Genomic DNA, 56,339 nt, shown 5'->3' with positions numbered 1-56,339 from the left:
CGCTGACCATCGGCGGTGAGCGTCATGAGCTGTCCTTAGGCCTTTTTCGTGTAGGTCGGGACCCTCAAAATAATTTGGTTCTAGAGGATTCGGCACTCAGCCGGCATCATTTTGCCATCGATGTGCAGGCACATCAAGCTCAGCTGATTGATCTGGGTTCAGCCAATGGCACCCTGGTCAATAAAAAGAGAGTTCGCAGTGCTTGGCTGAAAGACGGCGATTTGATTAAGATTGGCGATCAAGTGTTGGTCTTCGAAGCACCGGGTTTTATTTTAAGTCATGCGATTTTTGATGACGTTGAACAGACGCATTTGAAAAAGGTATCTAAAGCCACCCAGCTTTCGTGGGTTGCTCTACTGGCTTTGTTGGTTTCGACGGCCAGCTTGTTTATGCAGCTGGTGAACCGCGAGCGCCAAATCGAGCAAGACGCCTTTTTGCATCATCTGCAAGCTTCTTTTGTGAAACCTGTGGCGCCAACTGAACCGAAAGTGGCGCTAGAAACAGAAACGGCTGCCCAGAAATGGCAAAAAGCCGTTAACGATTTTAAATCAGGTGATGAAGATCAGGCGTGTAGCAATATCAAAGGTCTCATCCCTGAGCTGGATCCATCAGATTTACTGCGAACCAAAGCCCAGTCGTTCTACGAACGCAAATGCGTACTATAGCCACGGAGGTTAGTGCTGCGGCACTGGCGTTGGTGGTGCTGGAATAGGCGTTGGATCTGGCTGAGGCGCTGGAGCCGGTGTAGGGATCGGATACGGCGGCTGGGGAACTGGAATAGGAGTCGGCGCGGGAATTGGTGGGGGTGTCGGCGGTATCGTGGAAGATTTTTTGGCTGGCTTTTCGCCAGCAGCAAATGCCGTAACGCCCAGACTTACGATGACGCTCAAAGCTAGATATTTTGCTTTCATCGAATTATCATAGCTACTTTTGAAACCAGTTTGCAATTTTGAGAGCTAGTTTTCCATACGGCGGATATCGAAAAGGGATATCAAATCCAGCTGCGCGCCGATGATACGCTCTTGGATAAGAGAAACGCCTAAAGCCCCATTCGCCATGATAGGAACCATATCCACTTTCACCGACGCCACCAAAGGGCAAGGTTGACATGCCGACATATGAGAGTGTTTCATTGATGCACACGGCGCCGGATGCGGTGGCTTTGCTGAGTTTGTGTTGTTCGCTTTTGGATTTACCGAAGTAATAGATAGCGAGCGGCTTGGGCTTTTTATTAATTAGCGTGATTACATCATCGAGCGTTTTAAAAGTGATGATAGGCAGGATAGGGCCGAAGATTTCTTCTTCCATTACCGGGTGTTGCAAATTCACTTGTTCCAATAGGGTTGGAGCGAAGTATCGATCTGTTGCGCTGTGTTCACCCCCGAAGGTGATTTTCCCACCGGATAAAAGTCCTGCTAATCGTTCCACGTGCTTATCGTTAATAATGCGGCCGTAGTCTGGGTTTGCACTTATATTCTGCCCAAAAAACTGGGTTGTCATGTCTTTGATAAGTTGTACCAACTTAGGCGCGATTGATTCGTGAACCAACAAATAATCAGGTGCAACGCAGGTTTGACCGGAGTTGATAAATTTACCCCAGGCGATTCGTTTTGCAGCCATGGTGAGATCGGCGTTTTGGTCGACAATGCAGGGGCACTTGCCACCCAGCTCGAGCGTCACGGGTATGAGGCTTTTGCTCGCTTGCTCGGCCACCATTTTGCCGACTCTGCCGCTGCCGGTAAACATGATATGATCCCAGGGTTGTTTTAGAAGCTTTTGAGTGACTTCCGGGCCGCCTTCAAACACTTCGACTTGAACAAAGTTTGGTAGTTTGTCGTTGAGGAGGTGGCTGATTTGTGGTGCATATTCGGATGGCTTTAGAGTGACCGAGTTGCCGGCAGCAACAGCGTTAATCCAAGGCGTTAGAGCCAATTGCAGTGGATAGTTCCAAGGCGAGATCACCAACACTTTGCCTAAAGGCTCATATTGCACCCAGCTGGAAGCAGGCCAGTGTGTAATGGGTGTGCTCACGGGGATGGGTCTACTCCATTGATCAAGATTTTTAAGGCAATGGCTTAGTTCCGATTGGAGCGGGCCGATTTCAATGGCGTAGGCTTCGAAAGGCGGCTTACCAAGATCGCTCGCCAAAGCGGCTGCGATATCTTCGCGATGTTCTTTCAAAAAGCGCTGCAAACCTTTTAACTGTTGTTTTCTTTTGCTTAATTTCAAAATTTTCTCCGAAACTTCTCGTATCTCTTGCCGACACTCATTGTAGCAGGGAGAATGCACAATGGCGCGTACAACGATGTCCTTTATGATGCTGATGATTTCAGGAAGCCTTTTCGCGGCGGTAGGAGCGCCTTGCCGCTCTCAGGCAGGGTGTGCTAAGAGCGAGCAATGCATTTTGGAGTTTAACCAAGGGTATTGTGCCAGTTTTGGCTGTTCCGAAAAGAATGCCTGCGCACCGGATGCGAAATGTATGAGCGTGGAAGGTGAGAATTTTAACGTGTGCTTAAAGCAGTGCATTAAGAACAGTGATTGCAGGTCGGGCTATAGCTGCCACAGTGGAGGCGTCTGTCTTGCCTTGGACGCGTGAGCAAATGGCCGAACGGGCCGCCCGGGAAATTAAAGATGGACAGGTGGTAAATCTGGGCATCGGTATGCCCACCTTGGTCGCCAACTATTTAAAAGACAGACCGGTGATGCTTCATTCTGAAAACGGTCTGTTGGGCATGGGGCCGTTTCCTAAAGCTGGCAGCGAAGATCCGCAGGTGATTAACGCTGGTAAGCAAACGGTCACGATTTTGCCTGGTGGAAGTGTCTTCGATTCAGCTCTAAGTTTCGCCATGATCCGCGGCGGGCACATAGATGTGGCCATTTTAGGCGCCATGCAGGTTGCGCGAAATGGTGATCTCGCCAATTGGTCGGTCCCCGGTGAAAAAATCACCGGCATGGGCGGCGCCATGGATTTGGTCTCGGGTGCCAAGCGAGTCATTGTTATGATGAATCATTGCGATAAAAACGGCCAAGAAAAGATGGTTGAGGAATGTACTCTGCCATTGACAGGTCTCGCGTGCGTTGATCTGATTATTACCGAACGCGGTGTTTTTAATCGCAATTTCGACGTAATTGAAGCTGCGGGAGTTTGATGAGTTTGACGCCACTGATTGTCGGTAACTGGAAGCTGAATCTATCTTTAGTGCAAGCTTTGCAGCAAATCGAAATTTTGATTCGCGAAATGCCAGTTGCGGGCGCTGAGATTGCCATCGCGCCGGTTGTCACGCAACTTTCAGCTGCGTGCTTAAAAGTTCAAGGCGCGTCTTTGAAAATTGCCGCTCAAAACGTGTTTTATGCTGCGAAGGGCGCCTATACGGGCGAGTGGGCGGTGGCGCATTTACAAGAATTGGGTGTTTCGATGGCTATTATCGGTCATTCGGAAAGGCGGCAATATTTCGCTGAGGATTCAAAAAGCGTCGCTCTGAAAGCCAAAGCTTGTATCGATGGTAATTTGACACCGATTGTTTGTATTGGTGAGACGCTGGCGCAAAGGCGCGCGAACGAGACACAAAATGTCTTGTTGGAGCAGCTTGAGCCAGTGTTGGAACAAATTCCTGAAAACAGGCGAAACCAGATAGTGGTAGCTTACGAGCCTGTTTGGGCCATTGGCACTGGGCAGCATGCCGAGCCTGAGCAAGTGGCAAGGGTCCATGAGTTTCTGAGAGCTCAAGTCGGGCCAAGCACCCGTCTTATCTATGGCGGCTCCGTGAAAGCTGACAATGCGGCTGAACTTGCGGCTGTTAAAGACGTGAACGGCTTTTTAGTAGGCGGCGCTTCTTTGGATGCCAATTCTTTCCTGGCCATTGCGAAGGTATTTTCTAGCTTATAGCAATAAGCGATATGACCAGACTAAGCGTCAATATTAATAAAATCGCGACTTTGAGAAATGCCCGCGGGGGTGATTTGCCTAACGTGGTTCAGGCAGCTGTCGATATTCAGCGTTTTGGCGCGGAGGGTATTACCGTGCACCCAAGGCCCGATGAAAGGCATATCCGTTTGCAAGATACCTATGATGTGGCTCAGGCCATTTCAGTGGAATTTAATATCGAAGGGTATCCCTCGGCTGACTATTTGGACTTGGTTCGTAATATCAGGCCGGCTCAGGCGACTTTAGTGCCTGATCCGCCTGATGTTTTAACTTCGAATGCGGGTTGGGATGTCATATCGAACGCCGGTTTGCTTAAGCAGGTGATCGAAAAGCTAAAAACGAGTGGCGCGCGTGTATCCCTGTTTTTGGATCCTTTTGAATACCAGGAATCTAGTTTGGCCGAAGTGGTGGCCACAGGGGCTGATCGCATTGAGCTTTACACCGAGCGTTATGCTAAGTGTTTTGACTTACCTGTGCGAGATGAGGTGCTGGGCGTTTACGCCAAAGTCGCGCATCAGGCTGTCAGGGCTGGTCTTAGCGTGAATGCTGGTCATGATTTGAACCTGAAAAACTTAAAATATTTTGTGGAGCAAATCGGATGTATTTCAGAGGTGTCTATTGGGCATGCATTGATTTGTGACGCTTTATATTTTGGACTTGAGAAGACAGTGAAATATTATGTAGACTGTTTAGATGGAACTGGTGGCGCATAGGGGAGCCAACTGGCATTTTCCCGGAAATACCCTTCCGGCATTTCGTAGAGCAATCGAAGATGGTGCGACCGTCTTAGAGATGGATGTCCGCAAGACTCGGGATAATGTTATCGTTTTGTGTCACGATCCGCACTGGAAAGGCAGAAAAATAGCCAAAACGAGGTTTGAAGTTTTCGGCAACGAATTGCCGCGCCTGGAAGAAGTGCTGGAAGCTTTTCCCTCAACGCCACTGATAGTTGACATTAAATCGAATGATATAAAGGCCGTTTATTTGATTGTTGATATGATCCGGGATTACGGTGCGATTGGCCGTGTTTGTTTGAGCAGCTTTCATTGGGATGTGCATCGCTGGATTCATGATTTAAAATATGAAGGTGAGCATGGCTTGAGCCGAATCGAGTTGGCGCTTTTATTCGTATTGCCCTCAGCCGCTATTCAACTTTTGGGCTGGCGCAGAAGGCGTGCGCAGCCGCCGCTTCGATATGGCGTGTTTAACTTTGCGGCTAGTTGGTTTGTGAAAAAGTGCCACGCGCTGGGCATTTCTGTCGATTATTGGGTGGTGAATCAACTCGATATTGGGCGAATGCTGAAGGACATTGGTGCAGATCGAGTTATGACGGACGATCCTGCAACTTTAGCGTCATTAGGCTCTCCATAAGATTGTACTCAGGCAGATAGCCCAGCTCGCGTTCAGCCCTGCGGCCATCGACCATGCAGGTGTATTTCAGATGGTCCAGCTCGCCTGGAGGGTAAGGCGAAAATCGGTACCGAAAGCCAAATTTTAAAAATGTTCTGAGCGCGATTTCAGGCATGGGTATATTGATTTTGTCGAGGGCCGAAATCATGCGTGAAAGGGGCGCCGCGCCATCGCCAATAATGTTAAAGATTCCGCGCGTGCTACTTTGCAGAGCCAGAGTAAAAACCCGAGCGACATCGCTGGCATGCACCAACTGTATCATGGGGTCATAGCCAAGCAATGTTGGTACGGCCTTCAGGCGATAATATTGGCTTGGCGCGTTGTTCAGCTCTGCGCCAATGATGTGAACTGGCCGCAGGATCACTGTCTCAATTTGCGGCATTTTCCAAAAGAATGATTGAATCATCATGTCCAACGCTATGAGATCGCGTATTTCAGGGCTTCTGTCCGCGCCATGCAAAGCGGCGTCTTCCTGAAGAAAGCCGGCAGATCTGGCCGATGGCCCATATAGATTGGCACTTGAAAGAAAAATAAATTTTCTTACCCCCAAATCTTCTGCCAGTTTCAGTAGCTGCGAAGTGGTTTCCAAATTAAAATGATAGGCATCCGATCCTTCGCGATGCTTAGATGGATTTCGAATCACGCCAATATGGACAATTGCTTTCGGCACCTTTTTCTTAAGTGCAGCGAAGGCAGATTTGCGTCTAAGGTCCAGATGCATCAGCTCAACGTCAGGCGGCTTATTGGGAAACGGCCTTTTATCGACCCCGATGACATCAAAATTAGGTGCGAGTTCTCGGGCAATTAGCTGGCCCATAGCGCCCGAGATGCCGGTGACCAAAATGCGCTCTTTGGAGACGTGACTCATGTGCGGCGAGCCTTAGATTTTTTAAGAACAAAAAACAAGCGGAATGAATGAAATGCCTGTTGATGTTGGCAGATTGGAGACGGTATGAAAATACAGCATCATTTTCTGACGGTGGTACTTGTCGCGTTGTTGGCCTTGCCTGCGGGCGCAGCAATGGATGAAGCGAAAAGGCTAGTTGCCACTAAGGTAATTTCGCTCACCACGTCACTTATCAGCGTGGCTTTTGGCATTCGAGTGGCTACAGAGAAATTGGCAACGCAACCCACTTGCTCCTTAAATTTGGTCCCAGCCTGTTGCAGTGTGACTTATGGGGCCAATCGAACTCAGTTGGCTGAAAATTGCGTCTTGGGCAACACGCCTTTTGAAAAATGCGAGGGAGATTTGCCGGTTTTAATGTGCATCAATCCCATTCGAGCGACCTGCGACGAACCTGCCATTCGATCGAATATGATCGATGCCGAAGTGTCTACTTTGCTGCCTGCTGGTGACACGCTCGCTTTAGGTTTATCTTTGTTCACGAGTGTTTCGGCACTGTTGCATTTTTTCTTTTTAAACTGCGTTGATTCAAAAGCGCTGCCACAAGCACCAGCGCCAGGGGAGCCGGTAACAGCATGAGAGTCTATATAACTGTTTTGATTTTATGTTTGACGGTCAATCAAGCTAATGCCAGTTGCCTGGGCGCGTCAGATACGAACTCTATTTTTGCGGGCGCAGTGACAAAGCTTGCTGCAACGGTCATTTTATGGGCCTTTTGGGAAGGCCTTCAAGCGCGGGCTTTGACAACCTACCAATGTAGTGCCGAAGAAGTGCCATATTGCTGCGCTTATGCACCTGCAACGAATGGAACTGTGAACTATTTAGATAGGACACGCTGCGTTCCTACCCATCAAAGACAGGCGCCTTGTGGGGATGGCAGTCATATGTTTTGCCGCAAGACCGACGGCGATTTTACGGATTCGGTTTATACTGAGACAACTGGCCGTATGGTGATTTTGGGGATTATGACAGGTATTTCGATGCTTATCAGTGGCGCTGTGGTGACGAACTTTCAAAATACCTTGGGTCTAAACAAGATTATTGGTATTCAAAAAGCCATGGCGGGCAATCCTGCATTTGCGTCTGTGGCGTCTGACGATGTTGCGAACACCATTCGAAATGCTGCCAATGGCGTAGGCCCTTAAGGAACGGGATCGAAGCCGCCTTCACACCAAGGGTGGCAGCGAAGCAATCGTTTGGTAATTAGGGTTAAAGCTAGTCGTGGGGAGTGCTTGTCGATAGCAGTCTTGGCGTATTCGGAACACGTCGGATAAAAGCGGCAGCGTTTGCCGAGCAACGGGCTTAGCAGGCGCTGATAGAGTTCAATCAGTAAAATGGCGGGTCTCATAACGCTCATAGGAGCTGGTTATAACGCGCATTTTGTGATTAGATAGGCTTTATGTCTCAATTTCTGAATCGTCACCAAAGAACGCATACTTGTAATGACCTTGGCGCTGAGCATATTGCCAAAGAAGTCGTCTTGATGGGATGGGTGCAGTCCTCCCGCGATCACGGCGGCAGAAGGTTCATCGATTTGCGGGATCGGTACGGTTTGACTCAGATTGTGTTTAAGCCTGAAACTAGCGCCGCGCTTCATGAAAAGGCACACGAACTTCGTAGCGAGTGGTGTATTGGCATTCGCGGCTTAGTGGAAGATCGCACCCAAAACGGTGGCGCACCCAATCCTCGCCTGAAAACAGGCCAGATTGAAGTTGATGTGCAAGAACTCGAAATTTTCAGCCAGTCTGAAACACCGCCATTTTTGATCGAAAACCAGATTGAAACAGGCGAAGAAAAGCGTTTAGCGCATCGGGTGCTCGATTTGAGACGCCCTAGCTTACAGGCGAATTTCAAACTGCGGCATCAAGTCATGCAGGCGACCAGACGATTTTTTGATGAAAATAGCTTTCTGGAACTGGAAACACCGCTGCTTGTTAAATATACGCCGGGTGGTGCACGAAATTTCTTGGTTCCATCGAGACATCAGCCTAAGTCTTTCTTTGCGCTCGCTGAAAGTCCTCAGCTGTTTAAACAGATGTTCATGATGGCCGGTATGGATCGTTATTTTCAAATCGTGAAATGCTTCAGAGATGAAGACATGCGCGGCGACAGGCAGCCAGAGTTTACCCAAATCGATGTGGAGATGAGCTTTGTCAATGAGCTGGCCGTTCAAACCATGGCGGAAGGGCTATTTCAATCGATTTTCAAAAGTGCTCTGGGCGTTGAACTTAAGGGTCCTTTTCAAAGAATGACCTACGACGAGGCGATGGCGCGCTTTGGCAGCGATAAGCCGGACATCCGGTACGGGCTCGAGCAGACTGACTTGACCAGTATGTTGGCCGAATTTAATGGTGGCGGTGTGCCTTTGTTTGAGCAGACTTTGGGCGCCAAAGGCATGATTAAGGCCATGCGCATTCCTAAAGAAAATGAGTTGTCTCGCACAGAAGTCGATAAGCTTGAAGATTTGGTCAAGCAGTTAGGCGGTTTTGGCCTTGGACGCGCTAAGGTGGCAGAGCAGGGCAAAGCATGGACAGGCTCGCCGTTTGCGAAAGTGATTACGCCAGAAGCGTTAGTCGCAATTAATCAGGCTTGCGGCGCTGAAGATGGCGATTTGATTTTGTTCCAGATGGGCAAGCCAAAGCTCGTACATACAGTCTTGTCGGGTCTTCGAACGCATTTGGCACAGAAATTTAACTTAGTGCCTAATAATTCTTGGGGCGTTTTGTGGGTCACCGATTTTCCATTGTTTGAGTATGATGACGAATCCAAAACTTACGTGGCGGCGCACCATCCTTTTACTTCACCTCAAGAAGGCGATTTGGAGCGCTTGAAAACGGACCCTGCCAAATGCAAAGCCAGGGCGTACGATTTAGTGATTAACGGCAATGAAATTGGTGGCGGTTCGATTAGAAACCATGAGCCTGCTATGCAAGCCCAAGTTTTTGATGCGCTCGGTATTTCACCGGACGATCAAAAGGCGAAGTTTGGATTTCTTTTGGAAGCGTTGCAGTATGGCCCGCCGCCTCATGGAGGCATTGCTTTTGGGCTAGATAGGCTTTGCATGATTTTGGCGGGTGCTCAGAGCATTCGCGAAGTGATTGCGTTTCCTAAAAGCCAGCGGGGTACCGACCTGCTAACAGGAGCGCCAACGCCAATCGATGACAAACAGTTGCGTGAATTAAGCTTAGCCATCAGAGGTTAAGGCATCGGAATTTGAAAACCAAAGCGAGCATTCAGCGTGCCGATGGATGATTTATAAGCAGCATCACTCCACCCGGAACGGTTGATAAAATAGGAGTCACCCACCAAGGAGACGTCTTCGCCTTGTAAGGGATTCAATGCCCAGATAGCGACGTCTTTGTTGCTAAACTTGGTTCCGATTTTTAAATAATACCAGGCCGCAGGCCAGATTTTGACGACAGTGTTTAATGGCGCCGGGATGTCAGCCTTCGGGAAAAGGTATTTAAGGCCTTTCATGACTTCAGCCTCAACCGCCTTAATGCCGAGATTTCTGTAGGTCTGCTCCCAAAAAGCGACGCAGCGCATGTCGTCATCGTAAACACTGCGGGTGACGTTTTGCTGAGCTGCGTAGGGATTGATGGGCATTTCAATAAAATGAAGGCAGTGGTCAGTGGTCCAAGCGCGGTGAATATCTTTGCCAGGGTAGCCAGCGTTCTTCCACCAGGCGTTTGGCCATTTTTGTGAGACAGTGGCGACTTTGACACCGATGATATCTTGGAATTGGGGTTTGGATTTAATGCGCTCCGCGATATCTCCACGCAGATATCTAAACGAATTCGCGTCTAAGGCTAGCACCAACTTTTGGGCTAAAAATTGGTGATGCGGGGTGGTGATTTCATAGCTTCCATTGACCTTCGAAATGGTTAGTGCGGGCTCTCTCAAGAAAATCTGTGCGCCGTTGCTTCTTGAGACAGTGGCCATCCCTCTAATAAATGCTGACATGCCGCCAACCGGATAGTAGGGCTTGCAGCAAGTTTGCATTTCTTCATCCATGTAGTCCAAATAGGACCGGGTATCGATGGGATAGTCGAATTCTGCCCTGAAGCGATAGACCTCTGGCAAAAAATGATATGCCTGTGGCCCTAGCGCGGCCGTGACATAGGAGCGCAAATCCGGGTAAAGCGAGGCTTGGTGCCGCAGAGGGCCATTTAGAAGGCGGTCATAAAAGGCATCTTCGGTCCCATGACCGGTGTTGTTGATATAAGATTTTGTGAGTGCTGGGAAAGCCAGCTGATTAATTTCATCGGATGAAAAGGAAAAGAAGCCGCGCGTGCTGATTAAATCATCTCGGTAAGGCGCCAGCTGTAATTCAATACCGAGGGCTGCCGCCAGTGAGCGTACATAAGACTGAGTTTCCATAACTCGCAAGGCACCCAAACCGTACAGCAAATCTGGCCGTTTAGGGTCCAAAGCTGCATCAAGCAGACGGCCTCCTAGATGGTCTTCCTTCTCGATTAAACACACGTTGCTATCTGGATTTGATTTAGGCAGCCGCGATAGTTGATAGGCAGTATGAAGGCCGCCCGGCCCGCCGCCCACAACAACGACATGACATTCGAGCGGTATGTTTACAGCAAAGCTTGTAACGGAAAATAGATAAAACAAGCGAACTAGGTATCTCAGCATGAATATACTCTGGTCCAATTGAAAACGTTACAAATCGGATGTTTGGACTATTTCGCGCTGGTCCACACTTTTTGAACGTCATCTAAGTCTTCTAAGGCTTCGATGAGTTCGCTCAGCGTTTCTGAGTGTTCCATCGAAAGTTCAATCGGATTGTCCGAGACCATCGCGATGTCTGCGGAAGCAATATTGATTTGGTGTGCTTCTAGAGCTGTCCTTAGATCCAATAGCGTTTCGGGAGTACAGGTGATGGAAAAGCCTTCTTCTTCATCTGAGAATTCTTCGAGGCCTGCTTCAAGTCCTGATTCCAAAATTTTGTCTTCGTTTAGGTTTTGGTTGTCTACTTTGGCCAACAGAATTAGGCCCTTTTTCTGAAAGCCAAATGCCACCGAACCTGGGGTGCCTAGGTTGCCACCGTTCTTGTTGAAAGCCGTGCGGACTTCTGAGTAAGTGCGGTTGCGATTGTCGGTCAAGCAGCTTACCAGGATGGCAACACCGGCTGGGCCATACCCTTCATAGGTCAACTCTTCGTAATCACCGGTATCTTCTTTGCCGGATGCTTTTGCCATGGCGCGTTGGACGGGCTCTTTGGCGAGATTATTGGTTCGAGCGTCTTCAAGGGCTTTTCGCAGTCTAGGGTTACCGGCTGGATCAATGCCGCCCATTCTCGCAGCGACAGTGATTTCACGAATAATCTTCGTCCAAACTTTGGACCTTTTCGCATCGGCTACGCCTTTGATATTCTTAACTTTGGACCATTTATTATGACCTGCCATAGGCCTGCTTATATGCCAGATTTTTTGAAAAAAGCCTAAAGATTATGGGATTGAAGGCAATGGAAAAGAAGGCTGCCGCAATAATGACGTCATAGCCAGAGTCTGGAAGAATCTTGAGTTTAGACGCTTCTTCCGCCAAAATAAAAGAGAATTCACCTATTTGAGCCAGAGCAATAGGAACGATCAATTTAGTCTCAAGCGGCTGCTTTAACAACGTAACGATTAAAAATGCCGCCAACGGTTTGATTAAAAAGATAACCCCCATCACCGCAATAAACAAAAGGTAGTGGTCTCGAATTGTTACCGGGTTAAACAACATCCCAATCGACAGAAAAAATATGGCAGCAAAGGTATCTCTAAGTGGGATGAAAGTGAGCGAGACCCGATGTTTGAAATCGGTCTGGCCAATAATCATTCCGGCCAGGAATGCACCGAGCGCAATCGATGTGCCAAACACAAATGCCGAAGCGGTAGCCACTAAAAAAGTAAGGGCCAAAATAGTGATGGTTAATAGTTCGTTCGATTTGGTTATAATAACCCGCCTTAAGGCAAATTGAATGGCTCTACGCCCAAGCGTCGCCATCAAAGCTAGCAATGCAAGAAACTTCAGCAAACAAACCATCAAGGTATAGGCAAAATCCGTAAGATCGAATTGGTTTGCCTGCAGAGAGTGCGCTAAGACGGGAAGGGTTAAAAGCGCCACAATGGTAATGGCATCTTCTACAATTAGCCAGCCGATAGCAATGTGACCAGAGCGAGTTGAACTCAAATGGTTGTCGTTTAGCAAGCGTACTAAAACTACTGTACTGGCCACGCCCAATGCCAGGCCCAATACGGTACCAGCTTCGATGGTCCACCCAGCCGCATAGACTAAGCCAGCGCTAACGGCAGCCGCAATTAGCGTTTGCACCAGCGCCCCAGGAATCGCGACATGTTTAACATTTAATAAATCTTTGGCTTTAAATTGCAGGCCGACGATAAACATCATCAGCACCACGCCAATTTCTGCCAGCTGTTCCGATAAAGCTAAGTCAGCAACAAAGCCCGGGGAATAGGGCCCGATCGCATACCCTGCCAATAAGTAGCCTAGGATAGGTGACAGCTTGGCACGATAGGAGAGATAGCCGAATAGGCTGGCCAAAGCTAAACCAACGGTCAAGATAAGGACTATCTTGAGATGCATGATATCAGGGGGCATCTAAATATTTTAGCAGAAGTCCCTTAAGGATTGCTGCTGATGGATGCGGGTCATCGGTGGTAAGGTATCTAAAAACACCCGGCCATAGGCTTTTTGAATCAGGCGCTGGTCCAAAATCGCTACAATTCCGCGGTCCGTATGCGTTCTAAGCAGTCTGCCAACACCCTGTTTCAAGGTTAGCGCTGCGTGCGGAACCGATAGTTCATAAAACGAAGAACGGCCTTCCTTCTCTATCTGCTCGCACCTAGCTTTATGAATCGGATCTTCCGGCGATTTAAAGGGCAACTTGTCAATGACGACCATGCGCAACGCTTTACCTTGCACGTCCACGCCTTCCCAGAATGAGTGCGTGGCAAACAACACCCCGCCAAAATTTTTCTCAGCCTCAACGAAGTCTCGGATGAGTTCAAGTTTTGGTTTGTCCCCCTGCTTAAAGACTTGCAGACCTTGAGATTCAAACTGCTCTTGCAGCACTTCATGCGCTGCGTTCATCGCGCGATGACTGGTGAAAAGCAAAAACGTACCGCCGCCGCTCATTTTAACCAGTGCCTGAAGTTCATCTTCAAGCTTGGATATTTGTAGCGGGATATACAGCGCGGACTGATGCAGCGTGTCAAACGGCGTTTTGTAAATATACCCTTCGCAATCTTCCAGCCCCAAGCGCTTTTGGAAAGATTCAAGGCTGTTTTGAATCGCCAAAGTCGCGCTGGTGAGAATCACCGGATTTTCATTATCCCAGAGCGTTTTCTTTAGGATTTGCGCAGGTTCAATCGGCGCTGCGGTCAGACATCGCCCACGATTGTCCTGGCCGGAGAAGATGACAAAGCCGCTATTTTTTGCCGCGTCGCTCAGCATGAAATGCAGATCGGTCGTTATTTTATACACACGCCGCGCTAATACATCGAGTTTGGCGCCAGACAGGGCAACTTCTAAAAAGCTTAAATGCGGCTTGAGTTCTTCGGCAAAGCCTTGAGCCTGTGCATTGCCAAAATTCTCACAAATTTTTAGAAAATAGGGAAGCAACGCTTCCAAGGCTTCTGCATACTGCGAATGGTTATGCGGTAGGATATGTGGAAAAGCACTTTGCAAATCGCGTGCTAAATAGCGCATCTGCCGAGCCGTGATTTCCATGCCAAAACTGTTGGTGGCCACGTCTTCCAAAGCGTGCGCTTCATCTAATACCCAAAGCTCAGTTGGTGGGATTACTTGACCGAAACCATCTTCGTTGCGTTGGTCCGAACACAGCAAAGCGTGATTGACCACTAAAACGTCTGCAGACTGCGCTTTGCGCCTCAATCTGGTGACATAGCAATCATTAAATAGCGGGCATTTTTGACCAAGGCAGCTATCGGCGTTGGCATTTAGATCGGACCACCACGGAGAGTCTTCTGGCAAGTCTTTGAGCTCAGCCTTGTCTCCGGTTTGCGTTTCGTGCATCCAGCTTCGGATGGAATCAACTCGACTATTTTCTTTTTTGTCGAGCAAGTTGCCCGAGGGTGCGAATTGCTCTGCTTTCAAAAGGCACAGGTAATTGGAACGCCCCTTCATAAGCAGGGTGTTCTTTTCCAGACCGGTGGCTTTGAGCGCGAGCGGCAAGTCTTTTTGAAAGAGTTGGTCTTGTAGCGTTTTGGTTGCCGTTGAGATTAGAATCTTTTTGCCCGAGAGCAGGGCAGGAATTAAATAGGCCAGTGACTTGCCAGTGCCAGTGCCCGCTTCAACCATGAGGCGGCCGCTCTTTTTGAAAATCGTGTTATCGATGGCCTCAGCCATCGCGATTTGAGCAGGCCGCGGGCGATAGCCTGGCAATAAATCTGCTAGCGGCCCGTCTTCGGCGAAAACTGTCTGTAAATCTTTAGTCACGGAAATTATTAAAAGTTAGCTCTAGCGGGAATTCTTTGGCGCGAAGCAGCGCAATGGTTTCTTGTAAATCATCTCTCTTTTTACCGGTAACTCTCAGGCTTTCACCTTGAATCGAGGCGGTGATTTTTAGGGATTTCTCGTTTTTCAGAATTTCGGCCAGTTTTTTGGCGTTTTCTTTATCGATGCCCTTTTTCAAATCCACTTCCAGTCTAAAGCTCTGACCACCGGCTGGCAGTGTTTTTTTCTTGTCCAGGAATTTAAATGAAAGCTTACGTTTTACAAACTTGTCCACCAATACTTCATAGGATGCTTCAACGCGGTCTTCGCCGTTGGCGGTAATCACAAATCCTTTTTCAACTTGGTCGATTTTCGCATTGGTGCCTCGAAAATCGAATCGTTGTCCAAGCTCTCTAATCGCTTGGTCAAAAGCATTTTGAACTTCATGTTGGTCAATTTCAGACACAATATCAAAAGATGGCATGGTATATTGCTTAATCTACTATGCGTGAATTGCAAAGAGCGGTACCTTCAAAACACCATGCCGATTCAAATCCCCAAATCTGAGATTGATATTGAGACCAGCCGGTCCGGCGGGCCTGGCGGGCAACACGTTAATACCACTAGCTCTCGCGTGACGCTTCGGTGGCATGTCGCCAATAGCACTGCGCTAACGGACGAGCAAAAAGAGCGATGTAGCCACAAGCTGAAAAACCGCATCAATCTGAAAGGTGAGCTGGTCATCCATATCGATACTTTCAGAAGCCAGGTCATGAACCGTGAGTTTGGTTATGAACGGCTAGAACAGCTGGTTGAACAAGCACTGATCGTTTTAAAAAATCGCATTAAAACCAAAGCAACCAGGGGATCTAAAGCCAGGCGTTTGGATGCTAAGCAGCAGCATGGCTCGCAGAAAAAGCTGCGAAGACCTCCCTTGCTCGATTGAGCAAAATGGCTAAAATAGGGCTTATGAATCAAAAATTATCTGCACCTCCCTTCGGCGGACCTTTGGGTCAAGAAATCTTCGAAAAAATTTCCCAGGAAGAATGGGATGGTTGGCGTGATATGCAAACCAAGATTATTAACGAATATCGCCTGGATTTGTCTGAACCCGCTGACCGCCAAAAATTAATGAAACAGATGCGCTTGTTTTTGAAACTTGATCAAAGCAGCGAAGCTGTTCTTGAAGTAGGAACACCCGCCTGAAAACAGTTTATGGAAAAACCTCTGGTCTAAAAGCTTCGTCCTTGGATGCGCTTGAAGCGATTTACGATCATGAGGTTCCAGCTACCGATTTGATTATGCCGACTTTAGCGAAGGCTCTTTGTCAGGCTGCGGGCGATTTAGGCCGCATGGTCGGTGTGTTGGTCGATCGAAAGGGCAGTGTCCAGCACGTCGTTTTGGGTGAGCAGACACAGCTTTATTTGCCTGAGATTGGTCGTGAAAGGGCATCAAAATCCCGCCTTCGAGGTTTAAGGCTACTCGTTGCAAAACCTAGGCGCTCGACCCAGGCTAGTTACGAGCTCGACAGAGATTTTATTACCGATTTGGAAAAGCTGCACCTGGATGCCGTTTTGCAAATCGAAGTGCTGCCTACGGGCCTGCCGGGTCGTTTGGTATCTGGGGTGCTATCGGCCAAGGCCAGGCATCAAACCGAGCAATACCATAATCTTCAGAGTATCAATTTCGACTTTGGCGAGGTCATCGCAGAGCTTGAGAGTGCGCTTTCAAAGGAAGCGCCTAAAAGCGTTGCTGGCGCGCGTGAGAAAGCGATGCTGGTGGGTGTTTATACTGGCCCACGAAAACTCTGGCAGGCGTCTATTTCTGAACTCCAAGAATTAGCTCGAACAGCGAAAGTCCAAGTTTTAGACACTGTTGTTCAGCAACGCAAACAAATCGACCCAAGAACCATCGTTGGCAGCGGTAAGCTTGAAGAGCTTTGCCTTCAGGCCTTACATCTTGGGGCTGAAATGTTGATTTTTGACCGCGATTTGTCGCCTTCGCAACTTAATGCCATTACCGACATGACCGATTTGAAAATCTTGGACCGGACCATGTTGATTTTGGATATCTTTGCGCAGCGAGCTAAGAGCAAGGCGGGTAAGCTTCAGGTGGAGCTAGCTCAGCTTCAATATTCTTTGCCTAGACTGGCTAAAAAACAGAGCGGATTATCTAGATTAACCGGCGGCATCGGTGGTGTCGGTCCCGGTGAAACCAAGCTGGAACTTGATAAACGGCGCGTCAAAGACAGGGCTGCCAAGCTTGAGAAAGACATCGATAAGTTGTGCGAGCAACGAGAACTGACCAGGCAGAGTAGGCAAGCTAAAAAGTTTCCAGTAATAGCGCTGGTTGGTTACACCAATGCTGGTAAGTCAACATTGCTCAACAGGCTGACCAGGTCGGACGTTTATGCCGAGGATGCACTATTTGCGACGCTTGATCCCACTTCGAGAGCGCTAAGGCTGCCAGATGGCCAAAATGTCATCTTAGTTGATACCGTCGGCTTTATCAGAGATCTGCCGCAAGGTTTAATCAACGCTTTTCGGGCGACCCTGGAAGAGCTGCACGAAGCTGACCTGTTACTGCATGTGGTTGATGGTTCGGATCCTGAGGCAGAACGGCATATTAAATCGGTCGATGCGATATTGGATGATTTAAAACTGTCTGACAAACCCAGATTACTCGTTGTCAATAAATGCGATGTTGAAGTGGATCTGCTGCAGAGCGCCGTGAGTCATCGTTTGGGCGATGTTCGAATTTCAGCTCGAACCGGTTTAGGGTTGGAGGAGCTTGTTCGTCGAATTAATAGGGATCGTTTGTAGAGTGGATATAACAAGCCGTTGCCAATAAATAGATGAAATCGGCTATCAAGCCGGCCGCCCGGCCAACCGCCCATACAGCTATATATTGATTGCTTTGAGTGCAAGTGGCGCAATTCCGGCTCAAGCCAGCAGCAGCACAGCCTGTCAGAGCTGAGTTCAATATTCCCATGGTGAAAGCTATCACCGACAAATATAATGATAATTTTAAGTCGCCCCGATTAGCCACCAAAATCCCTATGACGCTGCCGAATTCGAAGCCGCCTGCAATCGCTCCGGTAATGGCTAAAGCTGTGTAGCTTTTCAAATCTGTTTGTTGGTTAGCATCTGCAGCTGCGATGGTGTTGTTGGAGGTCGCTATTGCTGATTTTTGGTTTAAAAGCTCTTGGGACTTGGCAGCTACTGCCATCGCTCCTGTACCCACTAGTACCATGGAGCTTAATGCGAGGACCGATCCCCAAAAATAGGCAAGTTTCGCTTCAGCAACTGCGGGGGACACCTGGGCATGTAGAGGGCATGCTAAACAGAATATGAATAGGACGGGTATAAGTTTTTTGAAGACATTGTGCATTTGGCTAACTCAATCACTTCGATAGCTCAAATATTTCTTAATAGGGGTGAGCGATCACTTCCGTTGGGCGTTCCATTAACTTCAGTGTGCAGCTACATAACGCCTTCGCTACCGGCGAAATATGGGGCTTTGTCTTTTTCAGCATGTTGAAAACGGAATAGGGTAACTCTATTATCAAGAATGAGGTGGCTAAAGCGATTACGGTGAAAATTTGCCAGCTTTCGATGCAATCATCCATGATGGCTTTAGCTAAAGTGCCCCCGTAAATTATCGTTGCCACGGTATTGATAGCTACTTTGAGAGCTACTTGTACTTTTTGACGTGGTATTGCAGCATGATGGGCGTCAATTACCTGCATCGCATTGCTAAGTCGGGAAGTCATGGTCAGCGCTAACTGTTCTGCTGCATTTGGTAGCTGGATGTCTCTAAAGTAATGAGGCAGGATTCCAAGCCCCAAGAGAAATAGCGGTATATTTTTTTCCACCCATTGCTCAGTTGCTATAGGCGGCGGATCCAATAAATCTCGAGTGAAGGCAAAGCCAAGGATGTTAGCGATTACTTCGGCTGGAAGAATACCGGTTAAATATGGGAATTGAAAAGGCGATTTAGCAATGAGTTGCCCCCATGTCCTAGTTGCTGCGGAAGGCTGAGCAATGAAGAGAAATCCGGCTAAAATTAGGAACGAGCGCATAAATTGAATTCCAACGATATTTCAGTCCCATCTATTTCGAATGAACGAATAAATTTTCCTTGAGTTCATGTGCAAGATAGCGCTGCCGAGAGTAGTGGCCACAAAATAAATGGCCTTATAAAAAAATAGATAGGATCGTTGTTTCGCAACGGCAACGATAGCATTGTTTGTCAGATGGAAGGTAGTCTTCAGCTCTAATAAGCAGTCATAACAATCGGTACCGTTCCCCATGTTGATCAGATATCTGACAGCGTTTTGACGTTCGGTGCTCCATAGAAAGAAGTTATCTCTTTCGGGTGTAAGGGATTGGACGATAATGGGGTTGCTCAGATACTCCTGAAGGGCATATTGCGCTAGAATCCAAGTTCCGTTGATGGAGGCATTGAACTGTTCGATGAACGCTTCGCCATTTGCATCGTTAACGGCAATGATGCCAAAACTGAAGTTGCTTTTAGTAAACCCAAGACGCGAGGAAACCGCCGCATGTGTCAGCGGAGTGCCGCAAATGGCCAAAATTAGAATGGAAATATAGGGCATACGAGTTCCTCGCTTGCAACCAAAAGCCAAACGATATTTATTCCGGGGACTAGCGTCATTGCGAGGAGCGTAGCGACGCGGCAATCTAATGAAGTGGGCATGGATTGCTTCGCTTTGCTCGCAATGACGAAGTGGCCAAATTGCATGCCGCGGACATATATAAGCTTGAGGAGATATCTTATGAAGCTTTTTGCCTTTGTATCTTTTATTATTTCGCTTTCGGCTTTCGCAGAAGGCAATACTGTTGGTGGAGAGTGCGCTTATAAGAAGATTCCGGGCGTGGCTACCGTTACCGCTGTAGAAGCCTGTAAGGATGCACAGTTTTATCAGTGCAAAAAGGACCCAGTGTTTGTCGATTTTGAGTTTAAGCCAGACAACGCAGCTGAGGATGTTTGGCCTGAGACCAATATTGCGACTTACACCACTGCGGACGGCATGTTGCCATCGCTCGCTTGGGCAACTGAAAATGGCCTTAAAGTTGGTGCTAAATTTAAAGTCACCAAGTTTACCATTGAGAAAGGCACGTGTACGCCGATCGACTATGAATTCCCGAAGTTTACCGACGTACCAGCGTATTGCTTCTAGGCTTGAGGCCGGCGAGGGCGGTGATTTCGATGCGGTGGCTTTTTCTGAGAGCTGCCGGTTCCAAAATCACATGTCAGCGTTTCCGTAACACCTGAAGCCCGCGGAAGTCCGTGGACAGCGGTTTTGATTTGTTCGGCAACTTCGGTGTCAACTTCCAAGTGGGAGCTTGTATCTCTAAGATTGCCGGCACCTGTGAAATGGCCGAGGTCAATTTTGGATAGCTCGCTCATGTGATTTGCGAGTTGTGTCAGATCCTCGAAACCATCAAGCTTGCCCAAGGTAATATAGATTTGCCTGTGGGGCAGCGTCGCTGGTACACTAGGTTCTGAGGGCGCTCTTGGCTCAGCGCGCGGTGGTCTTGCTGGGCGTTCAGAACGTTCCGGACGCTGCTGGGGACGCTGAGATCTCGGCTCGTGGGCTTGTTGCGGCTGGCTTGGTCGTTTGGAGAAGTGAGAGCGCATCAAAAATGCTAGGATTTCGGCCAAATCGCCTCGTTGCAACATGGACTTGGCAATCGGACGGTATTGGCTGATTTCTACGCCGTCTGCTTGTTCTGTGAGCAATAAGGAAAGGCGCTCACCTTGCATCCACAAGATTTCTGATTCAGGCGGGAACTGTACTTCGTCGAAAGTGACGCCAAAAGATTTTTTCAAATCTTCGGTTAGCATGATGTCTTTGCCGCGGATTAAACTGACGGCTACACCTAGGTTGCCGATACGCCCGGTACGACCTGTGCGATGGACATAGCTTTCGGGATTATCTGGCAGCTCGTAGTTGAACACGTGTGACAGGCCAGGGATATCGATGCCTCTGGCAGCAACGTCGGTAGCTATCACCACGTCTAGTTCGCCATTTTTAATATCATGCAGAACTTTTTCTCTGGCGCTTTGACTCATATCTCCGTTTAAGGCTTTGGCCCGGTAGGAAAATCTTTGCAGGTAGTTTTCCAGAGTTTCTGTTTCATCTTTGGTATTGCAGAAAACAATGGCGCGCTTGGCCCGGTGCAATTCGAGAGCGTACAAAAGGCTTCTGGATTTGAGCTGCGATTCTTCTTCGAGATGCAGCACGTGTCTGACTGATTGCACACTGACTTGGTCAGAGCTGAAATTGAGCATGGTGGGATTGTTGGCAATCTGACCCAAGCTTTGCTCAATGACCCAAGGCAACGTTGCGGAAAATAATAAAGTCTGTCGCTCTTTAGGGGTTTTGCTCAAAATATGAGTGACATCGTCCCAAAAACCCATGGAAAGCATTTCGTCGGCTTCGTCTAAAACCACTGTTTCGATCTGGGAGAGATTTAACAGTTGGCGTGAGATAAGATCTTTTAAGCGACCTGGAGTTCCGACGATGACTTGGGCACCAGCTTTTAAAGCAGCGATTTGAGCTTCAAAGGAAGCGCCGCCATAAATAACTGCAACTTTGACGCCAGCATGATGGCCTAAACGACCGCACTCGATGGCCACTTGTTTGGCGAGTTCGCGGGTGGGCGCAAGCATTAACACCTGAGGTCGTGATTTAAGATCTTTTTGAATTTGGCTTAATATCGGTAGGCAAAAAGCTGTGGTTTTGCCTGAACCAGTGTGACTTTGGACGACCAAATCTTGATGAGCGGAAATGGGCGCAAAAACTTCTTTTTGGACTTTGGTTGGATTTAGATAACCTAGATCCGACAGACCGAGACTTAATTCGGGTGAAAGTTCGAAATGGCTGTAACTGCCTTGAAATAAACTGCTCATGATCGCTTGCTTTAGCATACTAAGAGAGGTTTTTTTATTTATTTGATTCGAAACGCACAATTGAATGATGCAGAGAGTCTTTATAGACTGGCTCAGATTTTGAACACCACGAATCTACCCGCAGCACTGCCTGATATCAGGGAAATCTTAGGCCTCACATGCGCTTCATTCGAAGGAAAGATTGGGCATCCTGACGATGGACTTTACGTGTTTGTGCTGGTGGACGATTTATCGGGTTTAGTGATTGGCAGCAGCCAAGTGATTGCTTGTCATGGAACGCCTGAGTTACCCCACATGTTTTTTCAAGTTGAAGACTCGAGCCTGCAGCTTGGTTTTGACACAGATGGGTATACGGAAATAGGCGGTTTGATTTTAGATCCGGATTATCGACATGTGCCACAAAGGCTGGGCAGGGCACTAAGCCTCATTCGATTTAAGTTTATTCAAATGCACGCCTCATTGTTTAAAGAGCGACTTATCGCTGAGCTGCTGCCGCCGATGGCTAATGACGACTCTCCACTTTGGAAAGCGTTGGGAGCGCACTTTACCAACTTGTCTTACCATGAAGCGGACCACCTTTCTCGTAAGGATAAGAAGTTTATAGAGGACGTGTTCCCGAGAGAACCCATTCCTTTCGATTCTTTGCCTAGAGAAGCGCAGGCTGTGATTGGCCAAGTGGGCGATGGTAGCAAACCTGCTTCCCATATACTTAAGCAATTGGGGTTTCGGTATGATCACCGCGTAGATCCCTTTGACGGCGGGCCGCATTTTGAAATGCGGACATCCGATTTGCCTCCAATTGAGTTGCAGGGGTCTGTGTCTTTTGAAAAAGCATTTGAACCTGGCGCTGTTTTTCGTTACGGACTTGCCTTATGAATAAGTGGTTTCAAATCCTCGGTCGTTTGGAAGGTTGCTCTTTTTTGCTTTTGCTGCTTTTTGCGATGCCGGCAAAATATTACCTGCAGATGCCCATAGGCGTTCGGGTTTTGGGTCCCGTCCACGGCATTTTGTTTTTAGGTTACTGCGTGGCCGCGTTTACTTTGGCTGTGGAAGACGGCTGGTCTCTTAAAAAGCATTTATTGGCTTACGCTGCAGCGGTTGTGCCGTTTGGTCCTTTTCTATTTGAGCGCTATGCGCAAGCCGAGCAGCAGCACCAAGCCTGAAAACAGCGCACAGGCGCCTCCCCAAAACCAATATGGTAGCCATAAGGCGGCAGCAATTTGGGCAACGTCTGAGGGCATAATCCCTGCGCTGGTGTAGGCTACGGGTGTAAACAAATAATCCGCTCTGGAAAAGACGCTAAGACTAAGTTGTAGCGAGAAAAATATCAGGGCCGCTCTGGTAATCCAAGCGTTAGACTGTTGCGCCAACCAGAGATAGAGTGCGCCTAGACTGCCGACAAAAAACCAGCCAAATAGATTTCTAACCCATAAAAATTCAGCACAGATTAAGAAAGCACCTAGCAACGAAAATGTGAGACGGCTTAAATTTTCTTGCTTGGACATAACCAGCCCCAGCGCTGCTGCGATGGCAGGCCCAAGCAAACCGCCTGCGGAGACAATGGCGCTTTCCCAGCGATTGTCCAGACCGCCAATTTGAGCGACGCCTGAACCGTTTGCCCACATCTGCAATGTGTAGAACTTTCCACCAACCAAGAGCGCGGTTAAGCCATGACCCATTTCATGAACGAGGGTCGATAGCATGAGCAGGGGATAGATAACCAGCCCGCCAAAAGGAAGGACATATAAAGCCAACGTCACGAGCGTGCTGATACATAAAAACCAGCGGACACTCTTATTCACAGAAAGGTTCCGGTATCAGTAATGACTTGATCTAAGCGAGCATTGGCAATGATTTCGATGGCTTTTTCGCGAAAATCTGGAGCTACAGCGATGATAAACTGATGAGTAGTAGGCATTTGTGGAAACACATCTCGCTCCACTAAAGACGTTTCAATGCCAGCGCTTTCCAGAAAACTGACGATGCGTTGTCCTTCAATGGCACCTGCCGAAGCGTATATCTCGATTTTCATGAGTTGAGTCTACAACACCTAAGCTTGCATTTCCAAGAGAGTTTTATGAATCAGCAGCTGGCTTTTCACATCCTTACTGGCGATGAAAATTGTGTCGTCGCCTGCGACAGTGCCAATGAGCCCAGCGATATCCCAGCCGTCAATCTCAGCAGCCAAGGCAGATGCACCGCCGCCGGTTGTTTTAACAACTAAGAGGTTGGGGCCAGCAGCGTCTATGCGAATTTTTGAATGGCCACGCAGGGTGTACATGCCATGGACTTTTTGAATGCCCAGGCGATTTAAATCCCGAGATAGGGTTGCCTGTGTGCTTGGAACACCTTGAGCTGATAGTGTTTCCAGCAGTTCTTCATGGCTTTCGAATTCTCTGCTCTCGAGAAGCTTAATTAAATGACTGACACGTTTAGACTGTTTCATGACTGCATATATTGGTGAATTCGGTCGGCTGATTCTTCCAAAATTCGCCCGCCTTCCAAAAAGTAGCCTCGATCGTACACGCTACGGGCGAAGCCCATGTCATGGGTCGAGATGGCAACGGAGACATCGTTTTTAAGCAAGATATTTAGGATTTCCCGCAACTTGCCGGTGCTTTCTGGATCTAAAGCCGAAGTTGGCTCGTCCAGTAATAGGGCTTTGGCATCCATGCAAAGCGCTCTGGCAATCGCAACGCGTTGCATCTGTCCACCGGAAAGCTGGTGTGGCTTTCGAGAGGCTAGCTGCTCGATGCCTAGCGATGATAATAGCAGGTGCGCCTTAGCAGAGGCTTCCTCTTCACTCCGGCCTAGCACGATGCGCTGAGGTTGAACGCAGTTTTGTAAAACGGTCATATGTGGAAACAAATTAAATTGCTGCGCCACAAATCCGACGCTTTTGGCTCTTTCCGCATTTGAAAGCGATTTGATGGGCTTATTTTCAAATAAAATATCGCCTGAATAATCGGTAATTAAATTTGAAATGCAACGCAAAAGCGAAGTTTTGCCGGAGCCGCTTCGACCCATAAACAGAGTGATGCGCCCCTTAGGGATTTCAAAATTCACATCGCTTAAAGTGCGCTGCGTGGCTTTTGGGTAGCTAAGAGAAATATTTTGGCCAGTAATCAGATTCATATGCGTTTCTCCAATTGCCTGGTGACAAGTGCCATGGCGCTGGTCATTGCTAAATAAATGAGGGCAGCCAGTGCATAGACTTCCAAAGGTTTTAGCTCTCGAGCAACGATATCTCGACTGGCTTTGAGCAGTTCTGGAACACCGATGAACATTAGGATGCTGCTTTCTTTAATTAGAGTCGAAAATTCATTGGTAATGGCAGGCAACGCATTTTTAAGAGCCTGTGGCAAAATCACGCGTCTTAAAGTTTGATGAGTTTTATATCCTAAAGTGTCAGCTGCTTCCCATTGGCCTATGGGCAGCGCATTGATGGAGCCACGAATAATCTCGGACAAATAGGCAGAAGAGTTGAGCGCCAAAGTGATAATCCCTGCCGTCAGCGGTGGAATATCGATATCAAGCGCTTCAGGCACGGCGAAATAGACAATGAGCAACTGCACAAACATGGGCGTGCCACGAACTATTGCTACATAGAGGCCAATTAAGTGAGATAGCCCTGGAATGCGAAGTCGTTCGCAGGCAAAAAGGCCTAGCAAGATGCCGCCAATTGAACCGAACAAGCCACCCAAGGCGCTGGCCTGAATTGTAATCAGAGACGCTTTGAGCAGGAGAGGGAGAATCGTTTCTATCATTTTTTGCTAAACCATTTTTTCTCTAAGGTTTCTAATGTGCCAGCTTTCTTTAATTGACTTAGCGCGAGTTCAATTTTCGCCGCTAGCTTCGCATTGGATTTTTTGATGCCAATGCCGTTTCCTAGCTTCCAGTCTTCTGGTGCGAGCGCAACTTCTATAAACTTGATGCGGCTTTCCTTTTGCACCACGTCTTTGCCAATATGTGGCTCCACAAAGGATGCAGCGGACTTTTTGTGCTTGATTTCCATGATGAGTTCAGTGGTTGCATCCAGCGCTTTGATTTCGATGCCAGGGATGGTTTTCACGAAGTCTTCCATCCAGGTACCCACTTGAACGGCCACGGTTTTGTTGCCGATGTTTTGTATGTCAGCGGCCGTTTGGATGCCCGCCGGGATTTGTTCCCAAAATAACAAGTAGTAAGATTTGCTTGGCTCACCTTGATAAGGAATCAATGTAATTTCTTTTTGTCTGCTGGGCGTGATGGACAATCCTGCCATGGCCAAATCGCATTTGTCTTGGCTTAGGCCTAAGATAAGCGAGTCGAAGGCCATCTCTTTAATCACTAACTTTTTGCCAAGCTGAGTGGCAATGGCGCCGGCCACGTCAATGTCAAAGCCAACAGAGTTGCCCTGTGCATCAATACTTTCGTAAGGGGGGTAGGTCGAATTGGTGCAAAGAACGAGATTCGCATCATCCCGTTTTTTTGAACAACCCAGAACTAATAGAAAACTAAGAGAAAGTAGTCGTAACATGAGGTTTGAACTCCAAACCAAAAATATTCACAAATTTGAATAAATGGGAATGTTTGAATATCAGCTAAGGCATATTTCGTCAAGATGGTTTGTTGCCTTCGCATGAGTTTAAGCGAGCAATTACTTAGTGGTAAGACGATACCGGGGCATTGGTATACTTCGCAGGAAATATTCGATTCAGAACAAAAATATATTTTTTCAAAAATGTGGAATTACGCGGGTTCGGCTCATCTGCTTAGAAATCCAGGCGATTACATAACCTGCAGAGTTGCTGGAAAAGTGCCGGTGATTGTGGTGCGTACCGAAGCAGGCAGTTTGAACGCATTCGTCAATGTTTGCCGGCATCGAGGTAGCCAAATTGTTTTGTGCGAGTCAGGCAATCGCAAGAGCATCCAGTGCCATTATCACGCTTGGACTTGGAATCTGCAAGGGGATTTGCAATCGGCTCCTGCCACAAACTCGGATCCCAAGTTTATGAAGTCCAATTATCCCTTGCACCCTTTGACGGTCGAAGAATGGGGGCCATTTGTGTTTGTGAGCTTGCTCGAGGCGCCACAGTCGTTTGCGTCACAGATGGACGGGCTTCCTGAAGCGATTTCTGAAATCGGCATTGATTTAATGAGCCTGAAGCATCACCGGCAGATGCGCTACGAAATCCATGCAAACTGGAAGCTTACCATTGATAATTATTTGGAATGTTATCATTGCCCGGTGGCACATCCGGAGTTGGTGAAAATCGTCCGCATGGATGATTATGAAGTGACGCCTTATGCCTATCATTCAGTGCAACGTTGTACGTTGAAAGGTGCTGAGATGGCAGACGCGGATAAAAAACTGCGCGGCGCTGGGTCCTATTTATGGCCCAACTTTACCATCAATATCTATCCGGGCATCGTGAATGTTTCAAGCACGGTTTATGAGCCAATATCTCCGAACAAAACGTTGGCCATTTACGATATTTACTTCCCCGAAGGTGTGACAGAAAGTGACAAAGACAGCGTGGTCGATTTTTTAGACCAAGTTCAAAAAGAAGACACGGCTTTATGCGAAGCTGTGCAACGTGGTTGTGCGTCAGGTTACTACGAACAAGGTCAGTTAGTTCTTGCCAAAGAAAATGGCGTGCAACACTTCCAGAGGTTAGTCCATGATGCACTGGCAGCATGAGCCCATGCGGGATTTTTATTTGAATAATCCGCGCTCGTTAGCATTTTTTTCAAATTACACCTTAGGATTGACCGACGATCCTAATTGCCAAAATGGAATCGATCGCGCCGCAAGCCTAATCCAATCCTGGGTACAACATCGAAATGTAAAAACCTTCTGCGTCGCTCATGGAGGCGAATTCTATCTCATCGATGCGAGTAAATCCGGCAACGCTAAAACCACTCTGCAAGATATCTCTGCTTTAAAAAAGCAGGGCAGAAGTTCCGGCTGGCTAACCACCCTCCCGAGATCTAAGTGGCGCACAAACCCCACAGCCGACCTCTTCATCGCCCTAGATCTTGATACCGCGCCTGTCACAGACCAGCAGTTTGCTTTCGAATTAGCCTATGGCAATTTAGCAAATCGCCGCTTCGACCAGCCCATCCAGCTGATCGTATTTGGCAACGGACGCGCCGGATATAATATTGACCATACTGATATAGATGCTGAGCCAGCGATAAAGTTGATCGACTTACCATCTTGCGATTCTGCCTCGTTGAGTGAATGGCCAATCCAAAGGCTCCATTTTGAAGAAGCGAACATCGAAAAGGCGCAGGCAGAGGCGAAAAGGCTTTTGGCTGATCGAGAACTCGTTTGTGTTAGAACCCGGGCGTTTCAAAGCGATCAAGAGATTCAACTGGCAATTCAACATGCTGTGCAAAAAGTGTTCGGCCAGCCCAAAGTGACCAGTGAAGCCGTCAGCATGAGTCATCTACCAGCTGGCCGATATAATACCGTTTATTTTGCGTCGCCTGAGGATGTGCAGCATCATGCGGAGCGCATTAAAGCCGCTAAAGCTGGTGAAGTGTTTGGGCCGATGCCTTGCGATATAACCACCTCCAGCGCAGGAATGCCTGAGCATATTTCTCTTTTTGGATTTACAGATACGGAGCCAAATATTATTGGTATTGCTTATCTGCGCAAGCCCAATGAAACTTTGTTTCATATTAAAGCGGATGGTCGCTTTAAAGGCTTCGCAGAAAAAATAGCCCATGACCTCTAAAGCCAAAGCCCTATATTTTTTAGATACCATTTGCGCTGAATTCCCCGATGCGGAAATTGAGCTGGATTATGATAAGAAAGACCCCTGGCAACTTTTGGTGGCCGTGGCGCTATCGGCGCAGACAACCGATAAAGCTGTCAACAAAGTAACGCCGGATTTATTTGAGGCATACCCTGATGCCAAAGCTTTCAGTCAGGCAACACCAGCGGATATCGAGCCCTATATTCGAACGTTGGGATTTTTTAGGATGAAATCCAAAAATCTCGTCTTAGCTGGTAAGAAAATCATGACTGATTTTGGTGGAGCCGTGCCTAAAGAGCGAGACGCTTTGGAGAGCATCCCGGGCGTCGGCCCAAAATCCGCCGCGGTGATTTTGGCCAATGCTTTTGGCGTGCAGGCCATCGCGGTAGACACCCATGTCGGGCGTATTGCCCGGCGACTTGGTTTAACCGCCGAAAAAGACCCTTCCAAAGTTGAAACGGATTTAACGAAATTATTTCCTAAAGACAGGTTATTAGAAGCACATCATGCGTTTATCTTTCACGGCAGGCGCATTTGCCACGCCAGAAAGCCAAATTGTCCTGGCTGTCCTGTGCAAAAGAAATGTCCCAAAGTGGGTGTGGATCAATCGATTAAGATCCGTTAGTGCACTGCTCCATGAAAAGTTTTGCCGCGGCTCGTGCATTGAATCCAGTCTTAGGACTATTGGCGAGGCGACGGCTTAATCAGTGGCTAGGGAATTTAACACAAGGTCGGCTTCAAAAAACCCAGGAATCAATCTTGCTGTCTCACTGCAAAACGGCAGCTGAAACTGAGTTTGGTCAGGCGCATGGTTTTGCCAAAGTAAAAACTTATGCTGATTTTAAGAGGGCAACGCCTTTAAGGCCATATGCTGGGTTTGAGCCTTATATCCAGCGGATGAGACAGGGCGAGCGCGATATCCTTTGGCCAGGGCTGATTTCGTATTACGGCCAGTCTTCAGGTACTTCAGCAACCGCCGCGCAGAATAAATTTTTACCTATTTCGAAAGAGCAGATTGTCTGGCAGCAGAAAGCTGCGTTTGACGTGATTGCTCAGTACCTACGCCTTAGCAAAGACAGAGGCTTTGTTGGGGGCTATAACTTGGGGTTGTTTCCGCCTAGCGTCTTGAAATCGGAAGGAAACGGCGTGTTCACCGGGTCAAATCCGGGGATTATGTTTCGGGAGTTGCCCGCTTTGGCGCGGCCGATGGCGATTCCTAAGCCTTCCGTGCGAGATATTTTGGACTATAACCAAAAGTTACAAGCAATCGCAGAGAACTACTGGGATTATGACGTGCACGCGATTTCGGGAACAAGTTGCTGGTTCTCGATTTTTTTCGACAAGCTTTTGGCGCACCGCGGCGTCCGAACCATTCAGGAAATATGGCCTAATTTGAGAGTGCTTTTTGGTGGCGGGGTTAATGCTAATCCTTATCGCAGGCTCATTAACGAGCGTGTTGGACGCGATATTATCTTGATGGATAATTACAATGCGACTGAGGGTGGGCTATTTTCGGTGACCGATCATTTGGAGGATCGTGCTCTGTTGATGATCCCGGATCGAGGGGTGTTTTTCGAGTTTGTGCCTAGGGAGAAGCATGGGCGAGATGATGCGCCTCGTTTGGCGCTGTGGGAAGTCCAGCCAGGCGTAGATTACTCGATTGTTTTGACCACGTCGTCGGGATTATTCGCCTATTATATTGGCGATTTTGTTCGGTTTAATTCTGTTTATCCGCATCGAATGGAATTTGTGGGCAGGCCTAGCGGCGTTTTATCTTTGACTCAAGAACTGACTACTTATGTGGAAATCGAAAAGGCCGTTGCGAAGGCTCAATCTCAATTTTCATGTTCTATTGTTGAGTATTGTGTCGGCCCAGAAGTGGGTGTTGACGCTTCTGGGAAAGGTCGTTACCAATTTTTCTTTGAGTTTGAAAAAAGGCCGATGGATTTGAATCTATTTATGACCGCCATTGACGATGAGCTTAAAATTCAAAATCGAGTTTATCGTGAACATCGTTTAAGCGATGTGGCGATTCTTCCTCCGGTTTCACACAAACTTCTTTCAGGGTCCGTTCAAAAGATTATGGATCGACTAGGATTTAGAAGCGTCCAAAGTAAGTTTCCCCGAATTATCGATCAGCAAAAGTGCGATTTGGTTACACAGTTTATTAACAAGGAGCAGGTTTCGTGAGTCAAAAATTAGGTATCTGTTTAATTGGAGCAAGTGGCGCCGTTTCTACAACCGTGATGGCGGGCGTTGCTTTGATGCGAAAGAATCTGGCTCCCAGACAAGGGATGATGAGCGAGACCGTTGGTCTTGACGTGACCGCACTCGATGATTTGAGGTTCGGTGGCTGGGATTTAAGAGAAGACACTGCCTATGAAGCTGCGCTTTCCCATGAAGTTCTGCCAGCTCACTTACTGAATCTGGTGCGAGACGATTTGAGCAGCTTTAAGCCATGGAAGGCAGCTGTTTCGAAGCGCTTTTTGCACAGCATGAGCGGCAAAAATATTTTGGCATGTAGCTCTTTTAGAGAAGAAATTGCTCAAATGAAAAAAGACATGGCTGTGTTCAAAACAGGTCAGGGTCTTGAGCGGTTGGTGATGGTCAATTTGACTTCGACCGAAAAGTTCTGTGAAGTGACAGATGTGCATCGCACCTTGGCAGCATTTGAAGCAGGCCTTGATGCAAACGATGAACGCATTTCACCGGCCATGAAGTATCTATATGCTGCCATTGATAGTGGCGTGCCTTATGTAAACTTTACGCCAAGTCTAAGTAATATTCCGGCACTGCAAGAGATGTCGATTAAAAACGGCGTTCCGCTAGCTGGTGAAGATGGTAAAACTGGCCAGACGCTTCTTAAAACTGCATTGGCGCCAATGTTTGCGGTGCGTAATCTGAAAGTGGATGGCTGGTACTCTGCCAATATTTTGGGCAACAACGATGGCTTGGTGTTAAACGATCCCGAGTCCAATAAAACCAAGGTCACCAGCAAAATGAGCGTGCTAGACAGCATATTGGGATATCCTGTTGAGGATCATCAGGTGCATATCCATTATTATAAGCCACGCGGTGATGCCAAAGAATCCTGGGATAACATTGATATCTCCGGCTTTTTGGGCGAGAAAATGCAAATCAAGGTCAATTTTTTGTGCAAAGACTCGATTCTAGCAGCGCCTTTGGTGCTCGATTTGGTTCGTTTTATTGACTTGGCCAAGCGTCAAGGACGCTCTGGAGTTCAAGAGCAGCTATCGTTGTTTTTTAAGGCGCCCTATCAAATGCCTGGTCGACCGGTAGAGCATAACTTATTTAAACAAGACGAGAGTTTGCAGGCATGGCTGAAAGCTTAAAACATCAGTCTTGGCCTGTTATTACTGACGCGGATAAACAGGCTGTCTTGGATGTTCTGGAGCGAGGCATTTTGTCTGGGCCCCTGGCACCAGAAGTCACGTCTTTGGAACGTGAGTTTGCGGCTTACTTAGGCGTTAAATATTGCTTGAGCGCTAATAGTGGGACGGCCGCATTGCATATGGGGCTTGAGGCCATTGGTATTGGCCCTGGCGATGAAGTGATTGTGCCAGCATTTACCTTCGTGGCTTCTGCGATGGCGGTACTGCAGCAAGGTGCCACACCGGTATTTGTTGATATTGAGCTGGGGAGTCTAGGCTTAGATCCTGCCTGCGTTAAAAGGGCAATTACGCCAAAGACACGTGCCATTATGCCGGTGCATATGCATGGCATGCCTTGTGATATCGATGCCATTTTTGCCATTGCGCGCCAGCATGATTTGATGGTGATTGAAGATGCTTGCCAAGCTCATGGTGCAACTTACCATGGCCAAAAAGTAGGCTCCTTTGGCAAAGTGGCTGCCTTTAGTTTGCAGTCGTCAAAAAACCTGGCGGCTGGCGAAGGTGGTCTTTTCGTTACTAACGATGAAACCTGTTATCAGCGAGCAGCTAGGTTTAGAATGTTCGGTGAAAATATCCAAATGTCTGACACCTCTGTGTTTGATCCGAGTAGGCCTCTTGATTTGAAGCGGTCTTATGATTCAGTAAGCATTGGATATATGTATCGCATGCCTGAGTTAACGGCCGCGCTGGCTAGGACGCAATTAAAGCGTTTGGATTTCTGGAACGAACGCGCACGAACTAATGCTGCGATCTTAAATGCTGGCTTAATAGGCTTAAATGCGATTGAACCGCCTGGCGAAATTGTAGGCAGGACCAGCGTTTATCACAAATATCGCGTGAGAGCGAAGCAGCGCGATCAAGTGATGGGCCTGCTGAGTCAGCATGGTCTTGAGGCTGTGCAATGGCAGAGCAAGACCGTTCCGGAGCAGACTTTATTCCAAAAATTAGGATTTGATGGCTCCGCCTTTCCAAATGCTCGAAAGCTGCTAAATGAATCATTCTGTCTATTTTCTCATTCGCATCCCCTATGGGTTCAATCGGAACAATTATGCCAACATTATCTGAAAGTCATTCAAAGCTTATTGTCCTAACTGGCGGCCCAGGTGCCGGTAAAACCACTGTGTTGGAAATGGCCAAACATATGTTTCAAGACAAAGTGGTGGTTTTACATGAAGCAGCGACCATGATCTATTCAGGTGGATTTTTAAGGCACCAAACGCCCAGTGCCATTCGGGCAGCGCAGCGCTCGATCTATCATATTCAGCGCGAACAAGAGCGCATTTTGGAAGAAGATCAGATCGCGCCGGTTGGTTTATGTGACCGCGGTGTGCTCGATGGCCTAGCTTATTGGCCAGGCTCTAAAGAAGACTTTTTTGCTAGCGTGGGCACTACAGAAGAAGAAGAGTTGAGCCGCTACGCCATGGTCATCCATATGCGCACGCCTTCGATCGAATGGGGCTTCAATCATAATAATCCGGCGCGTAATGAAGCACCGGAGCAAGCTGCCTTGCTTGATCAGAAAACCTTCGAAGTTTGGAAAAACCACCCGAATCACTTTGTCGTAGATAGTCGCCAGGACTTCTTACATAAAGCGGAAGAAGTGGTAGGGATTATCTCCAAGTTTGTCTAACGCTTGCCTTCTACGCTGTTTCGGTATCCATAAACAGCATAGAGAATCAAGCCGATAGCCATCCAAACAATGAATCGTAGCCATGTTTCGAATGGCAGGCTCAGCATTAAATACACACAAAAGATAATGCCCAGTACGGGAATCAGCGGGTGAAAGCTAAGTTTAAAAGGCCTTGGCATGTCTGGATTCTTGATGCGCAATGCAATCACGCCGCCGCATACCAACACAAAAGCCGCTAAAGTTCCAATGTTAACAAGCTCTGCAAGTTTACCGATAGGTGTTAACCCGGCAATGACAGCCATGACGACGCCGCTTACAAGAATAATACCGGTTGGTGTTTGAGTTTTAGGATTGATTCGGGAAAACCGCATTGGCAGCAGCCCATCACGAGATATTGCCAAGAAGACCCGCGAAAATCCATAATATAGCACCAGCATGACGGTCGTTAACCCGGCGATTGCTCCAGCTGAAATAATACCAGCTGCTACTCGGTGATCTAAATTCAGCAAGACTTCCGCGACTGGCGATTTTACGTTGAGTTCGCCGTAGGGGGCAACCAGCGTGAGCAAAGCCGACACGATGATATAAATAACCGTGCAAAAGGCTAGTGAGCTAATAATTCCGATCGGCAGATTGCGCTGTGGGTTTATGGTTTCTTCTGCTGCTGTAGATACCGCGTCAAAGCCGATATAGGCAAAAAATACCAGCGCAGCACCTTGCATCACGCCGTTCCAACCAAACGGCGCGAATACGGACCAGTTCGCTGGTTCAACATGAAACGACGCGATGCCAATAAATACGGCAATGGCGATGAGCTTAATAAACACAATGACCGTGTTAAACCGAGAGCTTTCTCTGGCGCCCACACACAGTAAGACGGAGATAAGCAAGATAATCAAAGCCGCCGGCAGATTGATATATCCACCTTCTGACGGGCTGTTCACAAACGCTGCGGGAAGCTCAACGCCCATCGCTGACAAAGCATTTTTGGCGTAACCGGACCAGCCAACTGCAACGGTAGAAATGCCAAGCCCATACTCAAGCAGCAAATCCCAGCCGATGATCCAAGCAATAATTTCACCCAGGCCTGCGTAAGCGTAGCCATACGCACTCCCGCAGCCTCCAATACTAGCTGCAAGTTCGGCGTAAGACAGCGCAACGAAAACGCATGCTAGCCCTGCGACAATGTAGGACAGGACGATGGCTGGTCCCGTGTGGGTGGCTGCGACCACACCTGTAAGTACAAAGATGCCAGCACCGATAATCGCGCCAATACCTAAAAAGGTCACATCTACAGCCGAGAGGCATCGTTTAAGGCCGCCGTTTTCTTGTTCGATTTCGCCAATCGCTTTGGTTCTAAACAGGTTCATGTTGATTTAGTAGGAACAACGTCCACAAATTGGCTGTTTTGCCGACGAGGTGATCGCGTTGAAAACCATGTTTACGGCTTTTTTTGTAGGCATACTAATGCTTTCGTTAAATTCAAACGCTGCATTGCCCAACTTGCAGTTTTTATTACAGGATCCAGATGTTGCGAGCTCAGTTGAATACAACCTTTATTGGGATGCTTTAGCGGAACCAAATGAGCGAACAGGTATTTATATGCTTTTGTCAAAGGTGGCTTTGGAAGTAAAGCAACCCAACGCTTATACAGCCTTATTGAATCATATTCATAATAGGCAGTTGAAACGGGCATCCGACTGGGCCATACTCGATGAATTGGTTGGGCTTTGTCGTGAAAGAACCGATGAGCATCTGCAGCTGAATTTTTGTGGAGTTACTGCTTGCTCGCCAGATGCGCCACCGCTTCTTCGATTTGGCCGTCAGTATGCTCCGAAGTCATGAAAACTCTTAACCTGGCTAAATGTTCTTCAACCGCAGGATAAATAATCGGTCTGATATTAATCCCTTGAGAAAGTAATCGTTCGGATAACTGTAACGTTCCCAAAGAATTGCCAATAATTATTGGAATAACGGCTGAGTTATTGCTGAGGCCAGTATTGATACCACGCGCTTTGCATAACGATATAAAGCGCTTAGCGTTTGCATTGAGCCGGACCAGCCGCTCGGGTTCGCGCTCTAGCACTTCGAAGGCTTTCAGGGCAGCTGCGGCATTAGGCGGGGAGATGCCAACACTATAGACGAAGCTTGGGGATGTGTATCGTAGATATTCGACGACTTCATGCGCGCCAGCGATGTACCCGCCGCAACTGGCGAGTGATTTACTGAGTGTCCCCATCCAGAAATCGACGTCTTTGGGATCTACGCCGCAGTATTCTGATAAGCCTCGGCCGGTCTTGCCTAAGACGCCGATGGAATGGGCTTCATCGACCATGAGATGGGCATCGTGGGCTTTTTTTAAGTGGACATAAGCAGGCAGGTCGGAAATATCGCCGTCCATGCTGTAAACGCCTTCAATCACAATTAAGACACGGGCGAAGTTGGCGCGATGGCTTATCAGCAGTCTTTCTAAGCTGGCTGGATCATTATGCGTAAAAGGCATCGCTCTAGCGCCAGATAGTTTGCAGCCTTCTAAGATACTGTTGTGACTCAGGGAATCATGCAGAATTAAATCGCCAGGCCCAAAGAGATGACTAATGGTCCCAACATTGGTGGCATGGCCTCCAACGTAAACGATTGCATCTTCGACGCCGATAAAATCTGCGATTTTCTTTTCAAGCTTTTGGTGCAAAACCCGCTCGCCTGAAACCAGTCTGCTGGCGGATACGCTAGTGCCGTATTGGTCAATGGCCTCCTTGGCAGCGGCTGACACTTCGGGATGGCCGGCTAGGCCGATATAATTATAGTTAGAGAAGTTGACCGAGGAGCGATCTTCTAGCGGGATAAAGTATGGATTTTTAAGACCTGTGCTTTCTAAAAGCTCAATCTGGCTTTTTATGCTCCACGGTTGGCTGGCTTTACGGGGCGGCTCTGATTTTTTGGCCGCCAAAACAGGAAGCTCTCTTAATGAGGCTAGGGTTGTGTTTTCATCGATCACCGTATCGCCTGGTAGATTTAAGGTCACCAATAGCTCTTGACGCATCAAGGAGTCTAAGCCGTAGGACACCAGGGGTTTGTTTTCTTCAATGTTGGCTAAAGCATCCAAGCCTAAGATGCTTTTGACTGATGCATCCATGGTTACCAATTCACGGCAGGCATAGCGTTGTATTTTACCGCTGGATGTTTTTGGAATGGATTTTGCGGGGATAAACTTGAGCGCTGCCACTTTTAGATTGAATTCTAAGCTGACGGCGTGCCGGACGGCCGCAGCTGTTTCTTCTTCAAGGGCAGGGTTTGATAACTCAGCCACGAGACCTAGGCCTTCGGTGGCGCCTGTGCTGATAGAAAATGCTGCGGTGCAGCCTTTACGCACATTAGCGCTGGATTTTTCGACGCATTGTTCAATGTCTTGAGGATAGTAGTTGCGGCCTCTGATAATAATCAGGTCTTTTTTTCTGCCGGTAATAAATAGTTCGCCATTTTCGATAAAGCCCAAATCACCGGTGTAGAAATAATCTTTGAAGACTTTTTGGTTGTCTTCGGCTTTATTAAAATAGCCGCTCGAAAGGTAGTCGTTTTTAAGACAGACTTCGCCGTCTCTGATTTGGATCATGGACGGGTCTTTGGGTTTGCCGCAACTGACAAAACCGTCTTTGACTTTGGGAACGCCGGTTTGAGAGCCTCCGCAGACGTAGACCGTGCTTTCTGCTAGGCCGTAACAAGGGAAAAAAGTCTCCATTTTAAATCCACAGGACTCGAAGGCCCTTGTGAAGTTTTGCATGGTTTCGAGCTTGACCGGTTCTGCGCCGTTGATCGTAAATTTCCAGTTACTTAAATCGAGGGTGGCTTTCTTTTCTTCGCTAACCCGCCTGGTGCATAAATCGTAGGCGAAATTGGGTGCGGCGCTCATTTCGCCTTTCTTGTCCGATAGTAATTTAAGCCATTTGTAAGGGTTTGATAGAAAATCCAGCGGTGACATCAGCGTGGATAAAAAGCCGGTGTACATGGGTTGGATGATGCTGCCGACCAGCCCCATGTCATGATAAGGTGGTAGCCAAGCAACGGCTCTCGAGTATTGATGCAGTCTTGCATCGTCTTCCACGTAAGCGCCATGAACCAAGATATTTTGATGCGTGAGCATGACCCCTTTGGGAGAGCCGGTTGATCCTGAGGTGTATTGCAACAAGGCCAGCGTATCGCCATTGATTTTAGGCATTGACCAATAAGAGGCCAAGTCTTGCTCGATTGTATCGGTAGCGATCCATTTGCCTGGTAACTTGGCTTCGCCAAAACTTTGGATGAGGCTTGTAGATAAAATGGCGGCCGCTTCACAGTCGTCGACTATATTCATGAGGCGGGGCAAGGTTCGGTCTAAACGACCTGGATCAGGTGGATAAGCTGGTACCGCCGTCACGCCACCATAAAAGCAGCCCCATAAGGCTGTGATGTAATCGAGACCTGGGGCGTACAGCAATAACGCGCGCTCGCCCTCAAGTTTTTGTTCTTTTAGAGCCACCGCAATGGCGCGTGCCTTGGAATCGATGGCTGCATAAGAGAGACTTTGCTCTGAATCGTCCATTTCAACAAATTCGTAAGCTGCACGCGTTGGCATCGACGCTGCTCGGGAATTACTTAGATGAACAAGGGTCTCATGTTGTGGCCTGGACATGAGGATTCTTGTAGAGCAACGTGCGATATATTGGCAAGCCGGATTCCTCGCATTTTTTCTCTCTGTGTGATTTCGCTCCCAACGGGTTCACGTCGCAAGGCACCTTAGTGAGATAGGCTGAAAGGAGCTGATCATACACGTCAAAAAGCTCTTTAACGTCACTTTGAAAGAAAAACCGCGCTCCGGGCTTCATCATCGGGAGCAGGATTTTCATAAACTTGTCGTTTAAGACGCGTCGTTTGTGATGCCTGCGTTTCCACCAAGGGTCTGGGAAGTTAACAATGATCAAATCTAGACTTTCTGGTCCAAATAGTTTCGGAACAATGTCCCACGCATTTCCGTGAATTGGTGTCACATTATAAATTTGTTCACGATGTTGTTTTTTTAGCGCTTGGGTAACCCATTGGGCTTTGTATTCAATGCCAACGATTTGATGCTCAGGCTCTGCTTGAGCACGTTCAAATAAAAAATGGGCTCTTCCCATACCAATTTCAAGTTCAATAGGAGTCATTTTTTGGGGATAGCTTAATTTCGTGTCCGCAGAAAGGTGGCGGTCTTAAAGCTTCTTTGAGACTAGCTTTCGTTTAATCTAAACGATAAAGGTAGAAAACTTATGAATATTTGGGGCATTAGTGATCTGCATTTATCGTTTTCTTCTAATAAGCCGATGGATATCTTTGGTTCCCATTGGCGGGGACATGCAGAGCGTATGGCAGAAGCTTGGGATCGCATGGTGGCTCCGGATGACGTGGTTTTATGCCCTGGCGATTTGTCTTGGGCGATGCGTTTGGAAGAAGCACGGCTGGACTTACAATGGATTGGTGACAGGCCCGGCCTTAAGATCTTAGGTAGGGGCAATCACGATTATTGGTGGAGCAGTATCAGCAAGGTGCGAGCAGCTTTGCCTAAGAGTTGCGTGGCACTTCAGAACGATTGTTATGATTTAGGTTTTGCCGTGGTTGCGGGTAGCAGATGCTGGTCGGCGCCAGGTGCATTGGATTATACGGACCAAGATCAGAAGATTTATGAACGTGAGTGCTTACGTTTGAAGATGTCTTTGGAAGCCGCTCAGAAATTAGCAGACGGGCGGCCTATCATTGCGGCAATTCATTATCCGCCATTTGCGGCAAATAAAGGCCCAACGGGTTTCTCTGAGCTGATTGAGCAATTTCAAGTAAAGCTATGTGTGTATGGGCACTTGCATGGCGAGCGATCGCATCGAACGGCCGCGCAGGGGTTTATCAATGGTATTGAATATCGGATGCTATCTTGCGATTATTTAAAGTTCGAGCCGTTGTTACTCATGAGCTCGCCTTAGGCCATAGCTACCGTGTAGAGAAATTCTTTATTTCTGAGGTGGCTGACTTCGCCGACAATTTTGCCCTTTGGACTGTAAATGCCGATTTGGGCACCTACGTAGCGTTTGTAATCGATGGTTTGAACCGAGACTTTTCCACGTTGTGCCAACAGAGACTCCATCTCCGGTTGGCTGATGAAGCCTTCGTTATTAAAAGATACCACCAGGGTTTGAGCGCGTAGGTTCGATATTAGTTCACTAAAGGCATGAATAAACTGGTTTTTTTTATTGAATGAGCTTTGATGGCTTTTGCAGTCAATGCGTTTGGAGGCAATGCCGTAGAATTCAGGCTTGTCCCATAAGACCAAAGTTTCCCAAATGTGATAGTTGCGCCGGTAATTATGTTGATTATAGGGTGGATCAACGTAGATGACTTCGGCTTTGAGTTCACGGGAGGCATCTAGGGCATCCAAGCAATGCGCTTTGCCTGGGCCATGGTTTGAGCGGGGCAGAAGATTGGGAAGCCTTAATTGCAGCTCGTTGCCTGCACGGGGTGCCCAGGATTTAAGATAGGACATTTGGATACCGCAGGTGGAGTCGACTCGGTCGGCTGCTTCCATTAAAGAAACTAATAGGACCGCCATTAAATTTGGCGAAATATTTTCGCTGGCTAGCGCTTCCCTGATGGCATCTATCTTTTCGCCGTTTTTGGGGTGAAAAAAGCGGGATTTAATGCAGAAAGTTTCGGTAAAATATCCTGGCTTGCCTGGCAGGCTATTTAATTTGTCGATCCATCGTTGAGCTTCGTCGCCATGATCGCTTAGGTCGCTTTCGACATAACATTGTGCCAGGCAGAAAGCGTAGGCGTTGTGATCGTTGGAAAACACCTGATATCCAGCTTTTTTAAAAGCATGGCCTACGCGCGAAGTGCCTGAAAATAAATCTAAAACCTGGGTGGCTTTTGGATTTGCCTGCGAAACTGTCGTTAGAATCTGGGGGATCAACTGACGTTTGGAACCCAGGTACTTGATCATATGCCTATCTTTGCCCTAAGACAGAGTGAGTGAAAAGTAAAAAATTAATTCGAATTCTCCTAATATTAGCCGTTGGTTTGGCATTTCTCGGTGGAACAGCCCTCGCTGCTGTCCAAATTATTTTACATGATTTGCCGAAACTCGATCAAGTCGAAGACTATAAGCCGTATCAGGTGAGTCGAGTTTTCGATTCATCCGGCAACTTAATTGGCGAGTTTGCCATCGAGAAGCGAACGATTATCTCGGTCAAATCTTTGCCGGCTCAAGTGCGGAACGCATTTTTGGGCGCGGAAGATGCAGATTTTTATAAACACCAAGGCATTGATTATTTCGGTGTTATCCGTGCTGTGCTTAACGAGGTCAAATACCAACTCATTGGCGGGCAAAGAATCGGAGGTAGCACCATCACTCAGCAAACGGCGAAGACCATGCTATTGACGCATTCGCGGACTTACTCACGAAAGATTAAAGAGTTTATTTTGGCAAAACGTATTGAAGATGCGCTGACCAAAGATGAGATCCTCAATTTATATTTGAATCAAATCTATTTTGGTAACGGCGCATATGGGATCGAAGAAGCCGCCCAGACTTACTATGGTGTACCGGCCAAAGAGCTTACTTTGTCCCAAGCTGCATCGTTGGCTTCGGTCCCTAAAAGCCCGAATAAAATCAATCCAATTAAGGATCCAGAGCGCGTCAGACAAAGGCGGGACTATGTGTTGGAGCAGATGGTTACCCACGGTTTAATCCCGGCGGCTGTAGCGCAAAAGGCACGCTTAGAGCCGATCGTAGTAAAGCCAAGAAGCGATCCTTATTTAAATAAAGCGCCTTATTTTGTTGAAGAAATTAGACGTTATTTAATTTTGCAGTACGGCGAGGACGAGCTTTATAAGGCTGGCTTTAACATTAAGACCTCCATTAATATGCAGCTGCAGCTGGCTGCAAACGACGCGATGCGATGGGGCCTGCGCCATGTAGATAAACGACAAGGTTATCGCGGGCCTTTGGCCAGATTGCCAAGTGAAGATGCCGTTCAAACGGCTGAGCGAATTAGAGCGAGTACCAGAGCAATCGATGAGCACACCATCGTACAGGGGGTTGTGAAAAGCGTCTCAGATGTGAATCAGCAAGCAGTGATCGAGTTGGGAGCAGATGCTCGCGGGATCTTGCCGCTTAGTAAAATGGGATGGGCTAGGCCTTTTAACCCAGAGCACTATACCCAACCGCCTAAGAAAATGAGTGCTGCATTGAAAGCTGGCGATATTATCCTGGTTCGAGTGGATAAAAAGCTCGGTAGCATCGAGCTTTCGTTAGAACAAAAGCCGTTGGCAGAAGGCGCGTTGGTGGCCATTCATCCGCAGACACATCGCGTGCTCGCCATGGTGGGCGGATATGATTTTGCCAGCTCTAACTTTAATAGGGCGACGCAGGCGCGAAGGCAGCCAGGATCTTCGTTTAAACCATTTGTTTATGTGACTGCGATTGATGAAAGTGTTGCGACGCCTGCCACTTTGATTGATGATTCGCCGAAGGAATACCAAAACTGGCGACCTAAGAACGATAAAGGTGTGTTTTTGGGCAAGATAACACTCCGTTCCTGTTTGGTGAGCTCGATCAATATTTGCAGTATTAGTTTGATGGAACAGGTGGGCATTGGGGCCGTGCTCGATTTGGTTGAACGAGCTGGGGAAGTAACCCCTGAAACGCCTATGCCTAGAGATTTAACGCTGGCTCTTGGCTCTGGAGAAGTGGTTCCGCTGTTGCATGTTAATGCTTTTTCGATTTTTCCGGCAGCGGGTATGGTGGGCAAGCCCATTATGATCGAAAAAATACAAGACGGAACAGGTAAAGTTTTGTTCTTGACCGAAGAAGAATCGCATCCTGTAATTAAGCCGGCGAGCGCTTTTGTGATGACCAATATGATGCGCAGTCTGATGGCGGGCTCAGGAAAACGTATTACTGGATTGACCGCGCCTTTAGCGGGTAAGACTGGCACGACCAACGAGTTTAGAAGCGCTTGGTTTGTCGGCTTTTCCCAAGATTTGGTTGCGGGGGTCTATGTTGGATTCGATGATAATCGTTCTTTGGGTATGAACGAGTATGGCGCGGTAGCTGCTTTGCCGATTTGGGGTCAATTTATGACTAGGGCGCTTAAAGTAATGCCTGCGAAAGAGTTTGTGCAGCCTTCAGGGGTGGTGTGGCGCTTGATCGATCAAAAGACAGGGGAGCTCGCTTCCACCAATGCGGTCTATGATCCCGGTGCAGGTGCCAGTGTGGTGGCTCATGATGAAAGCGAGATTAGGCAAAACCCAGAAGTTCTAACCCTGGCAAAGCCGCCTATTATGGAAGCATTTGTGGCTGGCACGGAGCCTGGTTTTGCGCCGTCTGCAGAAATAGAATAGACCTCTTGCCAATAGGCCCTTAATCTGTCATGAGATGGGGCTTATGACCAACTTTGTTGTAGCAGACGACCCGCTCAATAACCCTAAAAATGCTGTTGCAGGCGGCCGAAATAAACGCCGTTTGGCTGACTTTTTTATTCAAAATAAAATGTCGGTGGATTATCACAATACCGACGTTTTGCGTCGCTTTGTGTCTCCAGAAGGTAAAATTCTTCCGGGACGCCGTTCGGGTCTTACCTCAAAAAACCAACGCAAAGTAACTCAAGCAATCAAGAAAGCTCGATTGATTGGTATTTTGTCGTATGTGAATGTAGACTATTAGATAGATGAAATTGCAGCATGGAGTGGCCGCAGTTGTGGCCGCCAGTATTTTTGTATTTGGGTACACTTTGTTTGGGTCATCGGCCCTTCCCAGATATTGGTCCATGCATGACAAGAAAATAAGCCTGCAAACACGAGTCGCATTTTTAGAGGCTCGTATTTTAGAGCAAAAGCAAAAAATCGGACTTCTTGCTGGCCATAGCGCCAGGTCTGAAGCCGTTATCGAACAAATCGCCCGACGAGAATATGGTTTTGTTGGAAAAAAAGAATCTTTGCTGATACTTCATTAGGAATGAAGAAGACATTCATTCTTGATACCAACGTCTTACTCCACGAACCAAGATCTATGTTTAGTTTTGGAGACAACCAAGTTGTCATTCCAATCTACGTGGTCGAGGAAATCGATAATTTTAAAAAGGAACTTTCTGAACTGGGCAGAAATGCCAGACAGGTTAGTCGATATTTAGATGATTTGCGCTCTGAAGGCTCGCTGTCTAAAGGCGTGAAGCTTGACTCCGGTGGTTTGCTTCGCGTAGCGATTACCGCTCGTAAGTTACCCCCTGAAATCTCTACCGATCGCGGGCAAGACTCCAAAATTTTAGCCGTGGCGCTGGAGCTTCAGAGCGAAGCCGCGCCAGGCGATCAAATCGTTTTTATAACGAAAGACACCAATCTGCGCATTCGAGCTGATGCCATTGGGATCACCACTGAAAATTTCGAGCCTGAGCGCACCGAGGTCGATGAGCTTTATAAAGGCTACTCGGTACTGGAAGTCGAAGGCAGCCAAATCGATGAGTTTTATGCTAATGGCGGCCTATCGCTGCCAGATCCATACTATGCGCCAAACCAATATTTGGTTTTAAAAGACAAGAACAACCCTTCACATACAGCTTTGGGCCGCTTTGCGCTTTTGGACAGGCAAGTAACGCCGCTAACGGCACTGCAAAGACAGGGCGCTTGGGGCATCAGGCCTAAGAATAAAGAACAAGCTTTTGCCTTGGATTTATTGCTAGATGACTCTATCAAGTTGGTGACGCTGGCAGGTAAAGCTGGCACAGGCAAAACCTTGTTGGCGATAGCGGCCGGGCTTCAAAAGACCGCCGAAGACCATTCATTTCAACGATTGCTGGTTTCAAGACCGATTTTCCCGTTGGGGCGAGATATCGGATTTTTGCCAGGTGATGTTGAAGAAAAACTAAACCCTTGGATGCAGCCTATTTTCGACAACGTTGAATATTTGATGGGACTGAATTCAAAAAGTGGCAGCGCGAAATCGAACCGTAGCTATCGGGAGTTGCTCGATATGAACATCATGCAGATTGAGCCGTTGACCTATATCCGAGGTAGGTCGATTGCCGCGCAGTTTATGATTGTCGACGAAGCTCAAAATCTAACGCCGCATGAAGTGAAAACGATTATTTCCAGAGCAGGCGAAGGCACGAAGATTGTCCTGACCGGCGATCCATACCAGATTGACAATCCATACGTGGACGTCACCAACAATGGACTTATCCACGTGGTAAACCGATTTAAATCTGAAGGCATCGCAGGGCACGTTACCCTAGATAAGGGCGAACGTTCGGAACTAGCCGAAATGGCCGCGAACTTGTTGTAGTTTTAGTGCAGCACGGCTTTGGACATGTTCCAGATGGGGAGATAGACCGCTAAAGCCAGCAGCAAAACGATGCCGAATAGGATGAAGAGCATGAACGGTTCGATTAATGTCGACAAGTTGTCCAGCAGCTCATCTAATTCGGTATCATAAAACCCAGCCGTAGCATCTAAAGTGGTGTCGAGCTTACCTGTTTGCTCACCAACGGCGCAGGTTTCTTTCATCAAAAGCGAGAAGCATTTTGATTTGGTCATGCCCAATGACAGCGACTGGCCATGTTCCACCCCTTCTTTCAGCAGGGCGACTTCTTCTCTAAAGATAATATTGGGCAGTGTCTCGCCCACAATAGCCAGAGTCTGAGGCAATGGCAGACCGACTCGATAAAGAGCGGCAACGAGGTGCCCAAAGCGCGCATTGGAAGCGAGGCGATTCAAGAGGCCAAACACGGGTATATTTAATGCAAGCTTGCCTAGGAGATGCTCAACATAGGGAATTTTCTTAGCCCGCCGCCAAACCAAATAGCTGACAACAACAATTGCCAAAGGAATATACCAGCTGTGAATGAGCATATCGCTCATAGCCATCACGATGCGGGTAGGTAGCGGGAGTACTGCATTTTGATCTGCATAAAAGCTCTTAAACGGCGGAAATACGAAAACCAACATGCCCCATGTAACGATTAGGACGGTGAACATGACGATTTTAGGATAAAGAAGAGCTGATTTTACCTTGGTGCGGATGCTGTGCTCTTTTCGCAGGATATTGGAGATTTCGTGTAGGGTTTTGTCCAAAACGCCTGCACTTTGTCCCATTTCAAGCATGCTGGTGTATAGCTTGTTGAAATATTTAGGATATTTGGCGAATGCTTCGGAAAGCCTGGTGCCGCCGGACACGCTTTTTTGAATATCTTCCAACACCGCCAGAATCGTTGGATGTTCTGCCTGTCTACTTAGCGTCAGCAATATTTTATCAACAGGCATCCCCACCGCAAACATGACCTCAAACTGTCTTGTGAAGCTGGCGAGTTCCTTAGGTCCAAATTTGGCGCGCTTGGGAAGAGAAATGGACTTTTTTAACGGCGACGAAGTCGGTTTGAGGTCGGCCTTGCCTGAGTTTATCGAAACAGGAAATACACCTTTTTCAAGCAGCAGAGCCATGGCAGCGGCTTGATCTGCTGCATCCAATTCACCGATAATCTCGACACCATTGGAATCTCGCGCTTTATAATGAAAGATGGTCATAGGGTTTCACCGCATACTCTAAAGACCTCTTCGATGCTGGTGATACCGTTGGTTACCTTATCCAGTCCATCTTCGAAAATGCTCGTGCATCCTGAGACTTTTGCCCGTTCTCTAATGCGGACTTCTGGTGCGCGGGTATTGATAAGTACGCGGATTTCATCGTCTACCGGGATAAGTTCGTAAATGCCGACTCGACCTTTATAACCTTTATCTTTGCAAGCGCTGCAACCTGTGCTTTTAAAGTTTTTGATGGAGCCGCCGGCTCTGTTAGCCAGATAGGTCGCAACTTCTTTAGGAATAGGCGCTTCTATGCGGCAATGCGGGCACAGTTTTCTCACCAAGCGCTGAGCCATGACCCCAATCAAAGTGGACGAAATGAGATAGGGCTGCAGGCCCAAGTCGATTAATCTGGAGATGGCGCCAATGGCGGTATTCGTATGAAGCGTAGACAGCACCAAATGGCCCGTCATCGCAGCCCGACAGGAAATTTCTGCCGTTTCTTGATCCCTGATTTCACCGACCATGATGATGTCAGGATCTTCTCGTAGCATTGAGCGAAGCACTGTGGCAAACGTTAGACCGGCTTTGACATTGACCTGCGTTTGGCTGGTAAATTCGATTTCGTTCTCAACCGGGTCTTCTACGGTGAGCACATGATTTTTGTTGCGATCAATGTTATGCAGCGCTGTATAGAGGGTGGTTGTTTTTCCGGATCCGGTTGGCCCTGTTACTAGAAAGATACCATGAGGCCGCCTAATCAGCTGCTCAAATATTTGCCTTTCGTTGACGCCAAGGCCCATATCTTCCAGTGTCACTAAGCTTTCTTTAGAGAGCAAACGAATCGCTGCGGATTCGCCCAAAATGGTGGGATAGGTGGCAATACGAATATCGAGATTTTGACCACCGGTTTTTCGACGAAAGCGCCCATCTTGTGGAATGCGGTGCTCGGCTACGTCCATCCCCCCTAAAATTTTGATTCTGGAAAGAACGCTTTGGTGGAAGTTGATAGGGATGGTTTTACGATGTTCGAGCACGCCGTCGACTCGGTATCGAATTTGCACGGAGTCGCGCATGGCTTCAATGTGTATATCGCTGGCCTTTTCGGCGTAGGCGCTATCAACTAATTCGTCCACCAATGAAACCGCGTTCATGCCGCTCGTTTCGGGCTCAATCACACGGATGTTTTTAGGGCCTTGCGTGTAATAAGTTTCAATCAGTTTTCGGATTTCATGCCTGGACGCCAAAGCAAAAGTGATTTCGCGGCCTAATTCGGCTCTAATCTCATCTAACACAATGAAATCGAATGGGTCAGAAGTTGCGACCGTTAGCTTTTTGCCGCTTTCGCCAATGGGGATAACTTGCCAGCGATTTGCTTGAGCAGCCTGCAATAGGCCTGTAAGCGCTCGATCCGGCTTTAAGTCCTCTGGAGTTGCAACAGGCACACCCGCTTTTTTGGCCAAACGGATATTGAAATCGCTTTCCGATAAAAATCCTTTGCGGATTAAAATATCGCCTAGGTCTTCACCTTGGCTTTTTTGTTGCTCCAAAGCTTGGGCCAATTGTTCGGCATTAATAAGACCTTCTTGCGCTAACTCTTCTGCTAGCGATTGAAGTTTCTGGGCGCGTAGACTCATACGCCCAGCATATCGCAGAATGTCTTAAGAAATCTTTATATGACCGTCTGAAATATCAACTTTAACTTTACTATCTGGGCCAAAGCGACCTTCCAAAATCGCCTTGGAAATAGGGTCTACCACTTGGCGCTGAATGACCCTTTTTAAGGGGCGTGCGCCAAAGATTGGATCGTAGCCGATTTCTGCAAGCTTTTCTTTGGCTGGGCCTGAAATTTCAAAACCCAGGTCTCGTGTTTTCAGCCGTCTAATCAGTTCTTGCAGCTGAATATCTACAATGGATGTCAGATTTTCACGGGTTAAGCCATGGAACATAATAATGTCATCAATGCGGTTTAAAAACTCAGGTCTAAAGTGCGCTTTTAAATCGCTTAAGACTTGTTCTTGCGCGGTTGGGGTAACACCTTCTAAAAGGTATTGGCTGCCAATGTTGCTGGTCATCAGAACAAGCGTGTTTCTGAAATCAACCACGCGTCCTTGCCCATCGGTTAGGCGGCCATCATCTAGTAACTGCAACAAAACGTTGAAAATCTCAGGGCTTGCTTTCTCAACTTCATCGAGCAAAATGACGCTGTAGGGTCTGCGTCTGACTGCTTCTGTGAGTTGGCCGCCTTCTTCATAACCGACATAGCCGGGAGGAGCGCCGATGAAGCGTGAAACCGAGTGCTTTTCCATGTATTCGGACATATCGATTCGGATCATGGCGTGTTCATCGTCAAATAAGAACTCGGCCAACGCTCTGGCTAATTCGGTTTTGCCCACTCCGGTTGGGCCTAAAAACAGAAAGCTGCCTAAGGGCTTTTTTTCATCCGAGAGACCAGCGCGGCTGCGGCGCACGGCGTTGCTAACTGAAGTTACGGCTTCTTGTTGGCCGATAACGCGACCGGCCAGGCGTTCTTCCATGTGGAGGAGCCGCTCAGTTTCGGCTTCCAACATTTTTTGTACCGGAATGCCAGTCCATCTGGAGACTACGCCGGCAATGTCTTCTTCGCTGACCTCTTCTCTGAGAAAATTCGATGAGGCCGGGGCGGCATCTAACTTTTTCTCCAGCTCAAATAGATCGCCATATTGAAGCTTGGCTGCATTTTCGAAATCGCCTTGGCGTTGGGCCATGTCGATTTCATGCTTGAGGCGCTCCACTTGTGCTTTGGTATTTTTGACTTCCAAAATGCGGTTTTTTTCAGTGGTCCAGCGGGCTCTGAGTGAGACGGCTTTTTCTTTTTTCTCGGCCAGCTCTCTTTCTGTTTCTTCCAGGCGTTTCATGCTGGATGCGTCTTTTTCCCGCATTAAAGCTTGTTTCGCTACTTCCAGGCGAGTAATGGCTCGTTCTAGTTCATCCAATTCGACTGGCACTGATTCAATCTGCATCTTCAGCGCACTGGCGGCTTCATCGATTAGGTCGATGGCCTTATCTGGCAATTGGCGAGCGGTAATATAGCGATTCGACAAAACGCAGGCGGCGACAATGGCGCCGTCTGTTATGCGAATCCCGTGATGGGATTCATAGCGTTCTTTCAGGCCTCTAAGGATAGTAATGGCATCTTCTAGGCTTGGCTCTGTGATATAAACCGGTTGGAAGCGTCTTTCTAGGGCAGCGTCTTTTTCAACGTATTTTCTGTATTCGTTGAGCGTGGTTGCGCCAATGCATCTCAGCTCGCCTCTGGCCAAGGCAGGCTTTAACATGTTGCTAGCATCCATAGCGCCGTCAGCACCGCCTGCACCTACCAGGGTGTGAAGCTCGTCTATAAATAGGATGTAATCGCCTTGGCCTTTTTGAAGTTCTTTGATGAGTGCCTTGAGGCGATCTTCGAACTCACCGCGGTATTTGGTGCCAGCTATGAGAGCGCCCAAATCAAGCGCGACCAATTGCTTGTCTTTCAGACTGTCAGGAACGTCCGCAGTGGCAATCCGCATGGCGATGCCTTCAGCGATGGCTGTTTTACCTACGCCGGGCTCGCCAATGAGAACTGGGTTGTTCTTGGAGCGCCGGCTTAATACCTGCATGGTTCTGCGGATTTCTTCATCCCTGCCAATGACCGGGTCCAACTTGCCTGCGCGAGCATCGCTGGTGAGATTGCGGGTATATTTTTGTAAGGCTCCCGTTTTAGATTCGGGATTTTCGTCAGATACGGCATTCCCTTGTCTGAGGTCTAAAATGACCTTTTCGATAGCTTTGGCATGAACGCCATGTCTTTCCAGAAAACTTTTGGTGACGCCGGTTTGAGCTAAAGCGAGCAGAACCGTTTCTGTGGAGAGAAAACTATCTCCCCATTTTTGACCGATATTGCCAGCAGTTTCTAAAGCCTTTTGGACGTTTGGCGCTAAATAGACTTCCTGGGACTCAGTGCCTGAAACCTTGGGTTCGTTGTCAATTTGGGTCTTTACGTCGGAGGCAATTGCCTGGGTATTTGCCCCTAGACTGGCAAATACTTGAGGGACCAAGCTATCTTGCTGGTTCATCAAAGCCTGAAGCACATGCACCAAAGAGAGTTGCTGCTGGTTTTTTGAAATACAAGTCTGTCTGGCTGTTTCCAAGGCTTCCCTGAGCTTGGTAGTCATTTTATCGAGTTGCATAACGAATATATTAAGCAACTCAACCGCTGTAGACAAGCTTGGCTGGTTCTAATAAGCACCACAGCTTATATGTATCCACTTTGGCTTATGATCGATTCCGCATGCCCGCGCGCTGTTGTCGCGTTGGCGCGTGACGGTAAGATTTTGGCCGAAGTTTTTCTAGAAGAATACACAAAACACGGTGAAAACCTCCCGGGCGCTGTTAGGCGCTGCTTCGAATTAGCGGATTTGAAAGTGAAGGACCTAGAAGCCATTGCAGTGGGTATCGGGCCGGGGTCGTTTATTGGCGTTCGCATTGCGATGGCGCATGCTAAAGGCTTGGCGATGGCGCTGCAAATTCCATTGATTGGATTCGATACACTCGCGGGCATTGATAAGCGTGGGTTCCAGTGTGTGGCGATAGATGCCAGACGCGCTGAATTTTATATCTACCGACAGGGTGCTTCCTCCGTTTCCAAATCTCTTCCCGAAGATGCCTACTTAGAGACCTTAGGTCCTGATGCAGCACATATTGTATCGCTATTGCCAGGAACACCTATGGACGAATGTTTTAACCTCGTACCCAATTATCTACGGGATCATCAATGCTAGAGCTGCCTTGGTTACACTTATTAGAAGCAATTAAACCCGATATCATTTCGATGCGGGTGGTACTTCATGATTTTCCTAAGCGTGAAGGTAAGTGCTTGGCTGAGCTTTATATCAGCCAGCTTGAGGGTGCGATTTCTGAGCCTAGCAAGCTTTTAGACCCAAAGTTGCAACTTTCTCCAAGGCAACTGGCTGTGGTGCATGTCTTTTTGAATTCGACAGCATTTTCGGCGCGTAAAGATGTCTACGCCTTGAGCCCAAATCAGGCACTGAACCTATTTTCCTTGGCCAATGACTTGAGTTTGGAAATTAAGGGTCATGGCATTGTCACCCTTTCTTCGACCCCAGCACAGATTGCGGGCTTTCTGATTGACCAAAAGCTATGTTTTAAAGTTGTGGATGCGGGCGGCAAAATTATAGAAGAGCCTAAAGTTTTGGGCGTGGACCGCGCGCTGATTATTGATAAGCACTTAAAGAGCTATCATTTAGAACCGGCTTTCTTGCCTGCCGAAGCCGACCGTATTTTATCTGTTGCTGGCTTATCCATTGAATATTTTGGCCAAGAACAGCCCCTGCAGGCATATTCGCAGCTGGCAAAAATGGGCGTCGATCTGTCCTGCCTTAATTCTTTAGGCATGGACGCTAATAGCCAAATCGTCCTGCGCGCATTGCTGACGAAATCGGGCGAGCTCAGACTGCATTTGGTCAATATTCTATCTGTGGGCAGTTTAACCGACGAAGTGGAAATCAGGTCGAAAGGCAACAGTGAGCCAGTTTTCTGGTTTGACGATGGCACGTGTGTTAAACGGCCAATTGAAGACGAAGAAAAAGCTAAAGAATACCTGCTTGGGCTGGGTGCTATGCCGGCCGAGAAACATAAAGGTTTCGGAGTGAAAGGCCAAGACGCCTTGAACCTTTTGTCCAAAATCTCCGATTCTCAAAGCTTGCCCGATTGGCTTGAAGTGGACAAAGACTGCCTGCCTGAACTGGTTAACTTGCCTCAAAAGCCGACCTTGGTGGTGGAGAAAAGCGCGTCCGGCTCCATGCTTAAGGCCAGAGTTAAGCTGGGCGATTTTCAGTTTTCTTTGGAGAAGCTCTTCGAAATGGCTGGGCAAAACGCCAGCGCTTTGCTGCTAGATGATGACACGGTTTTAACGTTCTCGCCTGAGACGGTCCGCTCGCTCAAAGTTTTGACTGAATCGCTAGATTTAGACGATTTGTCGGAAGAGAAAGATTATTCATTCTCAGAGATAGCGCTTTTGCTCAAGATGCTTTCTACGGATGTTGAGCTCGAGGCAGAGCTGGAACTCTACGAAAGATTAACGAACTTTATCCCAACCCTCTTGCCGGAAGATCGGGTGTTGCCAGTCTCTTTGCAAACGGAACTCAGGCCTTATCAGCATGATGCGCTGGCGTGGATGTCGCAGCTTCACCGTGCTGGCTTGGGAAGGTTGTTGGCAGATGAAATGGGTCTCGGTAAAACTTTGATGGTTTTATCGTTGATTGCTAAAATAAGAGATCAGGAAGGTCAAAAGCCAAACCTCGTGGTCGCACCGACCAGCGTTTTGGACGTTTGGGTAGCTGAATGTGCCCGGCATTTCTCGGGTCTAAAAACCATGAAATGGCATGGTGCTGAACGAAATCTGCAACTGGACGAAATTCAAAAAGTCGATTTGGTGGTCACGAGTTACGCGTTGCTCAGGCGCGATATCGATAGCTTGTCTAAGATCCCATTTCGCTATTTGATTATTGATGAAGCGCAAACGATCAAGAACTCCAAGACCGAGAGTTGGAAAGCGGCACGTTTGATTAATTCAGATCATCGCTTGGCCCTATCTGGTACGCCCATCGAAAATCGCATTTCCGATTTGTACAGTATTTTGGATCTCGTAACGCCGGGTATCTTGGGTGATGAGCGGACTTTCTTGAAGCGCTACGGCTCCTCTGAGAAGAACGCCGAGTTGAGAGACAGGGTTCGGCCAATGATTCTACGCCGCCGTAAAGAAGATGTAGAAAGCGACTTGCCGCCTAAAATCGAAAATATTTTGCATTGTGAAATGTTGCCTGCGCAAAAAGCCCTCTACCTTGAGATCTTGCGCCTTGCGAAGCAGGAGCTATTCCAAAGCAGTCATAACAGCATACCGCTTTTGGCTGCATTGACGCGCCTTCGCCAAGTCTGTTGTGATCCACGTTTGCTCCCGGATCGGGCTGGGGATACGCCTTCTGCAAAGTTAGACCTATTCTTAGAAGTCATGGACGAATGCCTGTCTTCGGGCCGCAAAGTGATTGTCTACAGTCAGTTTGTCAAAATGCAGAAGATATTAATTGAAGCCTTGGAAAAACGAGGTGTCAAAGATACGCTTTGGTTGCATGGTGCCACCATGGATCGAGCTGGCGTGGTTTCCAAGTTCCAAGACCCAGATGGCCCCCGCGTTATCGTGGTGAGCTTAAAAGCCGGCGGTACGGGGATTACATTGACCGCTGCTGACACCGTGGTTTACTACGACCCATGGTGGAATCCGGCAGTCATGGATCAAGCCGCTGATAGAGCGCATCGTATTGGTCAAACCAAGACCGTGCATTTGATTAAGCTGGTTTGCCAAGACAGCATTGAAGAGCAGATCTTGAGTCTTTGTGAGCAAAAACGCGCCATCGCGAACGACGTTCTACTGGCAGACCAAGCCGGTCAGCGTTCATTGACACTCGAAGACATTAGACAGCTTTTGCAAGTTGAGATAGACCGAGAACTATGAAGCTTTCGCCCCTCTTTTTGATTGTCCTCGTAGCGGGTTGCACGGATTCGGCTAAGCCTGAGCCAGCATTACCCCCCGTGGGTCTCGCTGGTTCTCAAAAGCTCCAGGCCGCTGCAAAATATCGGGGCGCCGTAAAGGAAGTGATCGAAAAGGAGCAATTTAGCTATGTTAGGGTAGGGGACAATTGGTTTGCGCTGGTCGGCGTCAAGCTCAAAAAAGGTGAAATGGTTAGCATTGAAGAGCAAGCAGTTTTCAATAACTTTCAGTCGAAAACCTTAAACCGAACCTTCAAAAAGATCATTTTTGGCATCTTGCTCGAACCAAAGCAAAAATCAGACATTAAAGCAATTCCATTGCATTAAATTTCTATCGAAGACTCGCATCGCAACTGACTTATTTGCGTTGGTTGCATGTTTTTATTTGTCGATGTAGATCTTGAAAATAAATACACTTTATTGATTTCCGAAAGCTAGGAACGGCTAATTATTTAGCTGGTGAGCCATTGTTTTTAGTGAATTAATAATTTGAATTAAAAATAAACTTATGGCAATTGCATTGCAACTTGAGAATAACTCAAAAATACAATTGTGTTAAGGTTGAATGTGAAATATAAATTTTTAATTGTTTTAATGATGCTTTCCGCTGATTTGCTGCTTGCTGTCGATCCGCCTAAATCACCCCATTCGGATGATTCTGATTATCAGCCAACTAATGATAGTAGCAATGATAATAGCGATGATGATCGTAGAAGTCCTGCTAGGGCCCCAATTAACCTTGCAGACTATGTTGGCGATGCGACCAGCCCGAGGTTTCGTCTGGTTTCCATTTTCGATACACCTACCACGGGAACTCCCCGCCCGGGAGACCTAAGGCCAGTGTTAACGCCCGGCGCAAACGCTTTCACTTTGGAGCCCGTGTTACCATTGCCTACCGATTTTCCTGGAGCCGTATATATTTATACCGATCAGCCGTTGCCGCGAGATATTCCAACGGTTGTTTTTGATAGCGACAATCCTGTGGATGATGATGGTTTACGCGCCGTTGCACGCATGTATCGACAACAGTTTGCGACACATGGTGTGTCTAACTACTACGTGGGGCGCGTAAGTTCAGGTACCGATGGAGAGCGCAGAGTGGCAGACCGCAATCGCGAACATATTCGAGCGGCTGAAAATGGTGATGGCAGCAGGTTTCACGCTTGGTTAGGTGATAGGGAAGCCTATCTATCCATATTGCTGTCGGGCTTAGAAGGTGACGATCTGAAAGCCGCCGAGTCAATGCTAATCTGTTATTTAGGAGGCAACAAGGGGTCTAATCTGAACTCAATTGGGGGGCGATCTCGTCGTTATGTGACCGGATGTGGGGACAGTATCAAAAAGAGTACGCCGCGTGGGCCTGATCGTGATCCTGACAGCGGTGCCAGTTTTCGCAAGGCTACTGCTGCAGTTTCGATTTGTTCATCGGGTAAGAAGTCTGCCAGGGTTCATTAATTAGTCGGGGCATGTTAGACTCTTCAGTATGCCCCGAGTTGAACCCAAGTTGGATTTAGTTGGTCGTGGGATGGCAACGGATCCAGATTCGATTCGTTTGCTTTCTGATGAAGCTGCGCGAAAGGAGCGGGCGAACGCCCCTAAGCCGAAAAAGCCTTTTAAGAAAGTGCTTCGCGAAAAACAGCAGGAGGAGCCTTAAGCATGCCTCTCATTGAACGCTCTTCCTATGTTCCACCCCGGCTTTTTACCAATCCACATGTACAAACCATCTACCCGGCGCTGCTCAGGCAGACCTGGGGGGTGCGTTATTCGAGGGAGCGCATTGCGACACCTGATGAAGATTTTTTAGACTTGGATTGGTCGTTTGTTGGCTCTAAGCGGCTTGCGATTTTGACCCACGGATTAGAAGGGCACTCAGGTCACTCGTACATGTTGGGCATGGCTAAGGCTTTAAACCAGCAAGGTATCTCGGCACTCGCTTGGAATCTGAGGGGTTGCAGCGGCGAGCCCAATCGCAAGCAGCACTTTTATAATGGCGGCCAGACCGAGGATTTGGCCACGGTTGTCAGTCATGTCGAAGATAAATTCGATGAAATCTATTTGGTTGGATTTAGTTTGGGTGGGAATCTGACACTCAAATATCTGGGAGAGCAGGGCAAGAAGCTCTGCCCGAAAATTAAAAGTGCGGTTGCATTTTCTGTGCCCGTCGATTTCCAGAGCTGTGCCACGCAGGTAACAGCCCGGCAAAACTGGATTTACTTTCGCAAATTCATGCGGACAATTGAACAAAAAATTAGCGCTAAATCTGCACGAGTTAAACTGCCTGTGTCGTTAGACAGGCTTAAAAGCGTGACTTCTTTTAAAGAGCTTGATGACTGGTTCACCGCGCCACTGTTTGGACTGCAAAACGCGGAGCAGCTTTGGAAGCAGTCTAGCTGTCTTGAATACTTGGACCAGATTGGTGTGCCGACACTAATGGTCACGGCTCAAGACGATCCAATGTTGGGGCCTTCTTGTTATCCAACTGAGATTGCCTCCGAAAATCCCTTTTTATATTTAGAGATGCCTCAATACGGTGGTCATGTGGGCTTTGTCGCTTTTAATCGCAAAGGCGAATATTGGTCTGAGGCGCGGGCGATTGAGTTTATCAATGCGCATCGCGAAGCGGCCTAAGCCGGGAAGTCACACTCGCGCCGTATAGAACAATGACCCAGGAAAAATATATCCAGATTAATAAAACTGGCAGCGCGGCTAGAGCGCCGTAAATGGCTGCATAGGATGAAAA

59 protein-coding genes (1 of these 59 only partly in view) are annotated in these 56,339 nt (G+C 47.9%); 33 read left to right on the top strand and 26 right to left on the bottom strand.

The features are described from left to right. Positions 1–665: the 3' portion of an FHA domain-containing protein gene (locus V4534_03420; GenBank protein ID MES2503909.1), read on the top strand. It extends 43 nt beyond the left edge of the window; only the last 665 of its 708 coding nucleotides appear in the window; its start codon lies off the left edge, out of view; it ends in the stop codon at positions 663–665. A 9-nt stretch (positions 666–674) separates the two neighbouring features. Here V4534_03420 and V4534_03415 read toward each other — a convergent pair whose 3' ends face one another. Then, positions 675–911, bottom strand: a complete 237-nt coding sequence (locus tag V4534_03415; GenBank protein ID MES2503908.1) for a hypothetical protein — start codon at positions 909–911, stop codon at positions 675–677. Between the two features lie 13 nt (positions 912–924). Next, complete coding sequence (locus V4534_03410) at positions 925–2,229, bottom strand: aldehyde dehydrogenase family protein (protein ID MES2503907.1); 1,305 nt, start codon at positions 2,227–2,229, stop codon at positions 925–927. A 350-nt stretch (positions 2,230–2,579) separates the two neighbouring features. Here V4534_03410 and V4534_03405 point away from each other — a divergent pair, with 350 nt between their 5' ends. From V4534_03405 to V4534_03390, 4 genes are read left to right on the top strand one after another with little or no spacing between them, the layout of a single operon-like run. Beyond that, positions 2,580–3,149 (top strand): 3-oxoacid CoA-transferase subunit B, encoded by a 570-nt coding sequence (locus V4534_03405; protein MES2503906.1) that lies wholly within the window; start codon positions 2,580–2,582, stop codon positions 3,147–3,149. Continuing rightward, positions 3,149–3,886 carry a triose-phosphate isomerase gene (tpiA, locus tag V4534_03400; protein ID MES2503905.1) on the top strand — a complete coding sequence of 246 codons (738 nt, stop codon included), beginning with the start codon at positions 3,149–3,151 and terminating at the stop codon, positions 3,884–3,886. Before V4534_03405 ends, tpiA begins: the two co-directional genes overlap by 1 nt. An 11-nt stretch (positions 3,887–3,897) precedes the next feature. Beyond that, the gene (locus V4534_03395) at positions 3,898–4,638 is read left to right on the top strand and encodes a pyridoxine 5'-phosphate synthase (protein MES2503904.1); all 741 of its coding nucleotides are present in this window, start codon (positions 3,898–3,900) and stop codon (positions 4,636–4,638) included. Next, a complete protein-coding gene (locus V4534_03390) occupies positions 4,619–5,296 on the top strand; it encodes a glycerophosphodiester phosphodiesterase family protein (protein MES2503903.1) in 678 nt (225 codons plus the stop codon). Before V4534_03395 ends, V4534_03390 begins: the two co-directional genes overlap by 20 nt. Here the strand turns inward: V4534_03390 and V4534_03385 are convergent. After that, positions 5,250–6,203, bottom strand: coding sequence for an NAD-dependent epimerase/dehydratase family protein (locus V4534_03385; GenBank protein ID MES2503902.1), 954 nt, complete (start codon positions 6,201–6,203; stop codon positions 5,250–5,252). The genes V4534_03390 and V4534_03385 overlap by 47 nt on opposite strands. An 84-nt stretch (positions 6,204–6,287) precedes the next feature. On the opposite strand from V4534_03385, the gene V4534_03380 reads away from it, so the two are divergent. Together V4534_03380 and V4534_03375 are read left to right on the top strand one after the other, a co-directional pair. Further along, the gene (locus V4534_03380) at positions 6,288–6,818 is read left to right on the top strand and encodes a hypothetical protein (GenBank protein MES2503901.1); all 531 of its coding nucleotides are present in this window, start codon (positions 6,288–6,290) and stop codon (positions 6,816–6,818) included. Further along, a complete protein-coding gene (locus V4534_03375; protein ID MES2503900.1) occupies positions 6,815–7,384 on the top strand; it encodes a hypothetical protein in 570 nt (189 codons plus the stop codon). The genes V4534_03380 and V4534_03375 overlap by 4 nt, the downstream gene beginning before the upstream one ends. Here the strand turns inward: V4534_03375 and yidD are convergent. Beyond that, entirely contained in the window at positions 7,381–7,596 is a 216-nt protein-coding gene (gene yidD, locus V4534_03370) for a membrane protein insertion efficiency factor YidD (GenBank protein MES2503899.1), read from the bottom strand. The genes V4534_03375 and yidD overlap by 4 nt on opposite strands. A gap of 42 nt (positions 7,597–7,638) precedes the next feature. Between yidD and aspS the strand changes: the two genes are divergently transcribed. After that, positions 7,639–9,441 carry an aspartate--tRNA ligase gene (gene aspS / locus V4534_03365; protein MES2503898.1) on the top strand — a complete coding sequence of 601 codons (1,803 nt, stop codon included), beginning with the start codon at positions 7,639–7,641 and terminating at the stop codon, positions 9,439–9,441. Here the strand turns inward: aspS and V4534_03360 are convergent. Genes V4534_03360 through V4534_03340 form a run of 5 tightly spaced genes read right to left on the bottom strand, consistent with a single transcriptional unit; the run spans position 9,438 to position 15,198 of the window. Further along, the gene (locus V4534_03360) at positions 9,438–10,886 is read right to left on the bottom strand and encodes an FAD-dependent oxidoreductase (protein MES2503897.1); all 1,449 of its coding nucleotides are present in this window, start codon (positions 10,884–10,886) and stop codon (positions 9,438–9,440) included. The genes aspS and V4534_03360 overlap by 4 nt on opposite strands. Before the next feature lie 47 nt (positions 10,887–10,933). Continuing rightward, the gene (locus V4534_03355; protein ID MES2503896.1) at positions 10,934–11,659 is read right to left on the bottom strand and encodes a YebC/PmpR family DNA-binding transcriptional regulator; all 726 of its coding nucleotides are present in this window, start codon (positions 11,657–11,659) and stop codon (positions 10,934–10,936) included. Continuing rightward, a complete protein-coding gene (locus V4534_03350) occupies positions 11,646–12,842 on the bottom strand; it encodes a cation:proton antiporter (GenBank protein ID MES2503895.1) in 1,197 nt (398 codons plus the stop codon). The genes V4534_03355 and V4534_03350 overlap by 14 nt, the downstream gene beginning before the upstream one ends. A 24-nt stretch (positions 12,843–12,866) precedes the next feature. After that, positions 12,867–14,717 (bottom strand): ATP-dependent DNA helicase, encoded by a 1,851-nt coding sequence (locus V4534_03345; protein MES2503894.1) that lies wholly within the window; start codon positions 14,715–14,717, stop codon positions 12,867–12,869. Then, positions 14,710–15,198 (bottom strand): YajQ family cyclic di-GMP-binding protein, encoded by a 489-nt coding sequence (locus V4534_03340; protein ID MES2503893.1) that lies wholly within the window; start codon positions 15,196–15,198, stop codon positions 14,710–14,712. The genes V4534_03345 and V4534_03340 overlap by 8 nt, the downstream gene beginning before the upstream one ends. A 24-nt stretch (positions 15,199–15,222) precedes the next feature. Here V4534_03340 and arfB point away from each other — a divergent pair, with 24 nt between their 5' ends. From arfB to hflX, 3 genes are read left to right on the top strand one after another with little or no spacing between them, the layout of a single operon-like run. Further along, a complete protein-coding gene (gene arfB, locus V4534_03335; protein ID MES2503892.1) occupies positions 15,223–15,660 on the top strand; it encodes an alternative ribosome rescue aminoacyl-tRNA hydrolase ArfB in 438 nt (145 codons plus the stop codon). A 5-nt stretch (positions 15,661–15,665) separates the two neighbouring features. Then, entirely contained in the window at positions 15,666–15,920 is a 255-nt protein-coding gene (locus V4534_03330) for a Fe(2+)-trafficking protein (GenBank protein ID MES2503891.1), read from the top strand. Between the two features lie 41 nt (positions 15,921–15,961). Then, positions 15,962–17,536 (top strand): GTPase HflX, encoded by a 1,575-nt coding sequence (hflX, locus tag V4534_03325; protein MES2503890.1) that lies wholly within the window; start codon positions 15,962–15,964, stop codon positions 17,534–17,536. On the opposite strand, the gene V4534_03320 is transcribed toward hflX, so the two are convergent. The 3 genes from V4534_03320 to V4534_03310 all read right to left on the bottom strand — a co-directional run bounded on the left by V4534_03320 (position 17,517) and on the right by V4534_03310 (position 19,332). Continuing rightward, on the bottom strand, positions 17,517–17,966 hold the full coding sequence (locus tag V4534_03320) for a hypothetical protein (GenBank protein ID MES2503889.1): 450 nt from the start codon (positions 17,964–17,966) through the stop codon (positions 17,517–17,519). The two genes, hflX and V4534_03320, sit on opposite strands and share 20 nt — an antisense overlap. Positions 17,967–18,141: 175 nt before the next feature. Then, complete coding sequence (locus tag V4534_03315) at positions 18,142–18,795, bottom strand: hypothetical protein (protein ID MES2503888.1); 654 nt, start codon at positions 18,793–18,795, stop codon at positions 18,142–18,144. A gap of 21 nt (positions 18,796–18,816) precedes the next feature. Further along, positions 18,817–19,332 carry a hypothetical protein gene (locus V4534_03310; GenBank protein ID MES2503887.1) on the bottom strand — a complete coding sequence of 172 codons (516 nt, stop codon included), beginning with the start codon at positions 19,330–19,332 and terminating at the stop codon, positions 18,817–18,819. A gap of 180 nt (positions 19,333–19,512) precedes the next feature. Between V4534_03310 and V4534_03305 the strand changes: the two genes are divergently transcribed. Continuing rightward, positions 19,513–19,917, top strand: coding sequence for a hypothetical protein (locus V4534_03305; GenBank protein MES2503886.1), 405 nt, complete (start codon positions 19,513–19,515; stop codon positions 19,915–19,917). On the opposite strand, the gene V4534_03300 is transcribed toward V4534_03305, so the two are convergent. Continuing rightward, complete coding sequence (locus V4534_03300) at positions 19,914–21,671, bottom strand: DEAD/DEAH box helicase (protein MES2503885.1); 1,758 nt, start codon at positions 21,669–21,671, stop codon at positions 19,914–19,916. The two genes, V4534_03305 and V4534_03300, sit on opposite strands and share 4 nt — an antisense overlap. Positions 21,672–21,695: 24 nt before the next feature. Here V4534_03300 and V4534_03295 point away from each other — a divergent pair, with 24 nt between their 5' ends. After that, entirely contained in the window at positions 21,696–22,529 is an 834-nt protein-coding gene (locus V4534_03295; GenBank protein MES2503884.1) for an arginine N-succinyltransferase, read from the top strand. Next, a complete protein-coding gene (locus V4534_03290) occupies positions 22,526–22,816 on the top strand; it encodes a DUF3817 domain-containing protein (protein ID MES2503883.1) in 291 nt (96 codons plus the stop codon). Before V4534_03295 ends, V4534_03290 begins: the two co-directional genes overlap by 4 nt. Here the strand turns inward: V4534_03290 and V4534_03285 are convergent. Genes V4534_03285 through V4534_03260 form a run of 6 tightly spaced genes read right to left on the bottom strand, consistent with a single transcriptional unit; the run spans position 22,772 to position 26,172 of the window. Then, on the bottom strand, positions 22,772–23,455 hold the full coding sequence (locus V4534_03285) for a M50 family metallopeptidase (protein ID MES2503882.1): 684 nt from the start codon (positions 23,453–23,455) through the stop codon (positions 22,772–22,774). The two genes, V4534_03290 and V4534_03285, sit on opposite strands and share 45 nt — an antisense overlap. After that, a complete protein-coding gene (locus V4534_03280; protein ID MES2503881.1) occupies positions 23,452–23,685 on the bottom strand; it encodes a hypothetical protein in 234 nt (77 codons plus the stop codon). The genes V4534_03285 and V4534_03280 overlap by 4 nt, the downstream gene beginning before the upstream one ends. 18 nt (positions 23,686–23,703) lie before the next feature. Next, positions 23,704–24,099 carry an arginine repressor gene (locus tag V4534_03275; protein ID MES2503880.1) on the bottom strand — a complete coding sequence of 132 codons (396 nt, stop codon included), beginning with the start codon at positions 24,097–24,099 and terminating at the stop codon, positions 23,704–23,706. Continuing rightward, positions 24,096–24,788, bottom strand: a complete 693-nt coding sequence (locus V4534_03270) for an ATP-binding cassette domain-containing protein (protein MES2503879.1) — start codon at positions 24,786–24,788, stop codon at positions 24,096–24,098. Before V4534_03270 ends, V4534_03275 begins: the two co-directional genes overlap by 4 nt. Further along, positions 24,785–25,420, bottom strand: a complete 636-nt coding sequence (locus V4534_03265) for an amino acid ABC transporter permease (protein MES2503878.1) — start codon at positions 25,418–25,420, stop codon at positions 24,785–24,787. Before V4534_03265 ends, V4534_03270 begins: the two co-directional genes overlap by 4 nt. After that, a complete protein-coding gene (locus V4534_03260) occupies positions 25,417–26,172 on the bottom strand; it encodes a transporter substrate-binding domain-containing protein (protein MES2503877.1) in 756 nt (251 codons plus the stop codon). The genes V4534_03265 and V4534_03260 overlap by 4 nt, the downstream gene beginning before the upstream one ends. Positions 26,173–26,274: 102 nt before the next feature. Between V4534_03260 and V4534_03255 the strand changes: the two genes are divergently transcribed. From V4534_03255 to V4534_03225, 7 genes are read left to right on the top strand one after another with little or no spacing between them, the layout of a single operon-like run. Beyond that, positions 26,275–27,336 carry an aromatic ring-hydroxylating dioxygenase subunit alpha gene (locus tag V4534_03255; protein MES2503876.1) on the top strand — a complete coding sequence of 354 codons (1,062 nt, stop codon included), beginning with the start codon at positions 26,275–26,277 and terminating at the stop codon, positions 27,334–27,336. Beyond that, positions 27,317–28,378: a choline/carnitine O-acyltransferase gene (locus tag V4534_03250; GenBank protein ID MES2503875.1), complete on the top strand. Its 1,062-nt coding sequence runs from the start codon at positions 27,317–27,319 to the stop codon at positions 28,376–28,378. The genes V4534_03255 and V4534_03250 overlap by 20 nt, the downstream gene beginning before the upstream one ends. Beyond that, positions 28,368–29,024 carry an endonuclease III gene (nth, locus tag V4534_03245; GenBank protein MES2503874.1) on the top strand — a complete coding sequence of 219 codons (657 nt, stop codon included), beginning with the start codon at positions 28,368–28,370 and terminating at the stop codon, positions 29,022–29,024. Before V4534_03250 ends, nth begins: the two co-directional genes overlap by 11 nt. Before the next feature lie 11 nt (positions 29,025–29,035). Beyond that, a complete protein-coding gene (locus tag V4534_03240; protein MES2503873.1) occupies positions 29,036–30,589 on the top strand; it encodes a GH3 auxin-responsive promoter family protein in 1,554 nt (517 codons plus the stop codon). Next, on the top strand, positions 30,586–31,752 hold the full coding sequence (locus V4534_03235) for an inositol-3-phosphate synthase (protein ID MES2503872.1): 1,167 nt from the start codon (positions 30,586–30,588) through the stop codon (positions 31,750–31,752). Before V4534_03240 ends, V4534_03235 begins: the two co-directional genes overlap by 4 nt. After that, positions 31,737–32,903, top strand: a complete 1,167-nt coding sequence (locus V4534_03230) for a DegT/DnrJ/EryC1/StrS family aminotransferase (GenBank protein ID MES2503871.1) — start codon at positions 31,737–31,739, stop codon at positions 32,901–32,903. The genes V4534_03235 and V4534_03230 overlap by 16 nt, the downstream gene beginning before the upstream one ends. Then, positions 32,861–33,442 (top strand): ATP-binding protein, encoded by a 582-nt coding sequence (locus V4534_03225; protein ID MES2503870.1) that lies wholly within the window; start codon positions 32,861–32,863, stop codon positions 33,440–33,442. Before V4534_03230 ends, V4534_03225 begins: the two co-directional genes overlap by 43 nt. On the opposite strand, the gene V4534_03220 is transcribed toward V4534_03225, so the two are convergent. Then, positions 33,439–34,812, bottom strand: a complete 1,374-nt coding sequence (locus tag V4534_03220) for an amino acid permease (GenBank protein MES2503869.1) — start codon at positions 34,810–34,812, stop codon at positions 33,439–33,441. The genes V4534_03225 and V4534_03220 overlap by 4 nt on opposite strands. A gap of 67 nt (positions 34,813–34,879) precedes the next feature. Between V4534_03220 and V4534_03215 the strand changes: the two genes are divergently transcribed. Further along, positions 34,880–35,287: a hypothetical protein gene (locus V4534_03215; protein ID MES2503868.1), complete on the top strand. Its 408-nt coding sequence runs from the start codon at positions 34,880–34,882 to the stop codon at positions 35,285–35,287. Here the strand turns inward: V4534_03215 and V4534_03210 are convergent. Both V4534_03210 and trmB read right to left on the bottom strand, forming a co-directional pair. Continuing rightward, positions 35,220–38,054, bottom strand: a complete 2,835-nt coding sequence (locus V4534_03210; GenBank protein ID MES2503867.1) for an aminotransferase class I/II-fold pyridoxal phosphate-dependent enzyme — start codon at positions 38,052–38,054, stop codon at positions 35,220–35,222. The two genes, V4534_03215 and V4534_03210, sit on opposite strands and share 68 nt — an antisense overlap. Positions 38,055–38,091: 37 nt before the next feature. Beyond that, the gene (gene trmB / locus V4534_03205; GenBank protein MES2503866.1) at positions 38,092–38,622 is read right to left on the bottom strand and encodes a tRNA (guanosine(46)-N7)-methyltransferase TrmB; all 531 of its coding nucleotides are present in this window, start codon (positions 38,620–38,622) and stop codon (positions 38,092–38,094) included. 102 nt (positions 38,623–38,724) lie between these two features. Between trmB and V4534_03200 the strand changes: the two genes are divergently transcribed. Further along, positions 38,725–39,429: a metallophosphoesterase gene (locus tag V4534_03200; protein MES2503865.1), complete on the top strand. Its 705-nt coding sequence runs from the start codon at positions 38,725–38,727 to the stop codon at positions 39,427–39,429. On the opposite strand, the gene V4534_03195 is transcribed toward V4534_03200, so the two are convergent. Further along, on the bottom strand, positions 39,426–40,442 hold the full coding sequence (locus V4534_03195; GenBank protein ID MES2503864.1) for a DNA adenine methylase: 1,017 nt from the start codon (positions 40,440–40,442) through the stop codon (positions 39,426–39,428). The two genes, V4534_03200 and V4534_03195, sit on opposite strands and share 4 nt — an antisense overlap. A gap of 29 nt (positions 40,443–40,471) precedes the next feature. Here V4534_03195 and V4534_03190 point away from each other — a divergent pair, with 29 nt between their 5' ends. The 4 genes from V4534_03190 to V4534_03175 are packed head-to-tail and all read left to right on the top strand — an operon-like array spanning position 40,472 to position 44,780. After that, positions 40,472–42,844, top strand: coding sequence for a PBP1A family penicillin-binding protein (locus V4534_03190; GenBank protein MES2503863.1), 2,373 nt, complete (start codon positions 40,472–40,474; stop codon positions 42,842–42,844). A gap of 43 nt (positions 42,845–42,887) precedes the next feature. Then, positions 42,888–43,166: a 30S ribosomal protein S18 gene (gene rpsR / locus V4534_03185; GenBank protein ID MES2503862.1), complete on the top strand. Its 279-nt coding sequence runs from the start codon at positions 42,888–42,890 to the stop codon at positions 43,164–43,166. 4 nt (positions 43,167–43,170) lie between these two features. Beyond that, a complete protein-coding gene (locus tag V4534_03180; GenBank protein ID MES2503861.1) occupies positions 43,171–43,455 on the top strand; it encodes a septum formation initiator family protein in 285 nt (94 codons plus the stop codon). A 2-nt stretch (positions 43,456–43,457) separates the two neighbouring features. Further along, a complete protein-coding gene (locus V4534_03175; GenBank protein MES2503860.1) occupies positions 43,458–44,780 on the top strand; it encodes a PhoH family protein in 1,323 nt (440 codons plus the stop codon). A 2-nt stretch (positions 44,781–44,782) separates the two neighbouring features. On the opposite strand, the gene V4534_03170 is transcribed toward V4534_03175, so the two are convergent. The 3 genes from V4534_03170 to clpB are packed head-to-tail and all read right to left on the bottom strand — an operon-like array spanning position 44,783 to position 50,223. Further along, positions 44,783–46,018: a type II secretion system F family protein gene (locus V4534_03170; GenBank protein MES2503859.1), complete on the bottom strand. Its 1,236-nt coding sequence runs from the start codon at positions 46,016–46,018 to the stop codon at positions 44,783–44,785. Then, positions 46,015–47,652: an ATPase, T2SS/T4P/T4SS family gene (locus V4534_03165; protein MES2503858.1), complete on the bottom strand. Its 1,638-nt coding sequence runs from the start codon at positions 47,650–47,652 to the stop codon at positions 46,015–46,017. Before V4534_03165 ends, V4534_03170 begins: the two co-directional genes overlap by 4 nt. 24 nt (positions 47,653–47,676) lie before the next feature. After that, complete coding sequence (gene clpB / locus V4534_03160; protein ID MES2503857.1) at positions 47,677–50,223, bottom strand: ATP-dependent chaperone ClpB; 2,547 nt, start codon at positions 50,221–50,223, stop codon at positions 47,677–47,679. A gap of 87 nt (positions 50,224–50,310) precedes the next feature. On the opposite strand from clpB, the gene tsaB reads away from it, so the two are divergent. The 6 genes from tsaB to V4534_03130 all read left to right on the top strand — a co-directional run bounded on the left by tsaB (position 50,311) and on the right by V4534_03130 (position 56,227). Then, positions 50,311–50,814: a tRNA (adenosine(37)-N6)-threonylcarbamoyltransferase complex dimerization subunit type 1 TsaB gene (tsaB, locus tag V4534_03155; protein MES2503856.1), complete on the top strand. Its 504-nt coding sequence runs from the start codon at positions 50,311–50,313 to the stop codon at positions 50,812–50,814. Beyond that, positions 50,808–53,564, top strand: a complete 2,757-nt coding sequence (locus V4534_03150; protein MES2503855.1) for a DEAD/DEAH box helicase — start codon at positions 50,808–50,810, stop codon at positions 53,562–53,564. The genes tsaB and V4534_03150 overlap by 7 nt, the downstream gene beginning before the upstream one ends. Beyond that, positions 53,561–53,926 carry a hypothetical protein gene (locus V4534_03145; GenBank protein MES2503854.1) on the top strand — a complete coding sequence of 122 codons (366 nt, stop codon included), beginning with the start codon at positions 53,561–53,563 and terminating at the stop codon, positions 53,924–53,926. Before V4534_03150 ends, V4534_03145 begins: the two co-directional genes overlap by 4 nt. Before the next feature lie 240 nt (positions 53,927–54,166). Continuing rightward, positions 54,167–55,054 (top strand): hypothetical protein, encoded by an 888-nt coding sequence (locus tag V4534_03140; GenBank protein MES2503853.1) that lies wholly within the window; start codon positions 54,167–54,169, stop codon positions 55,052–55,054. Between the two features lie 28 nt (positions 55,055–55,082). After that, a complete protein-coding gene (locus V4534_03135; GenBank protein MES2503852.1) occupies positions 55,083–55,253 on the top strand; it encodes a hypothetical protein in 171 nt (56 codons plus the stop codon). Positions 55,254–55,255: 2 nt separating this feature from the next. Continuing rightward, positions 55,256–56,227 (top strand): alpha/beta fold hydrolase, encoded by a 972-nt coding sequence (locus V4534_03130; GenBank protein ID MES2503851.1) that lies wholly within the window; start codon positions 55,256–55,258, stop codon positions 56,225–56,227. Positions 56,228–56,339 lie beyond the last annotated feature (112 nt).

Source organism: Myxococcota bacterium, from assembly GCA_040387835.1.
GTDB lineage: Bacteria > Myxococcota > UBA727 > UBA727 > JABDBI01 > JAZKCZ01.
Note: the sequence above shows the minus strand (reverse complement) of the source record. Positions and strands in the feature narration are given on the sequence as shown.

Excerpts from the sequence above, each read along its gene's own strand:
- V4534_03130 (MES2503851.1), top strand. The coding sequence starts at position 55,256 with ATGCCTCTCATTGAACGCTCTTCCTATGTTCCACCCCGGCTTTTTACC.
- nth (MES2503874.1), top strand. The coding sequence starts at position 28,368 with ATGACCTCTAAAGCCAAAGCCCTATATTTTTTAGATACCATTTGCGCT.
- V4534_03265 (MES2503878.1), bottom strand. The coding sequence starts at position 25,420 with ATGATAGAAACGATTCTCCCTCTCCTGCTCAAAGCGTCTCTGATTACA.
- V4534_03260 (MES2503877.1), bottom strand. The coding sequence starts at position 26,172 with ATGTTACGACTACTTTCTCTTAGTTTTCTATTAGTTCTGGGTTGTTCA.
- V4534_03340 (MES2503893.1), bottom strand. The coding sequence starts at position 15,198 with ATGCCATCTTTTGATATTGTGTCTGAAATTGACCAACATGAAGTTCAA.
- V4534_03315 (MES2503888.1), bottom strand. The coding sequence starts at position 18,795 with ATGCGCTCGTTCCTAATTTTAGCCGGATTTCTCTTCATTGCTCAGCCT.
- aspS (MES2503898.1), top strand. The coding sequence starts at position 7,639 with ATGTCTCAATTTCTGAATCGTCACCAAAGAACGCATACTTGTAATGAC.
- clpB (MES2503857.1), bottom strand. The coding sequence starts at position 50,223 with ATGCAACTCGATAAAATGACTACCAAGCTCAGGGAAGCCTTGGAAACA.
- tpiA (MES2503905.1), top strand. The coding sequence starts at position 3,149 with ATGAGTTTGACGCCACTGATTGTCGGTAACTGGAAGCTGAATCTATCT.
- V4534_03300 (MES2503885.1), bottom strand. The coding sequence starts at position 21,671 with ATGCTAAAGCAAGCGATCATGAGCAGTTTATTTCAAGGCAGTTACAGC.
- V4534_03350 (MES2503895.1), bottom strand. The coding sequence starts at position 12,842 with ATGCATCTCAAGATAGTCCTTATCTTGACCGTTGGTTTAGCTTTGGCC.
- V4534_03145 (MES2503854.1), top strand. The coding sequence starts at position 53,561 with ATGAAGCTTTCGCCCCTCTTTTTGATTGTCCTCGTAGCGGGTTGCACG.
- V4534_03230 (MES2503871.1), top strand. The coding sequence starts at position 31,737 with ATGGCTGAAAGCTTAAAACATCAGTCTTGGCCTGTTATTACTGACGCG.
- V4534_03390 (MES2503903.1), top strand. The coding sequence starts at position 4,619 with ATGGAACTGGTGGCGCATAGGGGAGCCAACTGGCATTTTCCCGGAAAT.
- V4534_03220 (MES2503869.1), bottom strand. The coding sequence starts at position 34,812 with ATGAACCTGTTTAGAACCAAAGCGATTGGCGAAATCGAACAAGAAAAC.
- rpsR (MES2503862.1), top strand. The coding sequence starts at position 42,888 with ATGACCAACTTTGTTGTAGCAGACGACCCGCTCAATAACCCTAAAAAT.
- V4534_03175 (MES2503860.1), top strand. The coding sequence starts at position 43,458 with ATGAAGAAGACATTCATTCTTGATACCAACGTCTTACTCCACGAACCA.
- V4534_03360 (MES2503897.1), bottom strand. The coding sequence starts at position 10,886 with ATGCTGAGATACCTAGTTCGCTTGTTTTATCTATTTTCCGTTACAAGC.
- V4534_03355 (MES2503896.1), bottom strand. The coding sequence starts at position 11,659 with ATGGCAGGTCATAATAAATGGTCCAAAGTTAAGAATATCAAAGGCGTA.
- V4534_03275 (MES2503880.1), bottom strand. The coding sequence starts at position 24,099 with ATGAAACAGTCTAAACGTGTCAGTCATTTAATTAAGCTTCTCGAGAGC.
- tsaB (MES2503856.1), top strand. The coding sequence starts at position 50,311 with ATGATCGATTCCGCATGCCCGCGCGCTGTTGTCGCGTTGGCGCGTGAC.
- V4534_03150 (MES2503855.1), top strand. The coding sequence starts at position 50,808 with ATGCTAGAGCTGCCTTGGTTACACTTATTAGAAGCAATTAAACCCGAT.
- V4534_03195 (MES2503864.1), bottom strand. The coding sequence starts at position 40,442 with ATGATCAAGTACCTGGGTTCCAAACGTCAGTTGATCCCCCAGATTCTA.
- V4534_03200 (MES2503865.1), top strand. The coding sequence starts at position 38,725 with ATGAATATTTGGGGCATTAGTGATCTGCATTTATCGTTTTCTTCTAAT.
- V4534_03375 (MES2503900.1), top strand. The coding sequence starts at position 6,815 with ATGAGAGTCTATATAACTGTTTTGATTTTATGTTTGACGGTCAATCAA.
- V4534_03415 (MES2503908.1), bottom strand. The coding sequence starts at position 911 with ATGAAAGCAAAATATCTAGCTTTGAGCGTCATCGTAAGTCTGGGCGTT.
- V4534_03395 (MES2503904.1), top strand. The coding sequence starts at position 3,898 with ATGACCAGACTAAGCGTCAATATTAATAAAATCGCGACTTTGAGAAAT.
- V4534_03215 (MES2503868.1), top strand. The coding sequence starts at position 34,880 with ATGTTTACGGCTTTTTTTGTAGGCATACTAATGCTTTCGTTAAATTCA.
- V4534_03270 (MES2503879.1), bottom strand. The coding sequence starts at position 24,788 with ATGAATCTGATTACTGGCCAAAATATTTCTCTTAGCTACCCAAAAGCC.
- V4534_03330 (MES2503891.1), top strand. The coding sequence starts at position 15,666 with ATGGCTAAAATAGGGCTTATGAATCAAAAATTATCTGCACCTCCCTTC.
- V4534_03240 (MES2503873.1), top strand. The coding sequence starts at position 29,036 with ATGAAAAGTTTTGCCGCGGCTCGTGCATTGAATCCAGTCTTAGGACTA.
- V4534_03255 (MES2503876.1), top strand. The coding sequence starts at position 26,275 with ATGAGTTTAAGCGAGCAATTACTTAGTGGTAAGACGATACCGGGGCAT.
- V4534_03180 (MES2503861.1), top strand. The coding sequence starts at position 43,171 with ATGAAATTGCAGCATGGAGTGGCCGCAGTTGTGGCCGCCAGTATTTTT.
- V4534_03250 (MES2503875.1), top strand. The coding sequence starts at position 27,317 with ATGATGCACTGGCAGCATGAGCCCATGCGGGATTTTTATTTGAATAAT.
- yidD (MES2503899.1), bottom strand. The coding sequence starts at position 7,596 with ATGAGCGTTATGAGACCCGCCATTTTACTGATTGAACTCTATCAGCGC.
- trmB (MES2503866.1), bottom strand. The coding sequence starts at position 38,622 with ATGACTCCTATTGAACTTGAAATTGGTATGGGAAGAGCCCATTTTTTA.
- V4534_03305 (MES2503886.1), top strand. The coding sequence starts at position 19,513 with ATGAAGCTTTTTGCCTTTGTATCTTTTATTATTTCGCTTTCGGCTTTC.
- V4534_03320 (MES2503889.1), bottom strand. The coding sequence starts at position 17,966 with ATGGTACTAGTGGGTACAGGAGCGATGGCAGTAGCTGCCAAGTCCCAA.
- V4534_03165 (MES2503858.1), bottom strand. The coding sequence starts at position 47,652 with ATGAGTCTACGCGCCCAGAAACTTCAATCGCTAGCAGAAGAGTTAGCG.
- V4534_03170 (MES2503859.1), bottom strand. The coding sequence starts at position 46,018 with ATGACCATCTTTCATTATAAAGCGCGAGATTCCAATGGTGTCGAGATT.
- V4534_03290 (MES2503883.1), top strand. The coding sequence starts at position 22,526 with ATGAATAAGTGGTTTCAAATCCTCGGTCGTTTGGAAGGTTGCTCTTTT.
- V4534_03310 (MES2503887.1), bottom strand. The coding sequence starts at position 19,332 with ATGCCCTATATTTCCATTCTAATTTTGGCCATTTGCGGCACTCCGCTG.
- V4534_03385 (MES2503902.1), bottom strand. The coding sequence starts at position 6,203 with ATGAGTCACGTCTCCAAAGAGCGCATTTTGGTCACCGGCATCTCGGGC.
- V4534_03280 (MES2503881.1), bottom strand. The coding sequence starts at position 23,685 with ATGAAAATCGAGATATACGCTTCGGCAGGTGCCATTGAAGGACAACGC.
- V4534_03225 (MES2503870.1), top strand. The coding sequence starts at position 32,861 with ATGCCAACATTATCTGAAAGTCATTCAAAGCTTATTGTCCTAACTGGC.
- V4534_03380 (MES2503901.1), top strand. The coding sequence starts at position 6,288 with ATGAAAATACAGCATCATTTTCTGACGGTGGTACTTGTCGCGTTGTTG.
- V4534_03210 (MES2503867.1), bottom strand. The coding sequence starts at position 38,054 with ATGCCAACGCGTGCAGCTTACGAATTTGTTGAAATGGACGATTCAGAG.
- V4534_03135 (MES2503852.1), top strand. The coding sequence starts at position 55,083 with ATGCCCCGAGTTGAACCCAAGTTGGATTTAGTTGGTCGTGGGATGGCA.